At 70.9% G+C, this 57,194-nt stretch carries 52 protein-coding genes and 1 pseudogene (1 of these 53 running past the window's edge); 31 read left to right on the top strand and 22 right to left on the bottom strand.

Features of this window, described 5'->3' with window-relative positions:
* Positions 1–919, top strand: a 919-nt coding sequence (locus TR50_RS23665; RefSeq protein WP_042425368.1) for a LuxR C-terminal-related transcriptional regulator, incomplete at its 5' end; no start/stop codon positions are given.
* 248 nt (positions 920–1,167) lie between these two features.
* On the opposite strand, the gene TR50_RS23670 is transcribed toward TR50_RS23665, so the two are convergent.
* Positions 1,168–1,524 (bottom strand): RICIN domain-containing protein, encoded by a 357-nt coding sequence (locus TR50_RS23670; RefSeq protein ID WP_042425370.1) that lies wholly within the window; start codon positions 1,522–1,524, stop codon positions 1,168–1,170.
* 51 nt (positions 1,525–1,575) lie between these two features.
* Here TR50_RS23670 and istA point away from each other — a divergent pair, with 51 nt between their 5' ends.
* Together istA and istB are read left to right on the top strand one after the other, a co-directional pair.
* On the top strand, positions 1,576–2,835 hold the full coding sequence (gene istA / locus TR50_RS23675) for an IS21 family transposase (protein WP_042425507.1): 1,260 nt from the start codon (positions 1,576–1,578) through the stop codon (positions 2,833–2,835).
* Positions 2,832–3,635: an IS21-like element helper ATPase IstB gene (gene istB, locus TR50_RS23680; protein ID WP_042425373.1), complete on the top strand. Its 804-nt coding sequence runs from the start codon at positions 2,832–2,834 to the stop codon at positions 3,633–3,635. Before istA ends, istB begins: the two co-directional genes overlap by 4 nt.
* On the opposite strand, the gene TR50_RS23685 is transcribed toward istB, so the two are convergent.
* Entirely contained in the window at positions 3,578–4,333 is a 756-nt protein-coding gene (locus TR50_RS23685; RefSeq protein ID WP_152648584.1) for an RICIN domain-containing protein, read from the bottom strand. The two genes, istB and TR50_RS23685, sit on opposite strands and share 58 nt — an antisense overlap.
* A gap of 696 nt (positions 4,334–5,029) precedes the next feature.
* On the opposite strand from TR50_RS23685, the gene TR50_RS47815 reads away from it, so the two are divergent.
* The 4 genes from TR50_RS47815 (at position 5,030) to TR50_RS23705 (ending at position 10,572) form a co-directional block, all read left to right on the top strand.
* Positions 5,030–5,431 (top strand): peptidoglycan-binding domain-containing protein, encoded by a 402-nt coding sequence (locus TR50_RS47815; protein ID WP_084700855.1) that lies wholly within the window; start codon positions 5,030–5,032, stop codon positions 5,429–5,431.
* Positions 5,432–5,819: 388 nt separating this feature from the next.
* Positions 5,820–7,616, top strand: coding sequence for an alkaline phosphatase family protein (locus tag TR50_RS23695; RefSeq protein WP_052441267.1), 1,797 nt, complete (start codon positions 5,820–5,822; stop codon positions 7,614–7,616).
* A gap of 725 nt (positions 7,617–8,341) precedes the next feature.
* Positions 8,342–9,151 carry an alpha/beta fold hydrolase gene (locus TR50_RS42885; RefSeq protein WP_084700857.1) on the top strand — a complete coding sequence of 270 codons (810 nt, stop codon included), beginning with the start codon at positions 8,342–8,344 and terminating at the stop codon, positions 9,149–9,151.
* Positions 9,148–10,572, top strand: coding sequence for an MFS transporter (locus TR50_RS23705; RefSeq protein ID WP_052441269.1), 1,425 nt, complete (start codon positions 9,148–9,150; stop codon positions 10,570–10,572). The genes TR50_RS42885 and TR50_RS23705 overlap by 4 nt, the downstream gene beginning before the upstream one ends.
* A 141-nt stretch (positions 10,573–10,713) precedes the next feature.
* Here TR50_RS23705 and TR50_RS23710 read toward each other — a convergent pair whose 3' ends face one another.
* Positions 10,714–11,982: an ATP-grasp domain-containing protein gene (locus TR50_RS23710; RefSeq protein ID WP_084700859.1), complete on the bottom strand. Its 1,269-nt coding sequence runs from the start codon at positions 11,980–11,982 to the stop codon at positions 10,714–10,716.
* A gap of 181 nt (positions 11,983–12,163) precedes the next feature.
* Between TR50_RS23710 and TR50_RS23720 the strand changes: the two genes are divergently transcribed.
* On the top strand, positions 12,164–13,333 hold the full coding sequence (locus TR50_RS23720) for an AMP-binding protein (protein ID WP_052441270.1): 1,170 nt from the start codon (positions 12,164–12,166) through the stop codon (positions 13,331–13,333).
* A 64-nt stretch (positions 13,334–13,397) separates the two neighbouring features.
* Here the strand turns inward: TR50_RS23720 and leuD are convergent, their stop codons facing one another.
* From leuD to TR50_RS23740, 4 genes are read right to left on the bottom strand one after another with little or no spacing between them, the layout of a single operon-like run.
* Positions 13,398–13,994, bottom strand: a complete 597-nt coding sequence (gene leuD / locus TR50_RS23725; RefSeq protein ID WP_042425392.1) for a 3-isopropylmalate dehydratase small subunit — start codon at positions 13,992–13,994, stop codon at positions 13,398–13,400.
* A 12-nt stretch (positions 13,995–14,006) separates the two neighbouring features.
* On the bottom strand, positions 14,007–15,398 hold the full coding sequence (gene leuC, locus TR50_RS23730) for a 3-isopropylmalate dehydratase large subunit (protein ID WP_042425520.1): 1,392 nt from the start codon (positions 15,396–15,398) through the stop codon (positions 14,007–14,009).
* Between the two features lie 38 nt (positions 15,399–15,436).
* Complete coding sequence (locus TR50_RS49080) at positions 15,437–16,921, bottom strand: class I adenylate-forming enzyme family protein (protein WP_042425395.1); 1,485 nt, start codon at positions 16,919–16,921, stop codon at positions 15,437–15,439.
* The gene (locus tag TR50_RS23740) at positions 16,918–17,607 is read right to left on the bottom strand and encodes a class I SAM-dependent methyltransferase (protein WP_042425398.1); all 690 of its coding nucleotides are present in this window, start codon (positions 17,605–17,607) and stop codon (positions 16,918–16,920) included. The genes TR50_RS49080 and TR50_RS23740 overlap by 4 nt, the downstream gene beginning before the upstream one ends.
* Before the next feature lie 196 nt (positions 17,608–17,803).
* Here TR50_RS23740 and TR50_RS23745 point away from each other — a divergent pair, with 196 nt between their 5' ends.
* The 6 genes from TR50_RS23745 (at position 17,804) to TR50_RS23770 (ending at position 25,029) form a co-directional block, all read left to right on the top strand.
* The gene (locus TR50_RS23745) at positions 17,804–19,504 is read left to right on the top strand and encodes a 2-isopropylmalate synthase (RefSeq protein WP_052441271.1); all 1,701 of its coding nucleotides are present in this window, start codon (positions 17,804–17,806) and stop codon (positions 19,502–19,504) included.
* Between the two features lie 110 nt (positions 19,505–19,614).
* A complete protein-coding gene (locus TR50_RS23750) occupies positions 19,615–20,667 on the top strand; it encodes an iron-containing redox enzyme family protein (protein ID WP_052441272.1) in 1,053 nt (350 codons plus the stop codon).
* Positions 20,668–20,700: 33 nt separating this feature from the next.
* Entirely contained in the window at positions 20,701–21,390 is a 690-nt protein-coding gene (locus TR50_RS23755; protein ID WP_042425400.1) for a 2OG-Fe dioxygenase family protein, read from the top strand.
* Positions 21,387–22,265, top strand: a complete 879-nt coding sequence (dapF, locus tag TR50_RS23760) for a diaminopimelate epimerase (protein WP_042425403.1) — start codon at positions 21,387–21,389, stop codon at positions 22,263–22,265. Before TR50_RS23755 ends, dapF begins: the two co-directional genes overlap by 4 nt.
* Positions 22,262–24,325, top strand: coding sequence for a molybdopterin-containing oxidoreductase family protein (locus TR50_RS23765; protein ID WP_201776863.1), 2,064 nt, complete (start codon positions 22,262–22,264; stop codon positions 24,323–24,325). Before dapF ends, TR50_RS23765 begins: the two co-directional genes overlap by 4 nt.
* A gap of 11 nt (positions 24,326–24,336) precedes the next feature.
* Entirely contained in the window at positions 24,337–25,029 is a 693-nt protein-coding gene (locus TR50_RS23770) for a M24 family metallopeptidase (protein ID WP_042425405.1), read from the top strand.
* Between the two features lie 56 nt (positions 25,030–25,085).
* Here TR50_RS23770 and TR50_RS23775 read toward each other — a convergent pair whose 3' ends face one another.
* The 5 genes from TR50_RS23775 to TR50_RS23795 all read right to left on the bottom strand — a co-directional run bounded on the left by TR50_RS23775 (position 25,086) and on the right by TR50_RS23795 (position 29,321).
* Entirely contained in the window at positions 25,086–26,006 is a 921-nt protein-coding gene (locus TR50_RS23775; protein WP_042425408.1) for a LysR family transcriptional regulator, read from the bottom strand.
* 56 nt (positions 26,007–26,062) lie between these two features.
* Positions 26,063–26,344 carry a helix-turn-helix domain-containing protein gene (locus TR50_RS49085; RefSeq protein ID WP_052441274.1) on the bottom strand — a complete coding sequence of 94 codons (282 nt, stop codon included), beginning with the start codon at positions 26,342–26,344 and terminating at the stop codon, positions 26,063–26,065.
* A gap of 133 nt (positions 26,345–26,477) precedes the next feature.
* Positions 26,478–27,386 carry a helix-turn-helix transcriptional regulator gene (locus TR50_RS23785; protein ID WP_052441275.1) on the bottom strand — a complete coding sequence of 303 codons (909 nt, stop codon included), beginning with the start codon at positions 27,384–27,386 and terminating at the stop codon, positions 26,478–26,480.
* 433 nt (positions 27,387–27,819) lie between these two features.
* Positions 27,820–28,326, bottom strand: coding sequence for a trypco2 family protein (locus TR50_RS23790; RefSeq protein WP_042425411.1), 507 nt, complete (start codon positions 28,324–28,326; stop codon positions 27,820–27,822).
* 419 nt (positions 28,327–28,745) lie between these two features.
* Positions 28,746–29,321: a TetR/AcrR family transcriptional regulator gene (locus TR50_RS23795; protein ID WP_042425416.1), complete on the bottom strand. Its 576-nt coding sequence runs from the start codon at positions 29,319–29,321 to the stop codon at positions 28,746–28,748.
* An 84-nt stretch (positions 29,322–29,405) separates the two neighbouring features.
* On the opposite strand from TR50_RS23795, the gene TR50_RS23800 reads away from it, so the two are divergent.
* Entirely contained in the window at positions 29,406–30,275 is an 870-nt protein-coding gene (locus TR50_RS23800; RefSeq protein WP_042425418.1) for an NAD-dependent epimerase/dehydratase family protein, read from the top strand.
* 177 nt (positions 30,276–30,452) lie between these two features.
* Here TR50_RS23800 and TR50_RS23805 read toward each other — a convergent pair whose 3' ends face one another.
* From TR50_RS23805 to TR50_RS23815, 3 genes are read right to left on the bottom strand one after another with little or no spacing between them, the layout of a single operon-like run.
* A complete protein-coding gene (locus TR50_RS23805) occupies positions 30,453–31,472 on the bottom strand; it encodes a GNAT family N-acetyltransferase (protein WP_042425421.1) in 1,020 nt (339 codons plus the stop codon).
* Positions 31,473–31,477: 5 nt separating this feature from the next.
* Positions 31,478–32,443 carry a sporulation-delaying protein SdpB family protein gene (locus TR50_RS23810; RefSeq protein WP_052441276.1) on the bottom strand — a complete coding sequence of 322 codons (966 nt, stop codon included), beginning with the start codon at positions 32,441–32,443 and terminating at the stop codon, positions 31,478–31,480.
* Positions 32,431–33,012, bottom strand: a complete 582-nt coding sequence (locus tag TR50_RS23815) for an SdpA family antimicrobial peptide system protein (protein WP_042425427.1) — start codon at positions 33,010–33,012, stop codon at positions 32,431–32,433. Before TR50_RS23815 ends, TR50_RS23810 begins: the two co-directional genes overlap by 13 nt.
* Before the next feature lie 318 nt (positions 33,013–33,330).
* On the opposite strand from TR50_RS23815, the gene TR50_RS42890 reads away from it, so the two are divergent.
* Complete coding sequence (locus TR50_RS42890) at positions 33,331–36,435, top strand: AfsR/SARP family transcriptional regulator (RefSeq protein ID WP_052441277.1); 3,105 nt, start codon at positions 33,331–33,333, stop codon at positions 36,433–36,435.
* On the opposite strand, the gene TR50_RS23825 is transcribed toward TR50_RS42890, so the two are convergent.
* Positions 36,432–36,767 carry a hypothetical protein gene (locus tag TR50_RS23825; protein WP_042425429.1) on the bottom strand — a complete coding sequence of 112 codons (336 nt, stop codon included), beginning with the start codon at positions 36,765–36,767 and terminating at the stop codon, positions 36,432–36,434. The two genes, TR50_RS42890 and TR50_RS23825, sit on opposite strands and share 4 nt — an antisense overlap.
* Before the next feature lie 1,020 nt (positions 36,768–37,787).
* On the opposite strand from TR50_RS23825, the gene TR50_RS23830 reads away from it, so the two are divergent.
* From TR50_RS23830 to TR50_RS50410, 10 genes and pseudogenes are all read left to right on the top strand, one after another.
* Positions 37,788–39,023, top strand: coding sequence for an ATP-grasp domain-containing protein (locus TR50_RS23830; protein ID WP_152648585.1), 1,236 nt, complete (start codon positions 37,788–37,790; stop codon positions 39,021–39,023).
* Positions 39,020–40,147 carry a peptidogalycan biosysnthesis protein gene (locus TR50_RS23835; RefSeq protein WP_052441278.1) on the top strand — a complete coding sequence of 376 codons (1,128 nt, stop codon included), beginning with the start codon at positions 39,020–39,022 and terminating at the stop codon, positions 40,145–40,147. Before TR50_RS23830 ends, TR50_RS23835 begins: the two co-directional genes overlap by 4 nt.
* A 21-nt stretch (positions 40,148–40,168) precedes the next feature.
* Entirely contained in the window at positions 40,169–40,834 is a 666-nt protein-coding gene (gene ribA, locus TR50_RS23840; RefSeq protein WP_042425434.1) for a GTP cyclohydrolase II, read from the top strand.
* Positions 40,835–40,870: 36 nt separating this feature from the next.
* Positions 40,871–41,416, top strand: coding sequence for an NADPH-dependent FMN reductase (locus TR50_RS23845; protein ID WP_052441279.1), 546 nt, complete (start codon positions 40,871–40,873; stop codon positions 41,414–41,416).
* A 38-nt stretch (positions 41,417–41,454) separates the two neighbouring features.
* Positions 41,455–42,528, top strand: coding sequence for a bifunctional diaminohydroxyphosphoribosylaminopyrimidine deaminase/5-amino-6-(5-phosphoribosylamino)uracil reductase RibD (ribD, locus tag TR50_RS23850; protein ID WP_042425551.1), 1,074 nt, complete (start codon positions 41,455–41,457; stop codon positions 42,526–42,528).
* Complete coding sequence (locus tag TR50_RS23855) at positions 42,519–43,394, top strand: LLM class flavin-dependent oxidoreductase (RefSeq protein ID WP_042425436.1); 876 nt, start codon at positions 42,519–42,521, stop codon at positions 43,392–43,394. Before ribD ends, TR50_RS23855 begins: the two co-directional genes overlap by 10 nt.
* A gap of 60 nt (positions 43,395–43,454) precedes the next feature.
* Entirely contained in the window at positions 43,455–44,765 is a 1,311-nt protein-coding gene (locus TR50_RS42895; RefSeq protein WP_052441280.1) for an ATP-grasp domain-containing protein, read from the top strand.
* Positions 44,762–45,466, top strand: coding sequence for a histidine phosphatase family protein (locus tag TR50_RS46935; protein ID WP_052441281.1), 705 nt, complete (start codon positions 44,762–44,764; stop codon positions 45,464–45,466). The genes TR50_RS42895 and TR50_RS46935 overlap by 4 nt, the downstream gene beginning before the upstream one ends.
* Before the next feature lie 15 nt (positions 45,467–45,481).
* Positions 45,482–46,756, top strand: a complete 1,275-nt coding sequence (locus TR50_RS23870; RefSeq protein ID WP_042425439.1) for an MFS transporter — start codon at positions 45,482–45,484, stop codon at positions 46,754–46,756.
* A 33-nt stretch (positions 46,757–46,789) separates the two neighbouring features.
* A pseudogene (locus TR50_RS50410) lies at positions 46,790–46,915 on the top strand (IS256 family transposase); the annotation flags it as partial.
* Positions 46,916–47,078: 163 nt separating this feature from the next.
* Here TR50_RS50410 and TR50_RS23875 read toward each other — a convergent pair.
* Positions 47,079–48,266, bottom strand: a complete 1,188-nt coding sequence (locus tag TR50_RS23875) for a hypothetical protein (protein ID WP_042425445.1) — start codon at positions 48,264–48,266, stop codon at positions 47,079–47,081.
* A 323-nt stretch (positions 48,267–48,589) separates the two neighbouring features.
* On the opposite strand from TR50_RS23875, the gene TR50_RS49090 reads away from it, so the two are divergent.
* Positions 48,590–48,742 carry an integrase core domain-containing protein gene (locus TR50_RS49090; protein ID WP_236654567.1) on the top strand — a complete coding sequence of 51 codons (153 nt, stop codon included), beginning with the start codon at positions 48,590–48,592 and terminating at the stop codon, positions 48,740–48,742.
* Between the two features lie 508 nt (positions 48,743–49,250).
* Here TR50_RS49090 and TR50_RS50155 read toward each other — a convergent pair.
* A complete protein-coding gene (locus TR50_RS50155; RefSeq protein WP_369405771.1) occupies positions 49,251–49,442 on the bottom strand; it encodes an alkyl sulfatase dimerization domain-containing protein in 192 nt (63 codons plus the stop codon).
* Between the two features lie 179 nt (positions 49,443–49,621).
* Between TR50_RS50155 and TR50_RS23885 the strand changes: the two genes are divergently transcribed.
* Positions 49,622–50,395 (top strand): ABC transporter ATP-binding protein, encoded by a 774-nt coding sequence (locus TR50_RS23885; protein WP_042425447.1) that lies wholly within the window; start codon positions 49,622–49,624, stop codon positions 50,393–50,395.
* Positions 50,392–53,028 carry an FtsX-like permease family protein gene (locus TR50_RS23890; protein WP_084700869.1) on the top strand — a complete coding sequence of 879 codons (2,637 nt, stop codon included), beginning with the start codon at positions 50,392–50,394 and terminating at the stop codon, positions 53,026–53,028. The genes TR50_RS23885 and TR50_RS23890 overlap by 4 nt, the downstream gene beginning before the upstream one ends.
* A 74-nt stretch (positions 53,029–53,102) precedes the next feature.
* Here TR50_RS23890 and TR50_RS23895 read toward each other — a convergent pair whose 3' ends face one another.
* Positions 53,103–53,744 carry a response regulator gene (locus tag TR50_RS23895; RefSeq protein WP_042425449.1) on the bottom strand — a complete coding sequence of 214 codons (642 nt, stop codon included), beginning with the start codon at positions 53,742–53,744 and terminating at the stop codon, positions 53,103–53,105.
* Positions 53,745–53,786: 42 nt separating this feature from the next.
* Positions 53,787–54,944 (bottom strand): sensor histidine kinase, encoded by a 1,158-nt coding sequence (locus TR50_RS23900; protein ID WP_042425452.1) that lies wholly within the window; start codon positions 54,942–54,944, stop codon positions 53,787–53,789.
* Between the two features lie 189 nt (positions 54,945–55,133).
* On the opposite strand from TR50_RS23900, the gene TR50_RS46940 reads away from it, so the two are divergent.
* On the top strand, positions 55,134–55,310 hold the full coding sequence (locus tag TR50_RS46940) for a hypothetical protein (RefSeq protein WP_160311169.1): 177 nt from the start codon (positions 55,134–55,136) through the stop codon (positions 55,308–55,310).
* Positions 55,311–55,467: 157 nt separating this feature from the next.
* Here the strand turns inward: TR50_RS46940 and TR50_RS23905 are convergent, their stop codons facing one another.
* A complete protein-coding gene (locus TR50_RS23905; protein WP_152648587.1) occupies positions 55,468–55,893 on the bottom strand; it encodes a hypothetical protein in 426 nt (141 codons plus the stop codon).
* Between the two features lie 732 nt (positions 55,894–56,625).
* Positions 56,626–57,084 carry a MarR family winged helix-turn-helix transcriptional regulator gene (locus tag TR50_RS49800; protein ID WP_042425457.1) on the bottom strand — a complete coding sequence of 153 codons (459 nt, stop codon included), beginning with the start codon at positions 57,082–57,084 and terminating at the stop codon, positions 56,626–56,628.
* Between the two features lie 100 nt (positions 57,085–57,184).
* On the opposite strand from TR50_RS49800, the gene TR50_RS23915 reads away from it, so the two are divergent.
* Positions 57,185–57,194, top strand: the beginning of a protein-coding gene (locus TR50_RS23915; RefSeq protein ID WP_042425459.1) for an alpha/beta hydrolase. It continues 1,274 nt past the right edge of the window; 10 of the gene's 1,284 nt are visible here — the first part of the coding sequence; the start codon lies at positions 57,185–57,187; the stop codon falls past the right edge of the window.

Genomic DNA, 57,194 nt, shown 5'->3' on the forward strand with positions numbered 1-57,194 from the left:
ACTCACGCCGGACTTCGGGCACCCGGGGACGGCCGACCAGGACCTGGAGCTGCGGGTCCGGACGGCGATGACGACCCAGGTGGGCGAGTCGATGGTCGAGCGCGGCGACCTGGCCGCAGCGGCGCGGGCGCTGGCCCCGGACGCCGGCCACGACCGGGTCGGCTGGGCGTGGCAGGGCCCGATGCTCCTGGTCCGCAGCCGCTTGCACGCCGAGCGCGGCCGTCCGGCCGCCGCGCTCGCGGTCCTGCTGGAGTACGGCGCGCAGGAGCGGTGGGCCGGGGTCACCAATCTCGCCCTGGCACCGTGGCGCTCGCACGCGGCCCTCGCGCACCATGCGCTGGGTCAGCGCAAGGACGCCCTGCGACTGGCCGCTGAGGAGTTGGAGCTGGCGCACCGCTGGGGCACCGCGCGGTCGATCGGGGTGGCGTCGCGCTGCCTGGGCGTCGTGACCGGCGGGGCCGAAGGAACCGCCCTCCTGCGCGAAGCCGTCACCGCGCTGAAGCACTCCCCGGCCCGACTCGAACTGGCCCGCGCCCGGTACGAACTGGGGATCGCCCTGGCACGCACCGGCGAGGCCGATCCCGCCCGGCACAGCCTCGCCCGGGCACTGGACCTCGCCCACGCGTGCAACAGCGCCCTGCTGGCCGGCCGGGCGCGCCGCGCGTTGACCGAACTGGGCGTACACCCCCGCCCGGCACCACCGCCCACCCCCGCCCTGTCGATGACCGAGCACCGCATGCTGGACCTGATCGCTGCGGGCCACAACGACCGGCAGATCGCCCAGGCCCTGCTGCTCACCCCGCAGGACGTGACCGTACTGACCGGCCGGATGGCCCGCACCCTGGGCGCAACCGACCGAGCCGACCTGGCCGACCTGGCCGACCGCGCCCAAGGCATCACACCTGGGAGCCAGCCGTGACCGCGGGACGACGGCCACGGCGCACCGGCACGCCCACGCTCCTGGCCCACCCGCACCAGGCGCGCACACACCAGGCGCACACGCACGCCTGCCGCTCGGCAGGCCCGAGGACGCCGCCCTCACCGGCGAGTGACGCCTGCGCGACGGCCGCCCGTGGCAGGCCGGGGAGGCAGTCCGAGCGCCGAATCGGCCGGGCGGTGCCCGCCTCGAGAGCTCGAGCCGGGCACCGTGGACGGCGTCGGTCAGGTCTACCCCTCGACCGTCCAGTGCTGCAGCTCCGAGTTGATGTTCGGCTGCTGCGTGAGCGGAGAGAGGTTGTTCTTCGAAGCGGTGGTGAGCAGCAGCCCGCTGCGCACGTTGGTGATGACGGAGCCGCCGCTGGGCAACGGCGTGATGTTCCACTGCTCATTGGTGCTGTTGTCGACGCACGTCCACTGGTCCACCACGGCGCCCGCGGCGTAGGAGCCGCCGTTGTCCTCGGCGCACAGGTTCGACGAGCTGTTGACGAGGAAGTACGAGCCGTTGCCGTTCGGCACGGGCGAGAGCGTCCAGCTCTGGTTGCTGCCGCCGTTGGGTTCGTAGGTGATGTGTCGTTGCTTCGGCAAAACTAACCCCCAGGTGATCCCGCAGAATTGACCCCCCTGATCATCTGGAGGGTGCTGAAAGTGGAGGACTGGGCCGAGATACGCCGCCTGCACCGTGCGGAGGGCGTGCCCATCAAGGAGATCGCGCGGCGGCTGGGGGTGGCCCGGAACACGGTGCGGGCCGCGTTGAACTCGGACCGGCCGCCGGTGTTCCAGCGGGCCCCGCGGGGCCAGGTCGCGGATGCCTTCGAGCCGCAGATGCGGGCCCTGCTCCAGGAATGGCCGACGATGCCGGCCCCAGTGGTCGCGGAACGGATCGGCTGGCCGTACTCGTCGGCGCCGCTGCGCAAGCGGCTGGCGCTGATCCGGCCGGAGTACGTCGGGATCGACCCGGTCGACCGGGTGACCTACGAACCCGGGCAGGTCGCGCAGTGCGACTTGTGGTTCCCGGAGACGAAGGTGCAGGTCGGCGGCGGTCAGGAGCGGGTGCTTCCGGTGCTGGTGATGACGCTCGGGTTCTCGCGGTTCATGGCCGCGGTGATGATCCCGTCCCGGCAGGCCGGCGACATCCTGTCGGGCATGTGGCAGCTGATCGAGGGCATCGGCCGGGTCCCGAAGACGCTGGTCTGGGACCGGGAGGCGGCGATCGGCGGCAGCGGGAGGCTCACCGCTCCGGCGGCGGCGTTCGCCGGCACGCTGGCCACCAGGATCCAGCTCGCGCCGCCCCGCGACCCCGAGTTCAAGGGCATGGTCGAGCGGAGCAACGGCTACCTGGAGACCTCGTTCCTGCCCGGCCGCCTATTCGCCTCCCCGCAGGACTTCAACCAGCAGCTGCACCAGTGGCTGGTCAGGGCCAACTCCCGCACGGTCCGCTCGATCCAGGGCCGCCCGGTCGACCTGCTGGAGGCCGACTACCAGGCGATGGTCCCGCTGCCGCCGGTCGAACCGCCGATCGGGCTGAGTCAGCGGGTGAGGCTCGGTCGGGATTACTACGTCCGCGTCGACACCGTCGACTACTCGGTCGACCCGCAGGTCATCGGCCGGTTCGTCGACGTCACCGCCTCCCTGGGCACGGTGACGGTGTTCTGCGAGGGCCAGGTGGTCGCCCAGCACGAGCGGTCCTGGGCCAAGCAGCAGGTGGTCACCGACTCGGCCCACGCGGCCACCGCGCAGCGGATGCGCCAGGCCCTGGCGGATGACCGCGAGCGGCGCCAGGCGGCCAGCCGGCACCACAGCGACGGGCATGCCGTCGCACTACGGGCCCTGCCCGACTACGACGCGCTGTTCGGCGTCGACTTCGACCCCGCAAGCACGAAAGCGAGCAACGAATGACCACCGCCACTGCGGCGACCACGGCGCCGAAGGACGGCTTGCCGTCCATGCTGGCCTACCTGACCAGGGTCCTGAAGACCCCGACGATCGGCGCGTTCTGGGAGGAGCTGGCCGCCCAAGCCCGCGACGAGAACTGGTCCCACGAGGAGTACTTGGCCGCGCTGTTGCAGCGTCAGGTCGCGGACCGGGAGTCCAAGGGCACCATGATGCGGATCCGCACCGCCCACTTCCCGCAGGTCAAGACGCTGGAGGACTTCAACCTCGACCACCTGCCCTCGCTGCGGCGCGACATCCTGGCGCACCTGGCCACGGGCACCTTCGTCGCGAAGGCGGAGAACGTGATCCTGCTCGGCCCGCCCGGGATCGGGAAGACGCACCTGGCCATCGGGCTCGGCGTCAAGGCTGCCCACGCCGGCTACTCGGTCCTGTTCGACACCGCCAGCAACTGGATCACCCGCCTCGCCGAGGCTCACCAGGCCGGCCGCCTGGAAGCCGAGCTGAAGAAGATCCGCCGCTACAAGTTGATCATTATCGACGAGGTGGGCTACATCCCGTTCGACCAGGATGCCGCCAACCTGTTCTTCCAGCTCATCGCGTCGCGCTACGAGCAGGGCTCCGTGATGGTGACCTCGAACCTGCCCTTCGGGCGCTGGGGAGAGACCTTCTCCGACGACGTGGTCGCCGCCGCGATGATCGACCGCCTGGTCCACCACGCCGAGGTCCTCACCCTCACCGGCGACTCCTACCGCACCCGCCAGCGACGCGAACTCCTCGCCAAGGACCGCGGCCACCGCGACTGAACCACCAGGGGGTCAAATCTGCGGGAGCACTGCGTGTTCAATTCTGCGGAAGCATTGACAGTGATGAGCTGAACGCCCGTGCCGGTGCTGGCGTCGGGGTCGTCGAGAGCCATGCCCGCGGTGGTCAGCACGTGGTTGCCACTGTAGGCGGGCCCCACCCCGCTGACCGTCCACTCCTGCAGAGAGGAGCCTGTGTACTGCTGCTGCGTGGTCGCGCTGAGGCTGTCGCTCGAGGACGCGGTGAGCGCCAGCCAGCTGGAGACCGGGGAGATGGTGAACGAACCGTCCACCTGCTGAACGACGTTCCATTCCTCGTTCGTACTGCCGGGGACGCACGTCCACTGGTCCACCACGGCCCCGGCGGCGAGGCTGCCGGCGCGGATCTCGGCACACAGGTGCGACGTGGCGTTCTGCAGGTTGTAGTAGCCGTTGGCCAGCGGCACGAACTCCCAGCTCTGCGCGCTGCCGTTGTCGACGGGCTCGATGTCGAGCGGGGCGGCGTCGCCGTTCTTGCCGCCGTTGGACAGGGCCATACCGTCGATGCTCACGGTGTGGTAGCCGGTCAGGTTGAGGGCGGCCGTGGCGTGCGTCACGTGCGCACCGTGGGTGGTGGCCGACGCGGCGGGCATCGCGCCGAGGGCCGCCGCGGCGACGCCCACCCCCACGACGACGTGCCACTGAGACCAAGATCGCTTCACTTCAAGACGCTCCCTTGTCTGACGCGGGGCGAAAACCAGGACCCTGTAGTGCCGGCGAACCGGACCCCCCAGCCCTGCCCGCCCCGCTTGCTGGCTTGCTGCGTTCTCGACGATAGAAGCCACGTACGGCCGTGCCCGTGTTGCCCGACAGCCCAGGTCAGGCCCGCCGGCCGGCAGAAAGCGGCAGGAACCGGCGGCTCGCTGACCACCACACAGCGCTGCCTGCACCCGAAGCTGCACCCGAACCTGCGCTCGTCGGGACCCCGCCCGCGGCAACGACACAGGCCCGCCGACCTCCGTCAGTTGGAGTGCGAAGGCCGGTCGCCGTGGCACGAGCCCCCTGGGCCTGGGTATCCCGTGTCCATCTGCCGGCTCGGCGGTTCGGTTGACGGTCCGTCCGGCCGGCACCCTCCCCCTCGTCCCAGACCGGTCGAAGCTGCCCAGCCTGCGGTCCTCCGTCCCGCTGTTCTTTCAGGTCGCGTGGGAAACCAGCAGGTCAAGGCATATGTCGTCCCGAGATTCCCTAGCTTGCCCGGCACTCCTGGCAGCTTCGCTGCGACCTGCCGCAAGATCTTCCTCGGAGGTGCGGACAGCCCTGCGGCCCGCTGGCAGGCCCTCTCCCAGGACCTTGGATCGGCCTGTTCAACAACCTCCGAACGTGTTGCCTGTTGTCCAGCCCCAGGAGGGGGAATTCTCTTGAAGAACACGATGCGTCGGCTTCGGGCCAGTGCCGGAGTACTGGTCGCGACGGCGGCCCTGGTGGCCGCCGGGGCTCCCATGGCCCAGGCGTCTGGAAACGAGAGCCCGGGATACTGGAACCCGATCTGCCTGGCTCACGGCAGCCACGACTGGACCGTGAACGGTATGACCATTCCGGTGCCGACTGAGCAGTTGCAGGAGGGCAACCCCTACGGGACCGCCGACTGCGTCGAGTTCCTCCAGGCGTTGCTGGGCATCCCGGAGGACGGCAGCTTCGGCCCGCAGACCAACGCGGCGGTCCGCAACTTCCAGCAGGCCAACCTGGTCCGGGGCTACTGCGGCCCGGTGGACGGCGTCGTGGGCCCTCGCACCTGGTATTGCCTGATGGCCCAGAACTGACCGACCTCCCCGTGAGTGGCCCCTGCGCCCCGGTTGTCTCGGTCGGCCACACGCTGTGGCCGCGCAGGAATGCCGGATGGGTGCTATTCAGCCTGTGACGGACCAGGGTCAGTGACAGACGGGCCCCGAGGTCACGACCTGACCTCGGGGCCCGCGTTCGCAGACACCGCCGACCGATGCCCGCGGAAGCCTCCGCACTGGCGTGGGACGCCGGGCAAGGTGTGTCTGCGGGTCCCGGCGAAGGCTCGTGCGGTCCCGCAGTATCCGGACGTGGCCTGACGGTTGCTTGATGGACACTCAGTCTTTCTCGTGTGCCCGTCTGGGCGGTGAAGCATACGCGCGCACAGCAATGTGCGACTTCATTGGCTCGACTTGTAGGGAGAGCATGATGCCCAGGTACACCCGTCCGGCCTTGGTCGGACTGGCCACGGCGACCGCAGCCGCGCTGTGCGGGCTTCCGGTCGTGAACGCCAGCGCCGAGGGAGACGCGTCCACCAGCAAGCACGTCCTGCTCATCTCGGTCGACGGCATGCACCAGAGTGATCTCGACTGGTACATCGCCAACCACCCGGGCTCAACGCTCGCCAGACTGACGCACACCGGCAGCGAGTACACCAATGCGGAGACGTCCAACCCGTCGGACTCCGACCCGGGCGGCACCGCGCTGATGACCGGCGGTAACCCCAGGTCCACCGGCGTCTACTACGATGTCGAGTACAGCCACAAGACGGACGAGCCCGGGGCCACCTGCACGCCTGGCCGGCCGGCTACCGGTGGTGACGTCATCTACGACTCGCCGGACGACGCACTGGCGAACGTCAAGGACTTCATCAACCCCGCGAACGGCACCTTCCCGTCGTTCGACGAGAACGGCTCGGTCTACCCCCAGGGCGTCGACACCAACCCTGCCGCGATCATGAACCTGAAGTTCGACCCGAAGACGTCGCTCAACCCGAAGACGTTCCCGGTCGACCCCAAGACCTGCAAGCCGATCACCCCGTGGGACTACCTCGGCGACAACACGATCTTCCAGGTCATCCACAACGCCGGCCTGCGCACCGCGTGGTCCGACAAGCACGAGGTCTACGCGTCCTTCAACGGTCCCGGCTCCAACGGTCAGAGCATCGACGACCTCTTCTCGCCGGAGATCGACTCACAGGCTGTCATGCCGAACGGCGTCCCGTACCCGCAGGACGACGACTGGGCGCACATCGACGCCGCCACCAAGCAGTACGACGGTTACAAGGTCCAGGCCGTCCTCAACGAGATCGGCGGCCGCGACCACTCGGGCAAGACCAAGGTCGGCACCCCGGCGATCTTCGGCATGAACTTCCAGACCGTCTCGGTCGCGCAGAAGATCCGCTCGACCCCGACGACGCTCATCGGACCGGACGCCCACGGCAACTACACCACCAGCGCTCCGGAAGCGGGCGGCTACCAGTGGGTGCACGGCAAGCTGGTCCCCGGGCCGGTGCTGTCCAGCGCGCTGGACTATGTCAACGCCCAGCTCGGCCGCATGGTCCGCGCCATCCACAAGGACGGCCTCGCGGGCTCGACGACGATCATCGTGACGGCCAAGCACGGTCAGTCCCCGCAGGACCCCAACAAGCTCGTCACCGTCCAGGACGGTCCGATCATCAGCGCGATCAACGCCGCCTGGGCGAAGACGCATCCGGGCAACCAGAGCCTCATCGTGGCCGGAACCGACGACGACCTGTGGCAGTCCTACCTGTCGGACAACTCGCAGGCCGCCTGCGACTTCGTCAAGCGCTACCTGTGGGACCACACCGCGCAGGGCTATGACGTCAACAAGAAGCCGGTCACCGTCGCGCACTCGGGCCTGGCGCAGATCTGGGCCGGCGCAGCCGCCGCGCACTTCTTCGGCGTCCCGGTGAACAACGGCCACTACCCGGACGTCTTCGGCGAGGTCCAGCAGGGCATCGTCTACTCGAAGCCGACCAAGCTGGCCGAGCACGGTGGCATGAACACCGGCGACCGGCACGTCCTGATGCTTGTCGACGGCCCGGGCATCCCGGCTCAGGTCGAGTCCGCCTCGGTCGAGACCACCCAGGTCGCCCCCACGATCCTGTCCGTTCTGGGGCTCAACCCGCGCGAGCTGACAGCCGTCAAGGTCGAGCACACGAAGGTCCTTCCCGGCCTCGCCGCACGCCGCTGGGACCAGTGACCCGCTGCCTCTCCTCGCCAGCTGATTGACCGGCAGCACCCAAGCGGGAGGCCGGGGCCCATTCGCCCCGGCCTCCTCGCGTCCGTCCCAGGCGGCTGATCGGAGCGAAGGCGCAGGTCACTGCGTGGCCGGAGGGACGTCCGGGACCGCCGAGTCGTCGAGGGCCCCAGGCATCCGCCTGCCCGGATTCAAGGGGGAGCCCCTCGACAACGGGAAGCGCACCAGGTCGAGCGCCTGGACATACGCCGGCACGACCGACTCGGCGGAGTCCTTCCTGAGTGCCGGCAATGCCCAACCCCGAGGCTGGGACGGGGGTCTCAGAACGCGCAGGAGTGCCGCATCGCCTCCCGGCGCCAGGACCGCTGGGACCGAATCGCGTTCATAGAATTCGCTGATCGGCACGCTCCAACACGCGCGATCAGCAAGACGTCTCCTACGTGCAGTCCTCTCACGGTCCGGCGGCCGTCTCCGCCGTGTTCGACGAGCAGAGCCTGTTCGCGGATGCCGGGCTCGTCCCGCTGGTCCGCCTGGCCGAGCGTTGCGGCCTGCCAGGTCCGGTCGCGCGAAATGAACACTCGGGAATCGCGCCGGTGGATTCGAGTCGGCGACGGCCGCGCATAGCGACGGCCGCGCATAAAGAGGTTTGATCACGTCCCGGGGCGTGATTTCGCAGGGCGGCCGTATATTTTGGTCATTGCACCCGGGGACCGAATGGAGCTCTCACCATGCTCGAAATGATTCATCATGACCGGCGCCCCGGTGCCGGGCCCACCGTCCTGTTCGTTCCGGGCCTGGGAATGACCGCGCGGTGTTTCGCGCCGGTGGTGGCCGCGCTCGGGACGGAGTACGACGTCGTCACCGTGGACCTGCGTGGGCACGGGGCGAGCCCGGAGCCCCCGCTCGGGTGGACGATCGAGGACGCCGCCGACGATCTGGCGCAGCTCGTGGAGCGGCTCGACCTGCGCGACGTCACGTTGGTCGGGTGGTCGCTCGGCGCGACGGTCACCTACAACTACCTCGAACGGCATGGGACGGAGCGGGTCTCCCGGCTGGTCTCGGTGGAGATGTCGCCGTCCCTGCTGCGCGAGGAGGGTTGGGAGCACGCCGCGTTCGGCGGTCTGGACGCGGTCGGCGCCCTGCAGGCGACCCGGCAGCAGTGGACCGACCCGGACGCCTACCTGACGGCCTTGATGGAGAACTGCTTCGCGTCCGGCAGCGAGCCCGATCCCGCCGTGCTGCAGCCGCTGTTGGCCGAGTCGCTGCGGACGTCGCGGCTGGCGCTGCTGGCCCTGTGGAGCGGAGTGCTCGGCCAGGACTGGCGCGAGCGGATCGGAGGGCTGGCGCTGCCGACCCTGCTGGTGCACGGCGCGAAGAGCCGGATATTTCCCACGGAGGTGGGCAAGTGGCTGCTGACCGCCCTGCCTGACGCCCGGTTGGAGATGTTCCCGCACAGCGGCCACGCGCCCTTCCTCGAGGAGCCGGACCGGTTCGTCCAGACACTGCGCGACTTCGTCGACCGGACGGCGGGCGCGTGAGCCGGCTGCGCGGCAACCCCTGGGCGACGCTGGTCGTGCTGTCCCTGGGCTACTTCATGACCTTGCTGGACTCGACGATGGTCACCATCGCGATCCCCGGCATGATGGGCTCCCTGCACGCCGCGCTGCCCCAGGTGCTGTGGGCGCTGAACGGCTACATCATCACCGTCACCGTCCTGTTGATCACTGCGGGGCGCTTGGGCGACCGGTACGGCCCGCGGCGGATGTTCGTCGTGGGCGTCCTGCTCTTCACCGTCGCGAGCCTGTTGTGCGGGCTCGCGACGGTCACCGGCGTCCTCGTCGGCGCCCGCGTGCTGCAGGGCGTCGGCGCGGCGCTGCTCATGCCGCAGAGCCTGACCTTGATCGTGGCCTCGTTCCCGCGCGAGCGGCGCGGCACGGCGCTCGGAGTGTGGGGCGCGATCGGCGGAGTGGCCTCGGTGCTCGGCCCGTCACTCGGCGGTCTGCTGATCGACGCGGCCGGCTGGCGCTGGATCTTCCTGATCAACCTGCCGATCGGCGTGCTGGTCGTGGTGGCGGGCCTGACGATCATTCCGGACCTGCGGACGGGTCGGCAGCACTCCTTGGATCTGATCGGCGTCGGGCTCGCCTCGGTGGCCCTCGCCTGCTTCGCCTACACCGTGACCAACGGCGCCGATCAGCACTGGGGCCCCGTCGTCTGGGCCCTGCTGCTGGCGGCCGCGCTCCTCGGCGTGGGATTCGCCGCGCGCCAGCGACGGCGTCAGGACCGCGACCCCCTGGTGCCCTTCGCCCTCCTGCGGATCCGCAGCTACACCGTGATGCTCGGGATCGCTGCGGCGATCACCGGCGCGACCTTCGCCATCACGGTGGTGGCCGTGCTGTACTCCCAGTCGGTCCTCGGCCTGAGCCCCTTCCGGGCGGGGGTGATCCTGGCGCCGGCGTCGGCGACGTCCATGCTGGTGGCCTTCTACGCGGGGCGGCTGGCGGACCGGATCGAGGGCCGGCACATCCTGCTGACCGGTATGGTCGTCCAGGCCGCCGGCATCGTGTGGACCGCGCTGCTGATGACGGGCTCGGTCCACTGGACGGCCTTCCTGGCCCCGATGGCGGTCATCGGCATCGGCAACGGCTGCTCGATCGCGCCGAGGACGACGGTCGCCATGAGCGAGGTGCCGGCCGAGCTGACGGGTGCGGCTTCCGGGATCCTGGAGACCGTGCGGCAGGCGGGGGCGATGGTCTTCACCGCGGGCGTCGTGGCGCTGACTCAGGGTCTGCACTCGGTGGTCGGCGGCACCGGTCCGGCCCTGCGCGCGGCCGCGGTCCTGCCGGTGGCGGCGCTGGCGGTCGGCGCCGCCGCCTGCCTCGCGCTGTCACCAGGACCGGGCGAGGCGGCGCAGGAGACCGAGTCGGCCGCGCAGTCGCAGCCGGTACCGTCGGACTGACGGGGACCGGCCGGGTGAGTGCGACCGGAGGGGTTCGGCCGGAGGAGTGCGGCTTCCCGGTTCGGCGGACAGGACCGCTCGGCAGGTCCTCCCGTCCCCGGTCGGGGCGGCACTCCTCCGGTAGTCCGGTCCTCGGCCGTGCTACTCGCCGCCGGAACCGCTCTGTCCGGGAGTGTGGTGCTGGAGGAAGCTGATGTTCTCGTGGACGGTGGCGTGGTCCTCGGCCGCGAACAGGGCGTGGCCCGCGAACCACCAGCGGATCCGCAGGCCCTCGTACTCGAAGACCTTCGGGGCCCGGCGGCGGTCGAGGTCGATCGAGACGACGGCCCCGGGGTGCGGGAAGTCGTAGGACGGCCATGCGAGCGGAGCGTCGGTCCGGCCGGTGAAGAAGCCGACGCCGTAGTGCTGCCCGGTCGGCCGGGGACGGCTCGGGGTACGGCCGCTCAGCATCGCGTCGAAGTAGGCCTCGTAGGGACGCAGCTCGTAGGCCGATTCGAGCAGCTCGATCATCCGGCCGCCGGCGTAGCGGGTGTGGATCTCGACGAGCTCGACCCGGTCGTCGAGCAGTTTGATCTCGGCGTGCATCGGCGAGGTGACGAACCCCAGCGCCGACACGACGGCCTGGAGGTACTCCTCGACCTGTGCCCACCGCTCCTGGGTGTGCATGCTGGGCACCATCTGGCCGACCTCTTCGAAGTGCGGCGTGCCGGTGTTGAACTTGTCGGTCAGGGTGAACAGCGTGAGCCGCCCGTCGACGACCAGCCCCTCGGCGCTGATCTCGGTGCCCGGCACGTACTCCTCGACGATGACCTCGTGCGTACGGCGGTCCCCGCTCAGGTGGGCCACCCGACCGTCACGCTCGTCGCGATCGGTCTCGGCCAGGTTGTACGGCTCGAAGACGCGTGCCAGCTCGGAACGGTCGGCGACGAACTGCACCCCGTGGCTGCCGCTGAACGCGCGCGGCTTGACCACCACCGGCGGCTCGAGGCCGCCGAGCAGGTCCTCCTCGGGGGAGAGGAGCGAAGTCCGGTGAAAGCCGACCTTGGTGAGCCCGTGGTCGCGCAGCACTTCGCGGGTCTCCGACTTGTCCAGGACGCGGGCCTCGACGACGGACGGCGTGCCGGGAATGCCGAGCTGCTCGCGCACGGCCGCGGCCAGCTCCATGGAGAACTCGGTGATGGCGAGCACGGTCGCCGGCTCGATGTCGCGCACCGAGTCGGCGATGAGCTTCGGGTCGAGCGCCTCGACCGCACGGGTCTGCACGGCGGTGAGGCCGCCGATCTGCGCGAGCGACTCGGGCGTGTCGACGACCAGGAGCGAGACGCCGAGCGCGGCTGCGTCACGGATCGCGTTGTTCAGCTCGTGGACGCTCCACGGGACTCCGACGAGCACGACGGTCTTAGTATTCATTCCGCCATTTTCTTCGGACGCCCGCCGTGCAGACAATGCCGGGCCCTCTCAGGAATTGTTATCGGCCGATCAAAGATCATTATTGGACCACTCCACGGCGGGCTGCATAGGATTTTTTCGGCCGCGTGCCATGCGGCGCCCGAACTATTCGAATTGAATTCATCGATCTGCCAGGAGCATCATGATCGGAACCATCGACCGGGAGATCCTGCTCGCCCACGCACGGACGATCGCCTCGTCCGGGGGGAAGGCGGTCCCCGACGGGGCGAAGGAGCTCGCCGACCTGGAGGTCTCCGGTCCCGCCGAGATCACGGCCATGACCAGGGCGGCGGCCGAACGCGACGGGAGCGTGCTCGTCTCCAGCGGCGGCACCACGGGCACCCCGAAGCTGACCTACCTGCCCCACCACATGGCCTTCGACCGGCTCCTGCCGGTCTGGCGACCGCTGGGCGTCGGTGACGTCGTGCTCAACCTCTACGACGCGGGCCGTATGTGGGGCACCCACTACTTCGTCCAGAAGCTCGCCGAGCGCACCGAGTCCACGGTCATCCCCTCGGGGCCCATGACGGCCGAGGAGCTCGAACTGCGGCTTCCGATGCTCCGTGACGTCGGCGTCAGCGTGCTGGCCAGCGTTCCGTCCGGTCTCGCCGACTTCGCCGAGATCGTGCTGAAGACCGGAGTGAAGCCGCCGATCAAGAAGATCATCTGGATGGGCGAGGCATGGACCGAGTCCAAGCGCGAGCTCGTCCGGCAGGCATTTCCCGACGTGCGGCTGTGGGGCATCTACGGCTCGGTCGAGACCTGGGCGATGGGGTCCAACCGGCCGGAGTGCGACGAGACGACACTCCATCTGCTCGCCGACGAGATCTTCGAGTTGGAGGACGCCGGCACCCTGCTGACCCGGGTCGGCGAGGGGTGGACCGTGCCCGTCGTCCGCTACCGCCTCGGCGACCGCGTCGAGGCGGCCGAGTGCCGCTGCGGACGCGGCGACGCGTTCAGGGTCCTGGGGCGCGCCGACGACGGGTTCAGCCTCCTCGGCAACTACGTCAACACCGCGGACATCGTCGACCGCGCCCGGCAGTGCCCGGAGGTGGTGGACGCCCAGCTCGTGCTCGTCCGCGACCCCGACACGGCCGACGCGGCGCGTTCGATGACCGTCGAGTACACCGGGGCGGCCACCCCGGAGGCCGTCCGGACCTGGCTGACGGGGGGCCATGTGCGGCTCGGCACCACCGGCAGCCAGCACCCCGAGGCGATCTCCGCCCGCCGGGTCGACCGTCTGCGCCGCATCGCCAGGACCAACAAGACGCCGGGCGCGGTGTGGCAGGACGCGACGGGAAGCGAATCCTGACTCCCGGAGAACCAGTGGACCCAGCAGGTCGCATGACCTGCTGGGTCCACTGGTTCTCAATGCCTCACGCGGTGACGTCCAGCCAGGGGGCGCGGACCGCCTCGTACGCCGCGATCCGGTCCGCGGAGCGCAACGTCATCTCCAGCTGGGTCAGCCCGGAGACGAGCCTGTCACGGGCCTCGTCGTCGAGTCGGAACGGCGCCGCCCGCACCCCCGCGGCCTCGCAGGTGACCGTCAGCCCGGCCACGTCGATCCTGATCTCGGCGGCGGCGTCGGCCGTGACGGCGGCCATCACGGCGGCGACCACCGCCGGCTCGCACAGGACGGGGACCAGCCCGGCGTTCGGCATGTTGTTGCGGAAGATGTCCGCGAACCCCGGCGCGATCACCGCCCGGAAGCCCCACTCGTGCAGCGCCCACGGCGCGTGTTCGCGCGACGAACCGCAGCCGAAGTTCGGGCCGCTGACCAGAACCGTCGCCCCGGCGCGTTCCGGCCGGTTGAGGACGAAGTCCGGGTCCTGGCGCCACTGCTCGAAGAGGCCGTCGGCGTAACCGGTGCGGGTGGTCTTCTTCAGCCACGCGGCGGGGATGATCTGGTCGGTGTCGACGTTGGGCCGGTCCAGGGGCACCCCACGGCCGGTGACGTGGACGAGCGGTTCCATACGGCTTGCTCCCTACAGGTCGGCCGGCGTGACGAAACGCCCGGCGACGGCGGTGGCGGCGGCCGTGGCGGGAGACACCAGGTGCGTCCTCGCCCCTGGGCCCTGCCGGCCTTCGAAGTTGCGGTTGGAGGTCGAAGCACAACGCTGCCCCGGCCCGACCGTGTCACCGTTGATGCCGACGCACATCGAGCAGCCCGGCATGCGCCACTCGAAACCGGCCGCGGTGAAGACCCGGTCCAGGCCCTCCTGTTCGGCCAACTGGCGCACGAGCATCGAGCCGGGGACGACCAGGCCGCGCACGCCGTCGGCCACGCGGCGCCCGCGCAGCACCTCGGCCGCGGCGCGCAGATCCTCGATCCGGCTGTTGGTGCAGGACCCGATGAAGACCACGTCGACGCCGATGTCGCGCATGGCGGTGCCGGGTCGCAGGTCCATGTAGGCAAGGGCGCGCTCAGCGGCGGCCCGCTCGCCGGGATGCGCGATGCCGGCCGGGTCGGGGACCACGCCGTCGACCGGCACGCTCTGCCCGGGGTTGGTGCCCCAGGTCACCCGCTGCACGACGGCACCCGCGTCGACGACCAGTTCGCGGTCGAAGACCGCGTCCGCGTCACTGCGCAGGGTCCGCCACGCGGCGACGGCCTCGTCCCACAGATCGCCGCGCGGGGCGCGGGGGCGGCCCTCCAGGTAGGCGAACGTGGTCTCGTCGGGGGCGACCAGACCACTGCGCGCCCCCATCTCGACGGCCATGTTGCAGAGCGTCATCCGCCCTTCCATGGACAGCGCGCGGACGGCCGGGCCGCGGAACTCGATGACCGTCCCCGTGCCCGCGTCGGTGCCTCCGGCGGCGAGGATGCCGAGCGCGAGGTCCTTGGCCGTGACGCCCGGCCCGAGCTCGCCGGTGACCGTGACGGCCATGGACAGCGGACGGCGGGCCCGCAGGGTCTGCGTCGCGAGAACATGTTCGATCTCGCTGGTGCCGATGCCGAACGCGATGGCGCCGAACGCGCCGTGGGTGGCGGTGTGACTGTCTCCGCACACGATGGTCGTACCGGGCCGGGTGAGTCCCATCTGCGGGCCGATCACGTGCACGATGCCCTGCCCCGGGCTTCCCACCTGGTGCAGCTCGATGTCGTTGTCACGGCAGTTGTCGGCGAGCACCCGCAACTGCTGTGCGGCGCTCGCGTCCGCCGGCAGCTCCCGCCCGTCGGTCGGGACGTCGTGGTCGGTCGTGGCGACCGAGTGGGAGGGACGCCGTACCGTGCGGCCGGCCTCGCGCAGCCCGGCGAACGCCTGGGGCGAACTGACCTCGTGCAGCAGGTGCAGGTCGATGTAGAGGAGGTCGGACGCTCCGGGTTCCACGACGTGCAGGTCCCAGATCTTGTCTACCAGGGTCTTGGGGGTCAAGACTCGCCCTTTCGGAGCATGTCGCCGACGCCGGGGCGTCAGGAGGAAGTCGTGGCCGGGAGGTAGCGGCGCCGGATCAGCGCGCGGTCGGCCTTGCCGACGACGGTGCGCGGGATCCGGTCGAACGCCAGGACCGCGCTGGTCAGCCCTCGGGCGGTGAGGAGCTCGTCGACGGCTGCGACGGCGTCGTCCGCGGCGGTTCCCTCCGCCGGGCGCAGCACCACGAGCACGCGGTTGCTCAGAGTCTCCGGGTCGACGGCGAGGCTGACGGACTCGGCGACCGGGCATCGCTCCGCGATGAGGTCGTCGAGCTGGGGAACGGCCAGCGGACCGTCGGTGGCCAGCACGAGGTCGGTGACCCGTCCCAGCAGGCGGAGACTGCCGTCGTCCAGGCGCTGGGCGACGTCTCCGGTCCAGAAGTCGGCACCGCGGAACGTGTGCGCGTTGGCCTCGTCGTCGTCCAGGTAGCCGTTGCTGGTGCAGTCGGACGTGAGCACCAGATGGCCGAGGTCGTCCCGGTCGTACCCGGCGAGCGCCTCCAGCCGGGAGCGGACGCCCGCGACCTCGCGCATTCCGCCGCCGGTCTGCACCTCGTCCGCCATGTTCCCCAGGGCCAGGCCGAACTCGGTCGAGCCGTAGACGTGGCGGATGCGGATGCCGAGCACGTCGGCGGCGGTGGCGACGAGGGCCGGACTCGCGTAGGCGCCACCGCACATCGGGCGGCGCAGGCGGGAGAGATCGGCGCCGGGCGCCCGTCGGGCGGCGGCGACCAGGTCCACGTAGTGGTTGGGCAGCATGCTGGTGAACGTGGCGCCGGTCGCGGCCAGTTGCGACAGCAGCGTCGCCGGCTCCGCGCGCGGGTCGGCGAGGACCAGGCGGGCGCCGGCGAGCAGCGCCGCGAACGCGTGCAGGTCGGTCGCGTGCGCCACGTCGAGGGTGTGCCGGCAGAAGAACGCGTCCCGCTCGGTCGCCTCGATGTGGGCGATCCAGCGTCGGCGCTCGCGGACGAACGGTTCCTGACGCCAGGTCACGAGCTTGGGCGCCTTCGTCGAGCCGGAGGTCCACAGCATCCGGAAGGTCCCCGGTGCGGTCGCCCGTCCCTTCGGCGCCGTGCCGCGGGCGACGGTCGCGTCGGCGGGGGTCTGCAGTTCGGCGAGCTCCACGCGAGGCAGACTGACGCCGGGGCGGTGGTGGTTGTCCGGCCCGACCCAGAGCGCCGGCTCCGTCATCCGCAGGGCACGGGCCACGGCGTCGGCGTCGAAGTCGTCGAGCAACGGGACGTATGCGGCGCCGACCGCGCAGATGCCGAGCAGGAACGCCACGTAGGACGCGTCGTTGGCCAGGCCCGAGCAGACGACCACACGGCCCTCGGTGACGCCCCGGGCCCGCAGGCCGACCGCGATCCGGTCGGCCTGCGCGAGCAGTTCGGCGTACGTGGTGAGCCGGCCGGCCGTGGTCTCGACCGCGATCGCGTCCGGCCGGCGCCGCGCGATCGCCGCGACCGCGTCGTAGAGCGCTGTCACGCGGAGACCCAGCCGGCGTAGGTGGCGAAGCGGAAGTCCTTGGCGAGGCAGTCGACGCTGCGGAACCCGACGTCACGCAGCCACTGCAACTGGGTCTCCAGGTCGATGCAGTTGTCGAACTTCATCCGCTCGCGTCCGGCCGCCCACTCGTGGGCCGGCGCCTGCTCACGGGCCACGTGCAGTTCGTGCTGGCTGTCGTAGAGGGACTCCAGGTGCGGCAGCGGGCCCTGCACCTGCTCGACGTTGACGAAGACGCCGCCGGGGCGCAGCGCCTCGCGGATGCGCCGGAACAGGTGGCGCTTGTCCGCGTGGCTCAGGTGGTGGATCGCGAGGCCGGAGACGACCGCGTCGAACTGCCCTTCCGGCAGCGGGTCGGTGAGGTCTCCGGTCTGCACCGTGACCCCGTCCTGGCTGGCGAAGCGGCTGCGGGCCTGGGCGAGCATCAGTTCCGAGCGGTCGACGAGCGTCACGGTCGCCTCGGGGAGTTCACGCAGGATCGCCGCGCTCAGCAGACCGGTGCCGGCGCCCAGGTCGAGCACCGTGGGATTGGCCGGCGCCGTCGCCGCGACGGCCCGCACCGCGGCCTCGTAAATCAGGTCGAACGACGGAATCAGCTGGCGGCGCAGCGCGTCGAACGTCGTCGGGTCCCAGAGGTCGTTCCCCTTGATCTCAAATGCCTGCACCACGTCTTCTCTCCGTTCGTCCTCGGTCCGCCGATGCGGAACCGGAGCGAGTCTTCCGGCGTGCAAGAACTGGTGTCAACGCCCGTTGCCCTATTGCGCAAGAGTAATTCCTTTTATCAGCTTCGCTTCTGCGCAGTTTCCTGGTCGGCCGCTGCCTCGCTGGTTAGCGTGGTTCGCAATTTATGCGCGAGGAGTCCCCATGACGAACGAATTCGCGGCCCGCCCGGTCTGGAATGAGCAGCGCCGGAGCCCCATGCCGGCGCATCGCTACCGCTCGTACGCCGAGGAGGTCGAACCGGTTCTGCTGCCGGACCGGACCTGGCCCGACCGGACGATCACCCGCGCCCCGCTGTGGTGCTCGGTCGATCTGCGGGACGGCAACCAGGCCCTCGCCGTGCCGATGGACCCGGAGCGAAAGCACCGCTTCTTCCAACTGCTGGTGCGGATGGGCTACAAGGAGATCGAGGTCGGCTTCCCTGCGGCCAGCGCGGCGGACCTCACGTTCGTTCGGGAGATCATCGAGCGCGACGCCGTCCCGCACGACGTCCGCATCCAGGTGCTCTCGCCGTGCCGCCCGGAGCTCATCGACCGCACGGTCGAGGCCGTCGCCGGGGCGCGCAAGGTGACCCTGCACATCTACAACCCGACCTCCGAGCTGCAGCGCCGGGTGGTCTTCCGTCAGGAACAGGCACAGATACGCGAGCTCGCCGTCGCGTCGGCCCGCCGTCTCGCCGCGGCGGCCGAGTCGCTGACCGGGGCCGACGTGCGCTTCCAGTACTCGCCCGAGTCGTTCACCGGCACCGAACCGGGCTTCGCGGCCGAGGTCTGCAACGCCGTGCTCGACGTCTGGCAGCCCACCCCGGAGCGTCCGGCCACGATCTGCCTGCCGGCCACGGTGGAGATGGCCACGCCGAACATCTACGCCGACTCGATCGAGTGGATGAGCCGCAACCTGGAGCGGCGCGACTCGGTCATCCTCTCGCTGCACCCGCACAACGACCGCGGCACCGCCGTCGCCGCCGCCGAACTGGGCCTGGCCGCAGGCGCCGACCGCATCGAGGGCTGCCTGTTCGGCAACGGCGAGCGCACCGGCAACGTCTGCCTGGTCACGCTGGGGATGAACCTCTTCAGCCGCGGCGTCGACCCCGAGATCGACTTCTCCGACCTGGGTGAGGTCCGCCGGGTCGTGGAGGAGTGCACGGCCCTGCCGGTGCACGAACGCCACCCCTGGGGCGGTGAACTGGTCTTCACCGCCTTCTCCGGCGGCCACCAGGACGCCATCAGCAAGGGGATCTCGGCGCTCGCCGACGAGGCCCACAGCGTCGGCCACGACCTGCGCGAGGAACACTGGCAGGTCCCCTACCTGCCGATCGACCCCGGCGACGTCGGCCGGGCGTACGAACCGGTCGTCCGGGTCAACTCGCAGTCCGGAAAGGGCGGGGTGGCGTTCGTGCTCAACGACTCCTACGGCCTGTGCCTGCCTCTGCAGCTCCGCGCGGACTTCGCCGTCCTGGTCCAGCAGGTCACGGACCGCGAGGGCGGCGAGCTGAGCCCGCGGCAACTGCGCGAGCTGTTCGACGCCGCGTACACGCCCGCCCCCGGCCGGCTGCGGCTGCTCGACCGCACGCCGTCCTCGGTGACGGTCAGCCTCGACGGCATCGACAAGGACCTACCCATGACCGGGGGAGCGCCGCTGCCCGCATTCGCCGACGCAGTCGGCCAGGTCGGCCTGGAACTCACCGTCACCTCGGCCACGGCACACGAACTGCCCGACGGCCGGGTGATCGCCTACCTGCACGGCGGCGGCATCTGGGCCGTCGGCACCGGCGAGGACACGACCGCGGCGGAACTCGCGGCCGCGGTCGGCATCATCAATTCTCTTTATGGCCACGATAAGTAACCGGACTTGGACCCCGTGCGCCGTCCCTGGATACGCTGACACCAATCGCAGCCGAAGGGTTATTCGGCGTTTCGGCGGGCCGGAAAACAGCCACCGATAGGAATCCCGACATGCCTGATCCGCATCAGAACGACTTTCCGCTCCTGGCCGGCTTCACGGCGGCGCTCACCTCGGTGACCTTCGAGAAATGGCAGGAGCTCGTCGACGACTACACCTACCGCGCCGAACTGGCCCGGGAGTGTCGGCGGCTTGCGGACCTGGCCTTCCACGGCCGCGACGCCGCGGCGCGCGCACACCTGCACGAGGTTCTCGTGGTCGTCTACGCCCACGAGTTCAGCCAGTCCGCGGCGCGCAGGCCCGACCAGGACCTCCAGCCGGTCCTGCGGGACGTCACCAGCATCCTCGAGAACGCCATGCTGGACCACGAGTTCCGCCAGGTGCCGGAGGAGTCGCTGAGCGGCTACCCCACCGGCGAGAAGGAGTACGTGCGCTGGCTGAAGGCGGTGATCCAGGACCACCCGGCGAGCGCCCACCCGCTGTACTGCGAGCACCTGGCCAACTCGGCGACCGTGGAGGACATACGCCTCCTGCTCGCCCAGGAGACCTCCCTGGACCCGCGGTTCGACGACATCCTCGCCGTCATGCAGCTCGGCGCCACCGGTGCCGAGAAGATGGAGATCGCGTCCAACTACTGGGACGAGATGGGCAACGGCGAGTTCGCGGACGTCCACACGACGCTCTTCTCCCAGTGCCTCGCCTCGGTCGGCGTCGACCAGGACTACGTCGAGACGAATCTGCTGCCCCACTCCAAGGAGTGCGGCAACATCTCCGCCGGCCTCGCACTCAGCCGCAGGCACTACCTGCGCGCGATCGGCTACTACGGCGTCACCGAGTTCCTGGCCCCGCGGCGTTTCCGGCAGTTGGTCACCGCGTGGGACCGCCTCAGGCTGCCGCCGGAGGGCAAGATCTACCACGACATCCACATCGGCGTCGACGCCCAGCATGCGGCCGGCTGGTACAAGAACGTCATCGGACCGGTCGTCGAGCGCGATCCGGCCGCCGGACGCGAGGTGGCGCTCGGCACCCTCGTGCGGCTCAACACCTCGGCGCGCTACCTCGACCAGGTTCTCGAGGCATGCCTCAAGCAGCCCGTGCCCGCCTGACCCCTCACCCCGCCTCCCCGAAAGGCATCGACCGTGACGCTCAACGCGCAGGGCTTCCAGATCTTCGACCTCCCCGAGACCGGTGAGGACGTGCTGAAGAGCTTCGACGACCTCGCCTTCGACGAGTACATCGGCAACGGCAACCGCTGGCGCCGCTTCTCCCAGTACCGTCTCGAACACCGCGACGGGGATTGGGAGTTCGAGCGGCTTCCGCACCGCCCGTACGTCACCTACTCCAAGTTCAACCCCATCGCGGGCGGCATCCGGCGGCACTACCAGCCGATCGAGGTGGACCTGGTCGAGCACATCCGCGAGGCGTGCGCCCAGATCCCGCTGCCCGAGGACGACGTCTGGCAGATCAACGTCCACCAGTACCGGGTCATCGCCAACAAGGAGCTGCAGGGCGTCGTCGTCCCGGAAGGCGTGCACCAGGACGGCCACGAGTTCGTGGTGATCTCCGTCTACAACCGCGCCGGTATCACCGGCGCCGAGCTGACGCTGCGCGCGGCGGACGACAAGGAGACGCCGATCTTCACCGCGACCCTGCCGGCCGGGCAGGCCATCGCGTTCGACGACCGTGCCCTGTGGCACTACGTGACCGACATCGTCCCGGTCGAGGAGGAGGGCCACCGCGACATCACGGTGGTGTCCTTCTCGCGCTGGAACGAGCGCTGGTACGGCGACGCCTTCGAGGAGGACGCCATCGGTGAGGGCCGCGGATGACCACGCTCCTGAAGTACCACATCCTCGGCAACGACTACCTCGTCGCCGACCCGGCGCTCGGCGCGCTCGCGCCTGACGCCGGGGCCACCCGGGCGCTGTGCGACCGGCGCACCGGCGTCGGGGCGGACGGAGTGCTCTACGGTCCCCTCCCGGCCGCGAATCCGGCGGCGGACGCGCAGGACGCCTTCGAGGTACGGGTTTTCAACGCCGACGGCTCCGAGTGCGTCCGCAGCGCGAACGGCTTGCGGATCTTCGCCCGCTACCTTCGCGAGCACGGCCGCACGGACCGCGACGAGATCACGCTGCGCACCCCCGGCGGGGACGTCAGGGTGCTGCTCGGCACTCCGGTCACCGCGGCCAGCACCATCGACCTGGGCCCGTGGACCCATCACAGTCCCGCTCTGTCCGACGGGCCGGAGCTGATCGGCGCGCCGCTCGAGATCGAGCCGGGCACCACGGTGAGGGCGACGGCGGTCCACAACGGCGTGCCGCACCTCGTCGCCCTGGTCGACGACGCGACGCCCGAGCTCGCCGCCCGGCTCGGCCCGGGGATCGTCGGTTTCGCCGGCTTCGCGGAGCGGCCCAACGCCGAGCTGCTGACCGTCGAGGACCGGCGAACCCTGCGGATCCAGATCTGGGAGCGGGGCGTCGGATACGCCCCCGCCTCCGGCAGCGGCGCCTGCGCCGCCGCGTGCGCCGCCTACCGGCTGGGCCTCACCGAGCCCACGGTGACCGTGGTCATGCCCGGCGGCACCGTGGCCGTGGAGATCACGCAGGACGAGCGGGTGCTGCTCTCCGGAGCCAGTTCCCGCGTCGGCCGGGTGACCCTGGCGGACGAGTTCCTGACGCGCCTGGTCCCGGGGCGGCCCCGGTGAACCGTGCTCTGACGATCCTGCCCGGAGGCTGCCCGCTGGACTGCCCGGACGGGTGTTCCTGGCAGGTCGAGGTCGAGGACGGCGTCGCGGTACGGCTGCGCGGAACTCCGGACCACCCGTACACGCGCGGGACCCTGTGCGTGAAGGTGAACCAGTACCTGGAGCACACGCGGGCGCCCGACCGTCTGACGCACCCCCTGCGCAGGACCGGGCGCAAGGGCGAGGGCCGGTTCGAACGCGTCAGCTGGGACGAGGCGCTCGACGAGATCGCCGACCGCCTCACCGACGTGATCGACCGGTACGGCGGGCAGGCGGTCTGGCCGTACCAGGGAACCGGGAACCTGGGCTACCTGCAGGGCCTGCAGGGGCGCGCCGGCAGCCGGCTGTGGAACAGCCTGGGCGCGTCCCGCCACGACATGACGATCTGCTCGGTCGCGGGCCTGGTGGGCACCGGCTACACGCTCGGCACCAGCCGCGGCATCGACCCGGAGGACCTGCGCCACTCCCGGTTGATCCTGCTGTGGGGCTGCAACACGCTCACCACGAGCCACCACCTGTGGAAGGTGCTGGCGGAGGCGCAGCGCTCCGGGGCCCACGTCGTGGCCATCGACCCGGTCCTGACCAAGACGGCCCGGCTGGCGGACGAGCACGTGCCGCTCAACCCGGGCACGGACGCGGCGCTCGCTCTCGGGCTGCTCAACGTCGTGCTCTCGCTCGGCGCGGAGGACCGCGCGTATCTGGCCGAGCGGACGGTGGGGTGGCCCGAGTTCCGGGCACGCATCGAGCAGTTCACGCCGGAGCGCACCGCGGAGATCTGCGGGCTGCCGGTGGAGACGGTCGAGCGGCTCGGGCGGCGTCTGGCCGTCACCCGGCCCACCGGGATGAAGGCGGCGCAGGGAATCCAGCGGCACGCCGGGGGCGGCATGGCGCTGCGTACGCTGGCGGCGCTGCCGGGAGTGACCGGTGACTGGAAGCTCCCGGGCGGCGGTCTGGCCTACTCGACGGACGGCTACTTCGGCGGCGACCGCGAGGCCCTCTTCCGTGACGACATGCTCTCCGGGCCGGTGCGAAGCCTCTCGATGACCCGCCTCGGCGAGGCGCTCACCACGGTCGACGACCCACCGGTCAAGGCGCTGTTCGTCTACGGGGCCAATCCGGCCACGGCGGTGGGCGGCCAGAGCCAGGTGCGGGCCGGGCTGCTGCGCGAGGACCTCTTCACCGTGGTCCTGGAGCACTTCCGCACCGACACGGTGGACTACGCGGACATCGTGCTGCCCGCCACGATGCAGACCGAGCACGCGGACCTGCTCGACGGGTACGGGCACATGTACATCACCTGGAACGAGCCCGCGACCGCCCCTCCCGGCGAGTGCCTGTCGACCACCGAGACGTTCCGTCGGCTCGCGGACCGGCTCGGCCTCACGGATCCGAGCCTGTTCGACTCCGACGAGGACCTCGCCCGGCAACTGCTGTCCAGCGGCCACCCGTCGCTGGAGGGAGTCGACCTGGACCGGCTGCGCCGGGAGGGCTACGTCCGGCTCAACTACCCGAGCCCCTTCGTGCCGTTCGCGGACGGCTTTCCCACGCCGTCGGGAAAGCTCGAGTTCGTGTCCGAGACGGCGGCCGCGGACGGGTACGACCCGCTCACCGGATACACGCCGCCCAAGGAGGCCGCCGATCCGGAGCTGGCCCGTCGGCTGCCGCTGGTGCTGATCTCGTCGGCCTCGCACTTCTTCCTCAACACCACGTTCGCGAACAAGGAGTCGCTGGTACGGCGGGCCGGCGCGCCCTTCGTGGAGTTGCATCCCGCCGACGCCGCCTCCCGGGGACTGGTCGAGGGACAGCAGGTGCGGATCTTCAACGACCGGGGCGCCTTCACCGCGCAGCTGAAGGTGAGCGACGCGGTGCGGCCCGGGGTGGCCCGCACCGCCAAGGGCTGGTGGTCGAAGCTCACCGGAAACCAGGCGGGCGTCAACGCCACCGTGGCCGAGCGGGACTCCGACATGGGCGGTGGCGCCGTCTACCACGACAACCGCGTCGAGGTGTCGGCGGCCGAGTAGCGAGGGCGAGGATGGACGACAACGAGGCAAGGCGCGCGGCGCTGCTCCTTGAGGCGCAGGGCAGGGCGGAGGAACTGTTCGAGGAGATCGGGCGCCGAGAGCTGGTCGCCGCCGGGAAGGGTGAGCGGGAGCTGAGCGATGAGATCCGGGACCTGGCGCGCGAGATGTTCGGCATCGAGAGCTACTGGCACAAGCGCATCGTGCGCGCGGGCCCGAACACCCTGCACCCCTACCGGGTGAACCCCCCGGACCGGCTGATCGCCGAGGACGACATCGTCTTCTGCGACTTCGGTCCGCTCCTGGAGCAGTGGGAGGCCGACTTCGGCCGCACCTACGTGCTCGGAACCGACCCGGCGAAGCATCGCCTCCGCGACGATCTGGCCGTCGTCTTCGAGGCGGGCCGCCGCTACTTCCGCGCCCACCCGGACATCACCGGTGCGCAGTTGTTCGCCGAGATCCGGCGGCTGGCGCAGGAGGCGGGCTGGGAGGTCGGCGCCACCCACGCCGGACACCTGGTCGGGGAGTTCCCGCACGAGCGGATCAACGGCGACGACGTCGAGTGCTACATCACCGCCGGCAGCGACGAGCCGATGCGCCGTCCCGACCGGACCGGGCGGCTGTGCCACTGGATTCTGGAGATCCACCTCGTCGACCGCTCCAGGGGATTCGGCGGCTTCCACGAGCAGTTGCTGGACCTCGGCTGAGGTACGGCCGCCGCGGTTTCGCGGCGGCCGTGCGAACCGGTGTCACGCTCGCTCGGTCAGGCCGCCTCTGAGGGGGCCTGACCGGGCTCATCGACCAACGGGAACTGACGGAGGGCTGCTTGGGCGACGGAGAAGGCCGTCTCCACCACGTGAGCCGGGGTGCCCGGCGCGTGGACGAAGGACACCGGCACCCGCCCGGGACGGAACGGCAGCATTCCTCCGGGGACCGGAGTCAGGTTCCACTTCTCGCCGCTGTTGGCGAGCAGACCGATGACGCCGAGTCCCGCCCGGGTGGCCGCCCGCAGCCCAGCGAGGTCGGGGCCCTCGTACGCGACGTGCCACGGAACCCCCTGACGGTCGAGGGTGCTGACGATGTGCGCGCGCGTGTTGCACGGCCCGGCGGCCAGCACCATCGGAATGGAACGGCCGGCGGCCAGACGAGCGGTCTCGTGCGCGTACCAGGCCAGCCGGAGCGATCCGAGCGGCCGGCTGCGTTCGGCGCGGGGGCGGCCGATGATGACGGCGATGTCGGTCTCCTGCTCGGCCGTCCGTGCGGCGATCTGCTCACTGGCCCCGATCCGCGCGGTCAGCGTGACCCGGGGAAGAGCGCGGGTGAGGCCGACGAGCAGGTCCTGGAGGACGTCCTCCAACTGCTCGGAGACGCCGATGGTGAGTCGCGCGCCTTCCCTCGGGGCCGTCAGCCGGGCCATCGCCTCGTCGTTGACGGTGAGCATCTTCCGGGCGTAGAAGAGCAGTTCCTCTCCGGCGTCGCTGAGTTCGAGTCGGCCCCGGGTCCTGACGAAGACCGGGCCGCGCAGGACCGCCTCGAGCCGGCGGATGTGGTAGCTCACGGCGGGCTGGGTCAGCGCCAGCACGTCCGCGGCCCGTCGAAAACTCCCCGTCTCCACGATCGTGGTCAGCGTTCGCAGCTGGTTCACGTCGAGGTTGCGGGAGATGATTGTTCGTTCTGTACTCATACGGTTTCACTTTCGCGTTCGGCAGGCAGCCTGGAACATCCCCCGAAACCCCAGAACTAGCTTTCATGAAGGGCGGGTTCGCGCACGTCCACGGGCCGGACAGGGTGTCGCGGCGCCGGGCACCTGGCGCAGGAACGGCTGCGGGCACCGACGGCGATGCCGAGCTGGAAGCGGTTGTTGATGCCTAACCCGTCCATCATGGAGCGGATCATGTTGGTCACGGTGCGGCGGCTGACGCCCAGGCGCCGGGCGGCGCTGGCATCGGTGTGGCCTGCGGCCAGCAGGGCGATCAGTGTGTCGTCGCGGTTCTGGTGCGCTTGCTCGAAATCGTGGTGCACTACTCGAACCAATCTGAGATTGTCATCCTGGTCGAATGCGGAGATGGCTTCGCCATGACAAACAAGGGAACGGAGTGTCTGCGGTCGGCGAAATCTGAACCGGGTCGGATTGGTCCTGGTTCCAGGCAAAACGCTACGGTCGATCGCCGGACTCAGCCACGCACGATCGATACGTGGATACGGGATCGCCCGGCACGTTTGAGAGCCTGGTGAGCCGCTGCTGCGTGGGCGTGCCGGGGAGCGCCTGCAGCAGGAACAGCCGCTGCCGCGACCGTGAACTCATCATCATCGGGGCGTAGTCGAAGTCCAGGCGGCCCACCCGTTCGTCCAGCACGCTCACGATCGGAGAAGGCTCCCGGGAGATCTGGTGGTTGTCCCACATCCGCGAGAACTCGGCGCTCGCCGTGCGCAGATCGGCCACCAGCGCCGCCGCGGCCGCGTCGTAGCCGCGCTCGGCCACGATGACGCGCAGGTAGGCGACGTAGTTGCGGCTGATGGCCTCCTGCTGCTCCGCCGAGTTGAGCACCGTCCGCCGCCAGCGGCCCGAACAGAACCAGCACCACAGCATGTTGCCCTCCCAGCCGGGCAGACCGGCGACCCGGCCGAACAGCGTGGTGTGCAACGCGTTCTGCGCCACGACCGTGGCGAGGTCGTCCACGACGAAGGCCGGGGACGTCGCGGTCACGGCGTGCATGACCGACAGCAGCTCCGGATCGACGGCGTCGTCGGGCTGCGCCACCGCGCGCTCCGCACGCCCGGCCAGCAGGAAGAGGTAGGCGCGCTCGTCCGCGTCCAGCCGCAACGCCCGGGCCAGCCCGGCCAGTATGGCCGTCGAGGGTTGCGGCCCGCGGCCCTGCTCCAGGCGTTCGTAGTAGGTCGTGGAGATGTTCGCCAGGCGCGCCACCTCGTCCCGGCGCAGGCCCGGCGTCCGGCGCCGCTGCCCGGCCTCCAGCCCCACCGCTGTCGGTGACAGGGCGTCACGTCGACGCCGCAGGAAGTCGGCCAGCGCCTCGCGCGTGGTCGACTCGCTGTTCTCCCGCATCGACTATCCCCTCCCACCCGGACCGCACGACGCCCGAACCGGCGATCCGTCGGTGAGCGCCACGCCGGAGACGAGCCGTGAGCCCCGGGAGGCTCTGTTGCCAAGGGCTTGGCGGTTGGGCGTGACGGCCACATTCACTCCTTGCAGTCGGGGGGATCGAGCGTAGTCGGACTCTGTTGGCTTTGTTAACTTCCCTTGCGGGGGCTGCCACCAGGCAAGGTGTCAGTACAAGGTCACAGACAGAGACAGGAGCTGAACTGCCCTGGTTCCCCTGAAGTTCCCAGCTCATGACGGGGCGTGAGGAAGGGCGTCCGCGTTGCCCGCGAGGGCCGTCGGGCGGTCTCCTCCCGGGAGTGCCCTCGTGAGTGCGTGCACGGTGCGTCGTTTTCGGCCGTTCGGGCGAGGAATCCCGGCCGGAATTCGTCGGGGAGGGTCACGAGGCAGGCCGCAGTTCGAGCCGGAGGCTGTGGACGTGTTCGTCGCTGCGGTCGCTGTCGAGTCCGACCGAGATCGACCCCTGCTCGGTGACCGCGAACGACACCTGCACCGTTCCGTCCGACACCGACCACGCGTGTGCGGCCTGGGGGTTCGGGTCCATCAGATCCCTGACCGCGCGCAGCGCCAGGACCAACTCCTCGTCGCCGGCGCCGTGAGCGAGGCCGCCACTCGCGCCGCTCCCGGGCAGGAGCGCAACGCGCACGGTGTGCATCCGGTGCCGGACCCGTCGCCCACCGATCCGCAGGTGCGCCCCGATCACCGGCACCCGCACGTCGAGCCCGCCGCCGAGGGCGGCGTCCATCACGACATGCAGTTCCACCTCGGCCGACGTCACCACCAACGCGCCGGGCCGCGGCTTCTCAGCGCCCTGGACCTGGCAGATCGAGGCTTGGACCGTATCGACGAGGCTGCGGACGGTGACGCTCTCGCTGCTGACTTCCATCGTGGCTCCTCGATCGGTGCGCAGGGGTGCGGTCACGGACATGACGAACCGGCGCGGTGCCTTGGGGGTGGGCCGACCGCGCCGGTTCGTGTGGGCTCAGCGTCCGGTGAAGGGCTGCGCGTTACAGGGCGTCGGCACACGGCGAGGCCATACGCCTGCCGGCGATGAGCGACCGCGAGAAGGATCTCGAGATTCGGCCCCTGCGCCACCAGTTGACGGTCTTGCAGCGGAGCCTGGTGGTGAGCGTCCGGGATTCCGCCCGGAGGATCGGGCGTTCTTGGCAGCGTTGCTGTCGGGGCTGCCGCGGAAGGCGCCGAGTCGGGTTCGGTTGTTGGTGGGTGCGGATACAGTTCTGCGCCGGCAGCGTGACCTGATCAGGCGTCGGCACGCTCGCGAGAGCGCCACGTCCCGGCGGGGGCCTATTGGAGCACGGACGCAGCCGTCTTCAACTCGCCGAACATCTCCCGCACGTAATCGACAAGAGTCCGCGAATCCGCCGTGGACGTCCACCGGTCGAACGCGCCGTAGAACGCACGTGCGCCCAGTTCGGCCGCCAGATCGGCGACGAGTTCCGAGATGCCGCGCGTGCGAAGCGCCTGCGCGATCGCCCCGGAGAGCGCCGCCCGCTTGGAAGCGGACCGCTCCTGCAGCTCCGCGCTGTTCGCGATCACTGCCCGAAGCCGCCGCCCGATGTCCCGCCGCTCCTCCGTGAACGAGCTTGCGAGTCCGTCCAACGCCAGACCGACCGTCTCCAGGGGCGTGGCCGATTCAGGCGCCTCGGCGATCACCTCGGCCATGATCCGGCCGTGGATCTCCTGCCCGGCGAACAGCACCTCGCGCTTGTCAGAGAAGTGCCGGAAGAACGTGGTCTTGGTCAGCCCCCCGGCCCGCTCGGCGATCTCGTTGACCGTCGTCGCCTCGTATCCCTGCTCCGCGAACAGTTCGACCGCGGCGCGGACCAGTCGTTCCCGTGCGTTCGGTTCCCATCGAGCCATGGGGCCATCCTAAGTGATGTTACTCGGTAACCTCACCGTGCTAGCGTGATGTTACCGAGTAACATCACTTCTGGGGAGATCCTCATGCGTGTCTTCGTCACCGGCGCCAGCGGCCACATCGGCTCCGCCGTTGTTCCTGAGCTCATCCACGCAGGTCACGACGTCGTCGGCCTCGCCCGTTCCGACGAGGCGGCCGCGACCGTCAGGGCCATGGGTGCCGAGGCCCACCGGGGGAACCTGACCGACCTCGACGGCCTGTGCGAGGCCGCCCGCAACGCCGACGCGGTCGTCCACCTCGGCTTCCAGCACGAGGGCATCGCGTCCGGCCGCTTTGCCGAGGTCGCCGCGCAGGACGAGGAGGTCGTCCACGCGATCTGCGGCGAACTCGTCGGCACCGGCAAAGCCTTCCTCGGCATCGGCATGGGCCGCGTCGAGGACCTCGTGAACCACCGGAACCCCCGCGCCAGGGTCGCGCTCGCCATCCACGGGTACGCCGAGCGCGGCGTGCGCACGGTCCTGGTCGCGGTCCCGAACGTGACGCACAGCGAGCGCGACCGGAACGGCTTCATCCCGCAGTACCTCCGGATCGCCCGCCAGACAGGCGTCGCCGGCTACATCGGCGACGGCGCCAACACCTGGGCCGCGGGTCACACCCTCGACGTCGCCCGCGTCTGGGCACTCGCAGTGGAGAAGGCCCCGGCCGGCTCGCAGGTCACCGGCGCCACCGAGGCCGGCGTCCCGGTCCGCACCATCGCCGAGTCCGTCGCCCGCCACCTGGGCGTCCAGGCGGTCAGCATGTCGCCGGAGCAGGCAGCCGAGCACTTCAAGGCCTTCCCCTTCATCGGCATCGACGTCAAGATGCCGAACGAAGCGACCCGCGAACTGCTCGGCTGGGAACCGACCCACCCCACCCTGCACACCGACCTCGACGCGGGCTTCTACTTCGATCGCTGAAAGAACGTCAGGCGGGTCTTGGCGGTGAACCGGCCGCAGCCTTCTGGGATCCAGCTGACGGGAGACTTGGCGCGACCGCGCCGACCCGAGGACCGGACACGCCCGGAACGCGCCAGCTGTTCAAGGAGATCCGGGCCCGCGGCTGCCAGGGCGCCTACTCCGCGCACGGGGCGGCCCCTAAAGGAGGGCGGTCAGGTTCGCGGCGAGGCGCTCGGTCGGGGTCTCGACCCAGTTCAGGGTGCGGGCCGTCTGGTAGCCGAGGGCGTGGTTGATGGCGATCATGTGGCTGTTGGTCGTGGCCGTGGTGGTGCAGATCCGTTCGAGGTCCGGGCGCTCCTCGGCGAGTCGGCGCATCATGGAGGCCTTGACGGCCAGGCCGAGCCCGTGGCCGCGGTGGGCGGCGAGCACCGAGGTGTCGTGGACGTAGCCGACCTCGGGGCGGTGCGGGAAGTTGTGGATGACGTGGGTGCCGACGACTTCGTCCGTCGCCTCATGGACGGCGGCGACGACGCGTTGTTCCGTGCCGGCGTCCACCAGTTCGCGGTCGGTCTCCCGGACCCGCTCGGGGGTCCACACGGTCTCGCGGTAGCTCAGTCGCCCCATCGGGGCGTCCTGGATGGCCTGTCGGGCCAGGGCGTAGGAGTCGACGAGGTGGTCGGGGGTGGCGCCGGTCCAGTGGACCAGGCGGTAGCCCTCGGCGGCCGGAGCCTCCCAGAGGCCGGCGGGAGTCGTGGCGGTGAGCAGAACCTGCAGCACCATGCTGTGGGTCACCTCGAAGCCGAGGTTCGTCGCCCACCGCAGGCCGGCCGAGCCGGGCTTCATCGGGAAGCCGAGGACGGTGCCGCGCCCGGTCTCCCGCACCTCGCGCATCGCGAAGCGGAGCAGCTCGGTCCCGGTGCCGCGGCAGCGCAGTTCGGGATGCACGTTGATCTCGATGCTCGCGATGCCCGTGTTCTCGCCCTCGGGGAGCGCGAGTTTGAGGGAACCGGCCAGACGGCCGTCCACGTGGCCGACCCAGAAGCGGCACAGCCCGTCCTCCAGCGGCGGCGTGCGAAGCCGGCCGATCGAGGTCTCGTAGGTCAGCGGTGGGTCCTCGGGCGTGTCCGCCGCCACGCAGGCGGCCCGCATCGTGAAGTAGTCGGAGAGGACGCGCTCGGAGGCACTGGCCGGGTCGAGTGGCTGAACGTCGACGGTCACCGGGGTCAACGGATCTCCAGGATCTCGGTAGGGGCGTCCCGCGCCGGCGGCTCGAACTCGAGGGACGCGGGCGCGAGCTTGTCGGAGGTGCTCACCGGAGCAGGCCCGCCGGGCTCGCCGACGAGCAGCAGGAGCACCAGCGCGATCATGACGAGCCCGAAGCTGACCAGCCCCATCGCGACCATGATCCCGCCGTGCAGCAGGACCGTCAGGCAGAACGCGGTACGGCGGACCCGACGCGGCAGCAGAGCGCCCACGGCGATCAACAGCTCCACGACGAGTACGCCCCAGGTGAGCAGTCTGACGGCGGGGTCGGAGGTCAGCAGCGGTTCGAGCGGCTGCCGCAGGCCGGACGGGAGCCCGTAGAACGGGTCCACCAGGACGGTGAACATGGCCTGGCCGCTGCGCCACCCCGCCGTGGTCAGCTTCGAGATGCTCGCAGTGAAGTAGATGACGGCGATCTGGCAGCGGATCGCCCACCAGGCGGCGTACGAACTGCCCGCCCACACCGGGGCCAGCGGCTCGCCCGGCCGGGTCCAGTGCCAGGTCCGCCCGTCGCCCAGCAGGAACGGGATGATCAGCATGGTCGCGGCGAGCGCGGCCTCCTCGGCGCCGCTGGCCATCGTCATGCTCTGGCCCAGGCTCCAGGCGACGAACCAGTGCGGCACGCACGTCCACTTCGGGCGGTACCCGATCGCCACGAGGACGAGGACGGCCGTCGCGAGGAGCCGGCTGACGAGCAGTCCGCCCGAGCCCGGGCCGGCGACGCACCACAACGACAGCTCGCGGGCGCCGTAGCAGCGCATGCCCTCGGGCAGGCCGGGTTGGTAGGTGAACAGGTCGTGGTCGGGCGTGAACCCGATGCTGATCAGTTCGGAGACAGCCAGGATCGACCGGGTGAGCGCCAGCGGCATGGTCCGCGGATCGAAGTCCGCGGCCGACGTGAGGACACGGTCCTTCAGCCGTTGCATGCGATCTCACCGTCCACAATCCGCAGGATCTTCCAATCGGCTTGCCAAAGACGGGTGTTCGCCGTCCAGCGGACCGGGGTCTGCACCGAGAGCAGGACGTGGCCGCAGATGGACGGACGGGCGGTGTGGTTGACGGTGCGAACCACGGGAGCGCGCAGCGCCGCGGCCCGGCAGTCGGCCGGGGTGAGCGCCGAGCAGTCCAGCCAGTCGCCGACGGCGATCTGGCCGGTGAGGTTGGCCAGTTCGACGTACCGGGCGTACGCCGAGCGACTCAGCCCCCAGTCCGTGGACGGCGCCATCTGCAGCTGAGGAGCGGCGGTCAGCCGACCGTCGTCCCCCACGAACAGCGCCACGCTGGTCTGCGTCGTCGGCTGCTCGGCGAAGAAGCTCCAACCCTGGGGCCACACCACCCTCGTCGATTCCCGCTCGGCCTGAAGCCAGCCCGGCAGTAGCCGGGCCGGGACCAGCTGGGTGGACGAGGCCAGCAGCATCACCAGGAGCAGGGCGGCCGTGAAAAAGAACCCCTGGGCGCTCCGCGACGCGGTGGCCGTGCCCCGTTGCGCCGTCACTAGCAGGAGGTGCAGCTCAGGTTGTTCGGCCTGGGCACGCGGGCATCCGCCTGGGTCGCGACCAAGCCCACCAGCAGTAGGGCGACCAGTGCCCCTATGAATGCGAATCGCATCTTTTCCCCCGACTTGAGTCGTTATTCGTTTCTTTGTCAGCCTTGGTGGCCAACGGATCCGAACCTACCGGACGCCGCTACCGATCACCTACCGGTGAGCTAACCTTGCGCTGGTCAGCGCACTCCTGGTCCCGCAGCCAGGAGCGACAGCGCCAGGCGGTAACGGCGTCCTCAGGACGTACCGAGCACAACATGGGGGTGCGGGATGGATCTCGACGTTCGGCTGCTGGGGCCGCTGGAGGTCGAGGTGGCCGGAGACCTGCTGCCTCTCGGGGGGCTGCGTTCGCACCGACTGCTCGCCGTGATGCTGCTGAACGCCAACAGCGTCGTCCGGATGGACCGGCTGGTCGACGTGATGTGGGAGTCGGCACCGCAGTCGGCGCGCCAGCAGATCCACAACACGGTGGCGACGCTGCGCCGCGCCATGGCGCCGGCGGAGGGGATCGACCTGGTCACCAGCCAGCTCGGCTACCGGATCGTCGTCGACAGCGACCGGCTGGACCTCACCCGCTACCGCGCCGCCGTACGGGAGGCCGACCAGGCGGTGGCCGAGGGCGAGCCGGGGACGGCGGTCTCGCTGCTCACCGGGGCGCAGGCGCTGTGGCGGGGGTCGGCACTGACCGGGCTCGGCGGCGAGTACTTCGAGAACGTCGCCACCCGGCTCTCGGAGGAATACCTCGCCACGACCGAGTCGCTGATGGATCTGCGCGTCCAGCTGGGCGAGAGCGCACGGGTCGTGGGCGAACTCACCGAGCTCGTCGCCTCGCACCCCTCGCGGCAGTCGCTGCGCGCGACGCTGATGGCCGCGCTGCACTCCACCGGCCGCCAGGCCGACGCCCTGGAGGTGTACGAGGAGGGCAGGCGGGTCCTCGTCGAGGAGTTCGGGCTGGACCCGAGCGACGAGCTCAAGGCCTTGCACGAGCGCATCCTGCGCGGGCTGCCGGTGGTCGAGTCCGCCGCGGTGGAACGGCCCTCGGCCCCGCCGCCCCAGGCCGCCCCGGCAAGCGCGGAGCCCGCTGGTCCGGCCGTGCCGACCACGCGACGGTTCCTCCCGCACGACTCCCGCGAGTTCTCCGGGCGTCAGGACGAGATCCTCCAGCTCATGGAGGACAGCCGGCAGACGGAATCGGTGTCCCTCGTCATCTCGGCGATCAACGGGATGGGCGGCATCGGCAAGACCGCTCTCGCCGTGCACTTCGCCCACACCGTCTCGGCCGACTACCCCGACGGGCAGTACTTCGTCGACCTGCGGGGGTTCACCGCCGGGGTCGAGCCCCTCAGCCCGGAGGAGGCCCTCGGCCACCTGCTGCGCCAGTGCGGACTGCCGGACGAGCTGATCCCGCCCAGCCTGGAGGACCGCACCGCCACCTGGCGCAGCGCCATGGCCGACAGACGAGCGCTGGTTCTGCTCGACAACGCGCTCGGCGTGGAGCAGGTCCGGCCGCTGCTGCCCGGGACGCACGGCCCGCTCGTCCTGATCACCAGCCGCCGCCGGATGCCCGCCCTGGAGGGCGTCGTACCGCTGTCGCTCGACCTGATGCCGCAGGCCGACGCGGTCGCGCTCTTCCTGCACATCGTCGGGCCGCAGCGGCTGGCCGCGGAGGAGGACGCCGAGGCCCGGGTCGCCGAACTCGTCGAGCTCTGCGGGCGGTTGCCGCTGGCCGTACGGATCGCCGCCGGCCGCTTCCGCGAGCGGACGAGCTGGACCATGCCCTACCTGATCCAGCAGCTCAGCGACCAGAAGAAGCGAGCGAGGTTCCTCGACTTCGGCGACCGGAGCGTGTCGGCCGTCATCTCCATGTCGTACCGGTCCCTCTCGGAGGAGCACCGCCGGCTCTTCCGGCTCCTGAGTCTCCAGCCGGGCCCCAACTTCACCCCGCCCGTCGCCGCGGCCCTCGCGGATATGCCGATCGACCGGGCCGAGGAGATCCTCGAGTCGCTCTTCGACGACAACCTCGTCCTCCAGGAGCAGCCGGACCGCTACCACTTCCACGACCTGGTCCGTGACTACGCCTCGCAGATGTGCGCGCAACACGACGGCGAGGAGGACAGGAAGGAGGCGCTCGCCCGCCTCTTCGACCACTACCTGCGGACCGCCGCGACCTGGTGCGCCCCGCTGGCGACGGGCCCGTTCCGTAGGGAACCGACCGACGCCCGCCCCGGGCCGGGCATCCCCGTGCCCTCCTCGGCCGCCGAGGCCGTCGAACTGCTCGCGGGGGAGTCCGTCAACCTCGTCGAGGCCGCCCGGACGGCGCTCAGCGAAGGCCCGCCCGACACGGCGTGGCAACTGGTCTGCACCGTCCAGCCGTTCCTGCGGCGGACCAACTACGCGGGTGCCGCGCTCAAGCTCTTCGAAGACGCCGTCGTCGCCGCCCGATCGGCCGGGGACGAGCGCGGCGAGGCGCTGATCCTGATAGGTCTCGCCGGAGCCCTGCGGCAGCGGGGCCGCAGCACGGAGGCCCGAGCGGCGCTGGAGGCCGGCATCGCGATCAGCAGGCGCAGGAACGACCGCAACACCGAGATGTACCAGCTCACCGAGCTGGGCGTCATCGAGATCAACGACGAGCACTTCGGCGAGGCGTACGAGTCCTTCCGCTCGGCCCTGGCCATCGCCGAGGCCCGCTCCGACCAGCAGTTGAGCGCGATCCTGCGGAACAACCTCGGGGTGGCCTGCCGGGAGCTGGGCCGCGGCCAGGAGAGCTTCGCGTACTTCTCCCAGGTGCTGGACGACCACGGGGTCGCCGGCGGCAGCACGGCGGAGGCGTCCACCCTGGTGAACATCGGGGTCCTGCTCGTTCGGGAGCGGCGCTCCAGCGAGGCGATCGACTACCTGGACCGGGCGCTGGTGACGGCGGACGGCGAGAACCAGGTGCACCTGGCCGCCGAGGCACAGGCCATCCTCTGCGAGGCGTACCGCGCGCTCGGTGATGTCCCGCGCTCCTTCGAGACCGGTCGCACCGCCCTGCGCATCGCCCGCGAGCACAAGCTGCTGGAGGCCGAGTGCTATGCGCTGAACGGGCTCGGTGAGGCGTACCTCGCCGTGGGGGACCTGGACAGCGCCGAGGCGACCTTCCGCCATGCCGTCACTCTCTCCCGGGAGAGCGGGTTGCGGTCCTGCGAGGCGAGGGCGCTGGAGGGCTCCGCGCACATCGCGCTGTACCGCGAGGACCTGCCGGAGGCGGCCCGCCGGTTCGAGGTCGCGGCCTCGACCTACCCCGCCGAGGCCGCGGAGGCCGAGAACCCCCGGGTCCACCTGGTCGACCTCTCCTCCCCGGGCGTCCGGTGCAACCGCTGTCTGGGGTCGGCCTAGAGGCGGGTCAGCCGCAGGATGCTTCCGCACCAGTCGGCGACCTCCCGGCCCAGACACGGGCGTTGAAGGGGGAGAGCGAGGAAGGTCGAGCGGTCCTGGGCGTCCATCGCCTCCTCCCGTACGGGGAGGGGGCCGTCGGGCGCGAGCACAGCGTCCAGTGAGGTGCCGAGGGCGCGCGCCGGCGGCGGCAGGGCGATGATCGACTCGCTCACCTGAGGCAGGTGGACGGGCGGGGCCGTCCGCTCGGAGTGGTGGTCGCGCATCATTCCGACGTCGCGGTGGGCGCCCTCCGAGGTCGCGTAGTCGAGGCGTTCTTTGGCGTCCGAGAGCACCTGGAAGCCGAAGGCGTCCCGCCAGCCGTACTTCTCCCACCGGGAGCCGCCGAGACAGTGTCGAGCTGTTCCGGGGTGGCCTCGTCGGCCAGCAGCCCGCGCGCGACCTGGCACAGGACCTCGCGCCGGGCGGCCTGCGGCGTGATGTCGGCGGCCCCGGCCGGCAGCGCGGCTGCCGCGTCGACGGCGGCCCGTTCGCCAGGCCCGTCAGGAACCGGACGAGCCTGGCGTCCGCCAGCCCGTTCCCCCGGTGGACGCGGCTCTCGCGCAGGCCGCGGATCCGTGTCCGCGTCCTGACCGCCTGGAACCGGAGGTCGCTGGAGCGCCGCACTCTCATAATCAATTCCCCTTCGTGGGAAGGCAGGCCGATTCGGTGTGCACGAATCGACGGCAGGGCACGCCGGTCGGCGCGGAGTTGCCGGCGACGTTAGGCGTGGCGCCTCCCGCGGCCCTACTCCCGCGCTACCGGCGGCGGGTTGCGGCAGAGTACCCGGCCGATGAGGCCCGTACGGATACTCGAATACCGGCGGGGTGACCGGGGATTTCGCACTGGCGACCGGCTCCGGAACCGCCGCCGACAGCGATCTCTTCGGGGCCCGACGGGGGTGACTTGGATGTTCAGGGGCGATGGTCCTGTACCGACGGTGCGAAGGGTTGACCGCCGGGAAGCGCATCCGGTCTCGTACCCGCAGCAGCAGCGGTTCCTCGACGAACCACGCGGTGCGGCAGCGCGAACTGCTGTCGAGGGAAAAGCTGGTGGAGGCGCGTCGACTTCTGGCGGGACCGGCTCGACGGGGCGCCCTAGCAGCTCGACCTGCCCTTCGACCGGCCCCGGCCGGCCGTCCAGTCCTTCCGCGGCCGGGCTCACGGATCGGTCGGCTGTCCTGTGAATTCCCGCCCGGACGGGCTGCCATTCGACTCCCGGGGCTCCGGCGCGCCCCGCAATCGCGTTGTTCCGACCCGGAACAGCAACCTCACTGCGCCGGCTGGAACGAAAAGCGGAGATCAGGTCGATGAACGATGAGTAATACCTTGATCAGGTTCGGGAACCCCCGAAGGCTTGGCGGCCCGCTGTGGCGTTCGGCGGTTCTGACGGCCAAGGCGGCCGGTGCGAACGTCCTCGTGGTCGCCCCCGAGGATCGGGATCTGGAAAAGGAATGGGAGGACATCGGCGTCACCGGCCACTGGCTGACGCCGCAGGAAGCCGAGGCCGTCGGCGCCGCACTGCTGAGCGTGTCGGACACGGGCGAAGGCGGTGTGGTCATCACCTCCGATCCCGACTCGGCGACCCTGCGGGCCGCGCTGCTGGCCGAGGCGGCACAGCGCTACGACGCGTCGGCCGTGCGGCTGCTGTTGGACAAGGCAGCCACCCGTGAGCTGGCCGCCCGGGCCGGTGTGTCGACCGCGCCCGGTCTGGTGTGGCGTCCGACGGCGCCGGCACCGACGGCGGCGATCCGGCGGCTGGCCGACGACTCGCCACGCGGAGTTGTCCTCAAGGGAGCCCTGGCCTGGGCCGGCCACGAGCAGGCGCGGGCAGGCAGCGGCAGTGAGGCCGTCGCCGCCGCCGCGGCGCTCGCCGCGAAGTGCGGCACCCACCTGGTGATCGAGGCGTTCGTTCCCGGCATCGAGTGCTCGCTGGAACTGGTGCGCTTCGCGGACGGCAGTTGCCGTGCGACCGGCTGGAGCGTCAAGGGACGCACGGACGACGAACGCCATCCGCTCTACCGGCCCAGGATCGCGCCGGCCGGAGCACCGCCGGCCGCGCTCGTGCACGCCGCGCAGGCCGTGCTCCGCGAGGCGGACTATCAGGGGATCGCCGACTTCGACCTGATCTGCACGGACGACGGTGACATCGTCGTCCTGGAGTGCAACCCGCGTACGTCCTGGGCGACGCTGCTGCACTGGACGAGCCGGGGCTACTCCTCCGTCGAGTGCGCCCTGGCCGAGCGGGACCTGTCGGGGGACCGCGAGCCGCTGCTGGCTGCCGAGTTCCTGCTCCCCGACGACGAACGCGCCTCCCGCGCGTTGGCGTCCGTCGCAGAGGCCGACGGCTGGGTGCACCCGGCCGTCGAAGGGCTGCGCTCGCGCGGCTTCGTGCGGGCGCGCGACATCGACGGCCTCGCCGCGGTGGCGGGCTTCCTGGAGCGCACCTGCGGCATCCCGCTCACCTCCCACCTCGACCTCGCCGAGACGGCGCTGGGGCTCCAGAGCGAATTCGGGGACGCACCGGCCCGGCGACGGGCGGGCGCCGCGTGAAGGTCTCCCTGGCCTCCAGCCTGGATGACGTCCCCGCCGCCGCGTGGGACCGGCTGGCCGCCGTCGCGGAGGCCGGCTTCTACCTCAGCCACCGATGGCTGAGGCACGAGGAGGACAGCGTCACCGCGACCGCCGGATACGTGCTGGTCACCGACGAGGCCTCCCGGCTGGTCGGCGCCGCACCGGTGTACCTGGTCCACCAGGAGCCGAACGCCGGCTACCGCCCCGACCAGGTCCTGACCGGCGTCCGCCCGGCGGACCGGCTGCTGATCGCCGGAGCCCGGCGCGGCTACCGCAACGCACCGCTGCTCCACCCCGACCTCGACACGGCCGCCCGGGAGGACTGCCTGCGGCTGCTGGTGGACGCGGTGGCCCAGGTCGCCCGGGAATGGGAAGCGGACCAGGCGTGGTGGCTGTACGTGCACGACGACGTCGCCGCCGCCCTCGCCACCGCGACCGGTGCCCGCGTCCCGCAGCTCCAAGGGACGGACGCGGCCGTCAGCCTGCCGGGCAACGGCTTCGACGACTACCTCGGCGCCTTCCCGGCCCGCCGCCAGTACGCCATCCGCAAGGAGCTCAGCAGCTTCGGGGCGGCCGCGTACGACCTGCGCCGGCTGAAGCTGTCGCAGTGCTGGTCGCAAGCCGGTGACCTGCTGGCTCAGTTGCAGGGCAAGTACGGCCACCCGGCCGAACCCGAACCACTGCGACAACTGCTGCGCCGCCAGGCCGACGGGCTGGCGGACAGCGGCACCGTCCTGGGCTGCTTCCGGGACGACCGGATGGTGGGCTTCGCCCTCACCTACGACTTCGCAGGAACCGTCTGGCTGCGCGCCACGGGCTTCGACTACGACCGGCTCGCCGGCGCAGCCGAGTACTTCGCGCTCAGCTGCTACCAGCCGATCGAGCACGCCTACCGATCGAGCAACCTGCGGCGCATGCACCTGGGCAAGGGGACCGCCCAGGCCAAGTCCAGGCGCGGCGCACGGCTCAGCCCCCTGTGGGCGGTGCCGAACGACCCCTCCCACGCCGCCGACGACGACGTGGTCGTCGCAGCGAACCACCGGCTCGCCGAAACCTGGCGGGCCGAACTGGGCGACCACGCCCCTTCACTCCCTTTCAACTGACGATTCTCAGGAGATCACCCCATGACTGTTGTCGACAACGCACGCCCCGTCCAGGCCGACGAGATCCAGGCCGGTCCGGAAGTCCGGGCGCGGGTGCACGTTCCGCTCAAGACGCCGCTCGGACAGTGGCTGAAGGCCGACGTCTTCAGCTTCCGCGGTCTGGCCGACCACGGCGAGCACCTGGCCATCGGCCTCGGTGACTACGCCGGCAGCACCGAGCCCCTCGTCCGGGTCCACTCGGAATGCCTGACGGGCGACGTCCTCGGCTCCGCGCGCTGCGACTGCGGCCCCCAGCTGCAGGAGGCTCTCACCGAGATCGAGTCGGCCGGCGGAGTGCTGCTCTACCTGCGCCAGGAAGGGCGCGGCATCGGGCTCTACAACAAGATCGACACCTATGTCCTGCAGGACCAGGGCATGGACACCTACGAGGCCAACGAACACCTCGACCTGAACGCGGACTCCCGCGACTACCAGGTCGCGGCCGACATGCTCAGCGCCCTCGGCGTCACCCGGATCCGCCTGCTGACCAACAACCCGGAGAAGGTCAGGCAGCTCCAGCAGTGCGGCGTCCAGGTCGTCGAGCGGGTGTCCACCGGCGTGTTCGTCACCCCGTACAACCGCCACTACCTGCAGACCAAGGCGCGCAAGACCCACCACGCCATCGAGGTGCCGCAGCACACCGGCTGACCGACCGTCCACGTCGCGAGAAAGTCCGAACCGTACATGCGAGCTCTGCTCATCACCGGAAGCCCCAACGCCCGCTCGTCCACCACCGCCCTCGCCTCGGTCGCCGCGGACGCCCTGCGCGCGGCAGGCGTCGAGATCGAGATCCTCGACCTCGCGGGCTACGGCCTCAGTCCCGTCCCCGGCCCGGAAACGGCCGCCAAGGCGGCGGGCCTGCGCGAAGGCGTCGCCTCCGCCGACGCCGTCGTCCTCGCGTCGCCCGTCTACCACGCGGGGTACTCGGCCGTCCTCAAGACCGCCCTGGACCACCTCCCCGACGGATCCTTCGACGACAAGGCGGTCGCCGTCCTCGCCCACGGGAGCGGCCCACGCAGCGGCAACGTCGTCTGCGAGCAACTGCGCACCGTGGCCAAGGCCCTGGGCGGGTGGCTGATACCGACCCAGGTAGCCAGCTGCCCCGACGATTTCGTCACCACCGCGACCGGCGGGATCGCACCGGCGGACGACATCGCCCGGCGGTGCGAACAGGTCGCGGCCGAACTGATCCGGTGCGCCCACATGCTGCGCGGGACGGTGACCCTGTGACCGGCGCGCCGAAGGCGTCCGCCGCGGAGCTGGAGGCCATGGGCCGGGCCGTCCAGCTGGCCGCCGAGCGGCTGGGCCGCACCACCCCCAACCCCTCGGTGGGCTGCGTGATCCTCGACCGCCAGGGGAACCCGGTGGCCGAGGGCGCGCACGAGGCAGCGGGCGGACCCCACGCCGAAGTGGTCGCGCTGCGCCGGGCGGGCGCCGCCGCCGCCGCAGGAACGGCCGTCGTCACGCTGGAGCCCTGCGCCCACACCGGCCGCACCGGCCCCTGCGCCACGGCGTTGATGGAAGCCGGCATCGCACGCGTCGTCTACGCCGTGGCGGACCCCAACCCGGTCGCGGCCGGCGGCCACGAGCAGCTGAGCGCCGCGGGTGTCGAGGTGATCGGCGGCGTGCACGAGCCGGAGGCGCGGCGCGCCAACCGGTTCTGGCTGCACGCCACCACCCACCACCGTCCCTATGTCACCTTGAAGTTCGGCGCCACACTGGACGGCCGCGCAGCCGCCGCCGACGGCACCTCGCGTTGGATCACCGGGCCGAGGTCCCGCCGGGACGCGCACGAACTGCGGGCCCGGCACGACGCGGTACTGGTGGGACCCGGCACGGTGCGCACCGACGATCCCCACCTGGGCCTGCGCCACGGTGTCGCGGGCCGGGCACCGGCCCGGGTGGTGCCGACGCGCTCGGCGAAGGACCTGCCCGCCCTCGCCCGCATCTGGGACCGGACCGCGCCGACCCTGCTCGCCCTGGCCGACCCCGCCTCGGCGGCGCACCTCCCGGACCACGTTGAGCGCTTCACCGTGCCGCCCGGCGCCGGGGCCGGGGTCGACCTGGCGGCCGTTCTGAGGGAACTCCACGACCGGGACATCCACTCCGTGCTCGTGGAAGGCGGCCCTCGGATCGCCGGGGCCCTGCTCGCGGCAGGGCTGGTGGACGAGGTGGTCGGCTACCTCGCCCCCGTGCTGCTGGGAGGCGGCCCGTCGGCCGTCGCAGACGCCGGCATCACGACTCTCGCGGACCGGATCCGGCTCGACGTGCTCGACGTACGGGTGCTCGGCCAGGACGTCCGCATCACCGCAACACCCGAGAGGACAACCACATGCGGATGAGAGCCGGGCTCGTCCTGCCCCTGTACGACGACCCCTGGACGGACCCCGTCGGCCGGATCCTCCACCTCGCGGACCTCGGCATCCCGGGCATCTGGGTCCGGGACATCCCCCTGCTGCAGAACGACGGCGTCGACCGCGGAGCCGGGTTCGATCCGGTCGCGCTGCTCAGCAACGCCCTCGGCCGGGGCGTGCCGTTCGACGAGGTCGGCACCGCGGTGCTGTGCCTGAGCTACCGGCAGCCCCTCACCCTGGCACAGGCGGTGGCCACCCTGCAGACGCTCTCGGGCAACCGGCTCGTCGTGGGCGTCGGCGCCGGCGTCCGGACCTCGGTCAACGAGGTCTACGGCCTGGACCCGGACCTGCGCCGCCGGCATTTCATCCACGCCGTGAGGGTGCTGGACGACCTGCTGCGCCGCGGCGCGGCGAGCCTGCCCGAGACGGTGCGGTTCGAGTGCGCGCCGGACGCGAGCCCACCCCCGCTGCTGCTCGCCTCCAACGACCCGGTGGCACTGCGCGAACTGACGGGGCTGGCCGACGGCTGGATGACCAACTACGTCACGCCACAGCGGGTCCCGACCGAGCTGCACGCGATCTGCCCCCAGGCAGTCCCCCTGCCCAGCACCATGCAACTCACCTTGGCGGTGAGCACTGCCGACCAGGACTTGCCGCCCACCCCCGAGCCGTACGGCCGGCTGACCCTGGTGCGGGTCGGCGCCCGGCAGCTGCCCGGGCTCCTGGAGCGGTACGACGAAGCGGGACTGGCCCGCGTCCTGGTCCACCTGCCGCTCGACAACGCCGACGGCAGCCAGCTCGCCGCCCTGGCCTCGGCACTGCGGGTCACCGACCTCGCCACCACCGGCGTGTAGCCGCCCCGGGGCGCACGCACATCGACCCGCTCGACCGTTCCCTGCTTGGAGGCAGTACCCATGGCATCCACCCGACTCCTCGTGCTCGGCGCCGGAGAGGGCCACCAGACGGCGTTCGCGAGCTGGATCCGCGCGGGCCTGCGGATCACGCTGGTCGACGGCTTCTCCAAACCCCGCTACGAGTTCCTCTGCGACGAGTTCCACCCGCTCGACGTCCGCCGGGCCGACCCCCACCACCCCCGCCACGACCCCGGACTGACCGACCACCTGGTGCGCCTGGCCGAGGAACACGACGGGGTGGTCACCCTCACCGAGGAGTGCGCGGGGGTGACCCCGCTGATCGCCGAACGGGCAGGACTACCGGGCGCCGGCCCCGACGCCGCCCGCATCGCCCGGGACAAGCACCTGCAGCGGGCCTCGCTGGAGCGAGCCGGTCTGCGGGTGCCGCGCTACGCCGAACTGCGCTCGCCGGAAGCCTTCCTGAGGTTCCTGGCGGCCGCCGAGGGGCCGGTCGTGATCAAGCCGGTCGACAGCGGCGGCAGCGCCTCGGTACGGCTGATCCGGCGGGCCGAGGAGGCGACGGCCGCCTTTGAGCGTGCGATCGCCTACAGCGGCTCGGGCCGCTGCATCGCCGAGGAGTACATCGAGGGCCCCGAGATCAGCGTGGAGGCCGCAGTCCAGGGCGGCCGGGTCAAGCGGGTCGCTGTGACCCGCAAGGAGCTGGCCGGCCCGGAGTTCTTCCTGGAGCGGGGCCACCTGGTGTCGCCGACCGACGAACTCGACGGCCGCAGCACGCGCGCCGTGCAGCGGCTGGTGGACGCACACGGAATCCAAGACGCCTTCCTGCACGCCGAATACCGCATCAGCGGGGGCGAGCTGGTCAACATCGAGTTCGCGGCGAGGCCCGGTGGCGGACACATCATGGACCTGGTGCTCAGGTCGCGCGGCTGGAACCCCTACGCGGCGCAGGCACGGCTCGCCCTCGGCCTGCCGGTCGACGACGGCGAGGACGCCGCAGTCCCGCTTCAGGAGCGCCACGCCGCCGTCCACTTCCTGATCGCGAGCGGCTTCGTGCACGGCTACGCCGAGCAGGCACCGCTGCTCGCCGGTCTGCCGCGGGTGGAGACCGTCTCTCAGAGCGTGCGGGAAGGACGTACCCTGCCGTTCCCGGAGGCCGGGTGGCACCGGGCCGGCATGGCGTTGGGCACCGGCCCGGAGCCGGGCGAGCTGCGCGACCAGCTGCGAACGGCCGTGCAACGGCTCGCGCGAGCCATGGGGGTCACCGAGATCGGCGACCGGCGCGTCTCGGAGTTCCCCACGGGCACGGCGCATGCCGTGGGGCTCCCTGCCGGGAAGGGGGCCTCGCGGTGAGGGAAGACACGACGGGCCGTTCGACGGGGCGTCACTCCGGCTGGTCCGAGAACGACGGACCCTACACGACCGTGCTGCTGCTCCGGCACGGCCAGACCTCCCTCACCCCGCAGAAGCGGTTCTCCGGCTCGGGAGCGGACCCCGGCCTCAGCGAGCGCGGCTGGCGGGAGGCCGAAGCAGCCGCCCGCCATCTGATGGCGCCGCCTGGCGCGGCGGGGCCGGTGCGAGCGGTGGTCTGCTCCCCGCTCCGGCGGGCCCGGGCCACCGCCGAGGCCTTCGCGTCAACGGCCGGCTTGCCCGTCCACAGCGACGCCCGACTGGGCGAAGCGGACTTCGGCGTGTGGGAGGGGCGCACATTCGCCGAGGTGAAACGCAGCTGGCCGGCTGAACTCGAGGCCTGGCAGAACAACGAGCGGCAGCCCCCGCCCTCGGGCGAGAGCTTCGCCGCCATGGCCGCCCGCGTGCTCGCGGCGCGCGACGCGATCCTCGACCGGCACCGCGGAAGCACGGTCCTCGTGGTCAGCCATGTCGGACCGATCAAGACACTGGTCCGTTCGGCTCTCGGCGCCCCCGCCGACGCGATGTTCCGCATGGAACTCGGCCCCGCATCCCTCTCCGTGATCCGCTACGGCGCAGGGGGCGCCGCTTCCCTCCGGGTCTTCAACGACTCCTGCCACTTGTCCGACCTCCACCACAGCTGAACCGGAAAGCGAGCCATGGCGACGTCCACCAGCCCGAAACACGTCTGCTCACCGCGGCCCGGCCTGGGGGACCGCCTGGGCCTGCCGGACCTCCGCGGCAGCGGGCGGTTCGTCGCCGCCAACCTGATCGACAGTCTCGGCAACGGCATGATGATGTCGTTCGTGGTGGTGTACTTCGCCCGTACCACCAGGCTGTCGCTTCTCGAGGTCGGTGCGGCGTTGAGCCTCGGCCAACTGCTCGCGATGGCAGCCCCGGCACTGATCGGCCCGCTCGTCGACCGGTACGGTGCACGCCGGGTCGTCGTGGCCGGGAACCTCGTCTCCGCCGCGGGCTTCGGAAGCTATCTGGTGGCGCGGGCCCCCTGGCAGATCGTGCTCGCCACGCTGGTGGTCCAGGCGGGCGCGAACGCCTACTGGACCTCCAGCAGCGCCCTGGTCGTGCTGGCCGCGAAGGACGGCGAACGGCCCCGGTGGTTCGCGTTCCTTCGAGCCCTGCGCAACATCGGCGCCGGGACCGGGGGCGTCGGCGCCGCACTGGCCGTCAGCATCGCCAGCTCCGCCGGCCTCAGGGCGGTCGTGGCCGGCAACGCAGTCACCTTCCTCCTCGCGGCCTTTCTGATCGGCACCTGGCGCCCCCGACGCAAGCCCACCGAGGGCTCGGCGGCCTCCCGCGCGGACGCGCCAAAGACAGACCTCGGCTACCTCACGGTGCTGCGCGACCGCTCCTACCTTCGGCTGGTCCTGGTGAACCTGGTGTTCGTCCTCACCGCGATGATGCCCACCGTCCTCCTCGCGGTCTACGTCACCGGATACCTCCGGAGTGCCGCTTGGCTCGTCGGCGTCCTGGTAGTGATCAACAGCGCACTGGTCGCAGCCCTGCAGACCGTGTCGACCCGGTGGACGGCTCGCTGCCGGCCCAGCACCCTGCTCGTCCTCGGCACCCTGCTCAACGCCGTTGCCTTCGTCGCCTTCGCGCTGCTCGTCGGCCTGCCCGGTTGGGCGGTCGTGGCCGGCGCAGTCCTGGCCATGATCGTCTTCACCGCCGCCGAGATCCTTCGGACCTCGCCCATCGGCGAACTCAGCGTTGCCATGGCGTCGGAGCAGGCGCTGGGGCGATATCTGGCGGTGTTTCAGTTCTCCTGGACGATCGGCGGTGCGGCGGCGCCGCTGCTCTTCACCTCCCTCCTGTCGTACGGGCCTTGCTGGCCGTGGATCTTCCTCGCCCTGATCTCGGTCCTCGTGGTGCCGATGGCGTCCGGACTGGACCGCAACCCACAGGGGAGAGCCTGAACGGGAGAGGCCCAGTCCGACCGACTCCGCCTCATGGAGTCACTGCGCTCGGCCGACGGAGTCGAGCTGATCCGGGCCCTGGCCCAGCGGATCCTGCAGGAGCTGATCGAGGCGGAAGCGACCACCAGGATCGGTTCCGAGCGGGGTAGGCACACTGAGGCCCACCTCATGACCGACCGGCTGACGGCCGCACTGCCGGACCTTCCCCGCGCGGGGACTGGTCCGGCAGTGACTGAAGGCCGCCAGCCGTGCCGCCAGCCGTGGACAACGGTCGGTTCGGCCCGGCGACGGCGGGAACGCCGCAGGGCGGTGTGTCGACTGGCTAGGCGGCGATCCGGCCGTGCACCACCGTCGGCAGGTAGCCGGCCAGGCGCGCGACCGGGATCTTCACCTCGAAGGACGCCTGCCAGGACCAGACCGGTACGACGTAGGAGCCACCCTCCCGCCGGATCACGCCGTTGACGGCGAGGATGTGCTCGCCCTCCGGCGACGGGCGGCCCCAGATCGGGGCCGGCGCGGTCGGCGGGTTGGTGAAGACGGGCGAGGCCTGCTTGGACGCCCGGTGCCAGTCGCCGAAGCTGCGGATGAGCCCGTAGGCGTACGGCTTCTCGCCCGTCAGTTGGGCGTTGATCGCGTCGACGGCCGACCGCGGGTTGTCGGCGGGGAGCTTCGTGATGGTGGCGGTGGGTGCGCCGGCCACCTGGAGCATGAGTGTCCTGAGCCCGTCGGAGTCGAGCCCGAGGTCGCCCTCGTCGCGGAAGGCCGATTCGCTCATGCGGACGTCCAAGACCACCAGGAGCTCCCCGGTGGGCTGGAGCCGTACGCGCAGGACCCGCCTGCGTTCGGCGTAGTCGAAGCCCAGCACCCACTCGGACCCGGGCGTGACGACCGTGACGGTGGCGTGGTCGAGGTCGATGCCGAAGCCCGCGACGTTCTTCAACATCCAGTCCTTGATGCTGAGTTCAAACCTGAGGTCGGTGTCGATCCGCCCTGCTTGGAGGGTGGTGACGTGCTTGGGGTCGATGGTGAAGAGGTCCAGGTACGGTTCCTTCACGTTGAAGAGCTTGGCGATCTCCTCGGAGAACAGCCTCTGCGCCTGATACATGTGCGGCGAGCGGATCTTCAGCAGCTTGCCCAGGCTGCGGGCGAGCAGGAAGTCCAAGTCGTACACGGGGTCGAACACCTCCGAGGGAGCGTCAAGCTTCACTTGTTCGAGCTTCGCGTTGCGCTTGTTCAGCAACTTGTCCAGCAGCACCCCCGGGCCGCCGGTCTTGATGCCGTTGAAGTCGGCGTCGGCGAAGACGGCCTGCATCAGCTGCACGAACCGGTCGAGGTCGTACTGCAGGTAGCTGCGGAGCACCGCGGCCATGCCGCAGGTGCCGAAGTAGTACTGGTTGACGGCATCCGGGGTGTCGATGAGCGTGTTCGCCCGGGACACGTCGGACGGCAGGAGCGACGGCTGGACCGCCGCCAGAGCGGCGACGGCCGCCTTGGCCTGCGCTTTGTTCATGGTGGTTCCCCCCACTCTCGGCGTCCGCCGACGGCGGACCGCAGGCCGCGAGTCTGACGAATCGCAGGCGCTGCCGGTAGACCGATTAAGGCCATCATCAACCGTTCACCGTAAGGGAGTTGACGACCATATGGGCGCTGTCTGCTGCTCGGCGAGGAGCACGTCGATCTCGGCGAGCTCCCCCGGGGTCGGTCCCCGCAGCCTGAGGCCTTCCCACAGGCAGCGCCCTATTGACGCTGATAGCGAATCCGACACGTTGCTGGCTGACGCCGGGGCTGCAAGTCGTCACCACGGGCATCCGGGTGCCCCGGATGAACTCGCTCATGGAGCGCTGGAACCAGACCTGTCGACGGGAACTCCTGGATCCCGCCTTGATCTGGGATCAACGCCACCTACTGCACGTGCTACTACGGGAGTTCGAGACGTTCTACAACCAGCACCGGCCGCACGGGAGCCTGGACCAAGCCCTTCGCTGAGACCACTGCCCGAGCTGGTCAGCGTGTCGGCCCAGGTCCGACGCTCGCAGGTCCGTCGGCGAGACCGACCCGGCGGGACGCTGCGCGAGTACCGCCACGCCAACTGAGCAGGGCGGATGATTAATCGGCACCCGCAGAAACCTTGCGTGCACATCTTGCCACAGGTCCGCAGAGCGCTCCTGGTTTGGTTCCCAGGTGGTCCCCAAGGACGATTCGAAGCGGAACTTGCGCCTCCTGAAGTGAGCCCCGCCCGGCAACGACAAAGGCCCGCCGACCTGGAAGTCTCCCTCCAGACCGACGGGTCTTCAAGCCTGTCGGGACGACAGGATCGAACCTGCGACCCCTTGGCCCCCAGAAAAGCCGTCATGCCATTCTGGTTCGCGGAAAGTTCACTGCCTCCGGCTGGCGCTCCCAACGCCCTGCAGCAGTTCGCGTCAGCTCGGTCAAGCTTGGAGTAGTCGATCGCGTCCTCGAGCTCCTTGGCGCCTCCGATGGCCATGGCCCGCCATTACATGTTCTTCTTCTTCCGGAAGCCCCACGCCCGCATCGCCTCGGCCTCGAGGTGGCGTGCCTCCTTGTCCGAGGTGTCGATCCGGACCCGGTGGGTGAGCAGTTCCATGGCCCAGCCGTCGTCCTCCGCCGCCCGCGCGTCGGCGCCGCCGAGGGTGTCGACGTACCGGCGGGCGCGGTCGGTGTGCAGGGTGCGGCAGGTGGTCGACCGGCGGCCGGACCAGCAGGTGGAGCTGGCTCCACCTGTTCCTACGTGCCTGTGCTGTCTCGACGGGGGGTGCTGGCAGGCTCCTCGCTCGTGCCCGCGATCCCTAGCGTCATAAGTGGTGGCTTTGGCCGCCTGACGTGGGACGGAGCGAGCGAGGAGCTATGGGGCAGATCAAGTGGCGGAGCGACGGTCCCGCACCGGTGGTCACGAGCGGGCAGGGGGATGTGTTGACTCTCGACAAGGTCAGCCGGAGGTACGGGAAGGCCGCCCTCGCGCTGGACGAGGTGAGCCTGAATGTGCCGCGTGGCGGCTTTCTCGCCGTGATGGGTCGGTCGGGTTCGGGTAAGTCCACGTTGCTGCAGTGCGCGGCTGGTCTCGAGCGGCCCAGCAGCGGGACGGTGCGGCTCGGGGGGACGGACCTCGCGGGGCTCAAGGAGCCCGCGCTGAGTCGGCTGCGGCGGGACCGGGTCGGCTTCGTCTTCCAATCCCTGAACCTGGTGCCGTCGTTGACGGTACTGGAGAACATCTTGCTGCCGCTGATGCTGGCGGGATCGGCGCGGCTGGAGCGGGGGCTGGCCGCGCTGGCGTCGGTCGGGTTGGCGGACCGGGCGCAGGACATCCCGGCCAGGCTGTCCGGTGGGCAGCAGCAGCGGGTGGCGATCGCGCGGGCTCTGGTCACCGAACCGGAGGTGATCTTCGCTGACGAGCCGACGGCCGCGCTCGACCCGGTGACCGCCGATGAGGTCCTGGCGCTGCTGCGTTCGGCGGTGGATCAGCGAGGCCGGACGGTCGTCCTGGTCACCCACGACCCCATGGCCGCGCAGTGGGCCGATGAGGCGATCTTCCTCGACTCGGGCAGGATCACGGGCCGCCTGGCACATCCGGAGGCCGGCGACGTCCGCCAGGCGCTTCGCGGGCTGGGAAGGCAGCGATGAACACGGCAGCGACGCACACGTCGGGGAAGCGCGCTGCGGACAAGCGCGTCGACGGGCCGCGGGTGCGGTGGCGGGAGGGCTACGCGGCTACGCGCCTGCTCGCCTCGCGTGCGCTGAAGACCCACCGCCGGGCATGGGCGTCCCTGTTCGTGGCGCTTGCTATGGTCTCGACGCTGCTCGGCGGCGTGGTCCTGGCCATCGGCTCGGCCGCGCTCGGCCACGCCTCGGTGGACCGGTACGCCGCAGCGCCGGTGGTGGTGACCGGCAACCAGTCCACGCAGTACACGTCGAAGCCCTGGGGCGACCCGCCTGCGACGGCGACGGCAGCGCTCACCGAGAGGGTCGGTGTGCCGATCGGCACAGTCGCCCTGTTGCGCTCGCTGGCGGCGGCGGGGTCAGTGGTCGCGGACGATGTCTTCACCGTGCCCGGGGTGCGCGCGGACGGCCGGGCGGTGACCCCGGGAACAGCGGACCGCAACCAGGTCCAGGACCAGGCGGTGGTCGGACGGCCCTGGCCTGCCGCCGCGTTGGCTCCGTACGGCCTTCGTGACGGCCGGGCCCCGGAGCAGCCCGACCAGGTGGTCGCGGGTACCGGCCTCGGTCTTCGAACCGGGCAGGAGGTCACGACGGCGACCGAGGGCAGGTACCGGGTCGTCGGGGTCGCGGACGGTCCGCCGGCGCTCTACTTCACCCAGGGCCGGGCACAGGAGCTCGCCGGGCACCCGGCCTCCGTCGACGCCATCGGGGTGCTGCCCGCCTCCGGTGTCTCGGCTCAGCAGCTGTACACCGAGGTGCGGAACGCGCTGGACGCCGCCCGTATCCAGGACATGAGTGCGGGCCGGCGGGCTCCCGGGGATTCCTCGTCGCTGCGGGTGCTGACGGGTGACGGTCGGGGGAATGCCGAGTATCTGGCGACCGCGCCCGTCCAGGGCGAGCTGCTGGGGATGCTGGCCACGGTCTCCGGACTGGTTCTCGTGATCGCGCTGCTTGTTCTGTCCTCCCTGGTGGCCCAGGCACTCCAACAGCGCTCCGGTGAACTGGCCCTGCTGCGCGCGATCGGGATGACGCCACGCCAGCTGCGGTCCTCGGTCGGGAGGGAGGTCGCGCGGATCGCAGTGTGGGCCGCACTCGTCGGCGCGGTCGCCGCGGTGCCGGCCTTCCTGGGACTGTGGCACCTGCTACGGGGCCAGGGGGCGCTGCCGGACGGCCTCGAACTGCCCACCCCGCCGTGGCTGTTCACCGCGGTCCTGGTCACGGCAGGACTGACGGTCGGTGCCGCGCGCGCGGTCGTCCCGATCGCCTGCGGCCGACCGACCGGGCACCCCGCGGAACCGGGGACCGCTCGGCGGATCACCGGCCTGGTCCTGCTGTTCTGCGGAGTGAGCGCGGCGGGCGCCGCGACCCTGCAGAACAGTGACGCCGCCGCGGCAGCGGCAGGCACGGCGGCCGTGACCATGGTCGCCGCCTGCGCGCTGCTCGGCCCGTGGATCGCCCGCGGTGCGCTACTCGTCCTGGGTGGACCGATACGGCGTCTCGGGGGAGCGTCCGGCAGGCTGGCGGCCGCCGCCTGTGCGTCGGACACCCGCCGACTGGGCGCGGCGATCACTCCGATCGTGCTGGTGATCGCCTTCACCGCGGTCCAGTTCTCGGCGGGCTCCACCATGGTCCACGCGGGGGCCGCGCAGGCCGCTCGGGCGATGCGCGCCGAGCTCTCGGTGTCGGGCGCAGGCGTCACGGCCCAGCAGACCCTCAGAGTGCCAGGGGTCCTGACGGCCACGGACATCCTGCCGGGCACCGTGATCCTGCCGCACACCTCGGCGGGCAGCCCGCTGCTGGACCGGCTGCCCGTACTCGGGGTCACCCCGGAAGGGCTGGCCGGCACCCTGGACCCAGGGGTGACCGACGGCAGTCTCACCGATCTCGGACAGCCCGGCACGGTGGCGGTGGGCGCCGGGCGCGCCAAGTCCCTCGACATCGGGGTCGGTTCGACGGTGACACTGCGCTTCGACGACGGTCAGCAGCAGCGGCTGCGGGTGGTTGCGGTCTACGACCGGTCACTGGCCCTGGGCGACTTCATGCTGGCGCAGGACGAACTGGCTCGGCACATGTCCGCGCCGGCGACTCAGCAGGTCCTGCTGGCAACGGTCCCGGGCACGGACCCGGGCGGTGTCCGGCTCGCGCTCCAGCGTCTCGACCACGGCGCAGGGGCACAGGTCCAGTCACCCCCCGCGCCGATACGGCTCGCCGTCGAGGGGGCGCAGTTGAACAGCACCATGTCGGCGGTGCTGATGGCAGCGATCGCCGCCCTCACCGTCGTCGCGGTGTTCAGCACACTCGCACTGATCACGGTCGGCCGCTGTCCCGAACTGGCACTCCTGCGCCGCCTCGGCGCGAGCCGGGGACAACTGCGCCGGACGCTGCGGGTGGAGGCGGCAGCGGTGACCGCGACCGGCCTGGTGGTGGGCGCGGCCGTCGCCGCATTCCCCCTGCTGGCCTTCACCCTGACCATCGCCCACAGCCTGCCGTACCTGCCGCCGGCCGAGCTGGGTCTGATGGTGGCGGTCCCGGTGCTCACCGGCGTCGCGGGCGTACTCGCCCCGGCCCGCCGGGTGTTGCGCCGCCGCACCACCTGACCCGGAGGGCTCAGGAGCACAGGGGCCCAGGAACACAGGGGGTCAGGAACGCAGGTGCTCGGGATTGCCGGCGCTCAGGAGTTGAGGAAGGCGAGGACGGCCAGCACCCTGCGGTGCCCGGTGTCGCTCGGTGGCAGGCCCAGCTTCGCGAAGACGTTGCTGATGTGCTTGTGCACCGAGCGCTCCGTGATCACCAGTGCCTTCGCGATCGACGCGTTGTCCTGACCCTGAGCCATCAGGCCCAGGACCTCGCGCTCCCTGGGGGTGAGGCCGTCCAGCGGATGGTCGCGGCGGCGCTGCATCAGTTCAGTCACCACCTCCGGGTCCAGCGCGGTACCGCCCGCCGCCACCCGCTCCAATGCGTCGAGGAACTCGTCGACCCGGCCCACCCGGTCCTTCAGCAGATAGCCGACACCCCGGGCGCCGCCGCTGAGCAGATCGGCGGCGTAGGTCTCCTCGACGTACTGGGACAGGACCAGGACCGGCAGGTCCGGCAGCTGCTCGCGGGCGGCGAGGGCCGCCCGCAGCCCCTCGTCGCGGAAGGCGGGGGGCATCCGGACGTCCAGCACGGCGACGTCCGGACGGTGCTCCAGCAGCAGTGGCAGTACCTCCGGACCGGTGGAGGCCGTGCCCACCACCTCGTGCCCCGAGGACGAGAGGAGCAGTTGCAGCCCCTCCCGCAGCAGGACGTTGTCCTCGGCGATCACTACCCGCACGACGCTTCCCCTCGGAGACGGTCTATCTCTGAAACTGCGTGGTCACCACGCGCACGGCAGCTCCACAGCGATCACAGTAGGGCCTCCCGCCGGGCTGGTGATGCCCACGGTCCCGTCGAGCGCCGCCACCCGGCGACGCAATCCGAGCAGCCCCGAGCCGTCACCACTCGCCAGGGCCCCGCCGCGCCCCTCGTCCCGCACCGAGATGCGGAGCATCCCGGGCGACCGGCTCAGTTCCACCCGGGCCTGGTCGGAGCCGCTGTGCTTGGCGGCATTGGTCAGCGCCTCCGCCACCGCGAAGTACGCCGCCGCCTCGACCGCCGCGGGCGCGCGCGGCCCGTCCTCGACGCCGCCTGTCTCGACGTCGACGGCCAGCCCGCTGCCCGCCGCCAGCGCGCGGACGGCTCCCGCCAGTCCGCGGTCGGTCAGGATCGGCGGGTGAATGCCGCGCACGACGTGGCGCAGTTCGGTCAGGGCCGTCTCGGCCTGGTCCTGCGCCTCCTCCAGAAGCCGTCGCGCGGTCGCCGGGTCGGAGTCGTACGCCCGACGGGCCAGGCCCAGCCGCATGGAAAGCGCCACCAGGTGCGCCTGCGCCCCGTCGTGCAGGTCCCGCTCGATCCGGCGCAGTTCCGCGCCGTGGGCGGCCACCGCTCCCGCCCTGGTGACGGTCAGCTGCTCGATCCGCTCGGCCGTACCGGCGTCCGGGGAGGGCTGCAGCAGCAGATGCGACCAGGACGCCTCCAGGTCGGCGAGCCGGCCGATCACCGGCAGCAGTACCGCGTCGTTCTCGGCCGCGCCGCACCAGACGGCGTCGACCAGCAGCGCGGGCACCCACAGCACCAGCGCCGCACTCATCAGCGCCATGCCGTAGACGAGGTCAGCGGCCATCCACAACAGGTCGCGCCCCGTACCGGGATCACTGGCTGCCGTCCGCAACCGCGCTGTCACCGAGCCGGCCAGCGGCAGATATGCCTCCGGCAGCGGTTGCCCCGTCCACTTGGAGGTACGGCGGCGCTGGAAGCCGGCGACCCGGCGCAGCGTGAGTACGCCCTCGGGCAGCAGACCGGCGCCGATCACGGTCACCGACAGGACCGCGGTGACCATTAGCATGCCGAGCAGCAGATAGCAGGCCACGCTGACTCCCGCTCCGACCAGTAGCTGGACCGAAGCCCTTGCCGCTCTACGGACCGGTTCGCGCATAGGGATCAGGCTAAGCGACACTCGCGGGGGGCGGGGTCGAGGGGGGCAATGGTGTAGCGGGCTACACCATTGATCGGGGGGACTGCTCTGATGCGTGCGCCCAAGCGCACGGGCAGAGTGGATGACGTAAGGGAGGCAGCCCCCAGACGAATGCTGCCGATCACTTTTCAGCACAGGAGGCACCACCGTATGAAGGCCACGCTCTGGACTCTGCTCGTCATCGCTCTCGGCGCGGCCGTCTACTTCACGAACTTCTCCGACCTCAGCGGAGCCACCGCCATCATCAGCCGGGCGGCGTCGGGCGTGGTCGCCGTCGTCAGCGGAGTCGGCCTGTGGCTGACGCGCGGCGAGAAGGACGCCTCCTAGTGATCCGGTTCTGAGCCAGCTCAGCGCTCCGCGTGTCTGTGGATCCACTCGCTGTTCCCGAGCTACGGCAGCCTGACAAGTAGCTTTCCGTAACCACAAGAGGCCCCGAGAGCCCATAGGGCATCCCGGGGCCTCTATTCACGAGGTCACGATTGGATCATTCGCCATCGCCATCGCCATCGCCATCGCCTTCGCGCGGCGCGAGCCGCTTTCTCGCCATCCGGAAGATCGCTCTGACTACGGCGACTGTTCCGAACGCCATCGTGGCGAAGATCAAACCGTGTACCAGTCCCGAGGCACGGGTCAGTGACAGCACGATTTCGGCGGTGACAGTCCGACTCCCCAGGGGCGTCGACCGCCAGTCGCCGTCGTTGATGAAGTTGACGACGCCTCCTGCGAGGCCGTCGGCACCCTGGACCGGGCCGACCGAGCCGTCCTGCCGCCCGTCGTCGCGCTTCGGTCGATGCTGCGACCACCGGACGACCACACGGCCGGGTGCCGCAACCAACTGATCGAGCTCAAGCCGATTCCAGGCCAGGCGAATTGCCGCCGGCGGCCCACGCGGCCGCGGCGGCTGCGACACTGGGTCAAGGGGTCGCAGGTTCAAATCCTGTCGTGCCGACCTGCGTGTTCGCAGGTCGGAGGCCGTTTCCACCGAGAGGCCGTGTCTTCCCGCTCACTGCGGGACGCTCTGGCGTGGCACCGTAGGCTGATCGCGAAGCGGTGAGAATCCTCCGACCGACGTCGACGTACCGGTCGCTCACCGACGAAGGCGACGCTCAGCGGATCCACGGCAGGCGCGGCGGCCGGGGGTGTGAGGGCAGCGATCAGCAGTCCTCCGACGGCGGCAAGCGTCGTCCCCGCGAGTGTGGTCTTCAATGTGGCTCCCGATCTACGTCGTGGCATGACTCGGCCGAGTGCGGTCCGCGTCCGTTCTCATGCAACCGCCGTCACCGGCGCGGGTCGCGGGCCATTCAGCGGAAGGCGCGGCGCACACCAACTATCTGAGGATCCGCCAGGCCCACGGAAGACCGGCCGCAGACCGTCCGCGGGTGATCCCCCCTCACCACTGGCTCCGCGAAGACTCTGTGCGGGCCGCGGCTGCCCACACCTGGAACGACCGCCGTGCGGGCGGGCCTGTTCCTACCTGGCTGTGCTGTCTCGACGGCGGGCGCTGGCCGGCTCCTCGCTCCCGCCGTGATCCCCGGCGTCACAAGTGGTGGCTTTGGTCGCCTGACTGGGTCGGAGCAAGTGAGGAGCCATGGGACAGAGTCCTGAGATTTCCACAGGCAACGGTGAAATGGAGCGGCCCGTTTCAGAGTTGGTCGTAGATGGCGGCCAGGTGTCGCAGGACGTCGGTTGCGGTGGCGAGGGCGTCGTCGTCGTGGTGTGCGAGCGCGGTGTCGAGCGACTGGGTCAAGATGGCTTGCCGCTCCTGGTGGCGGCGCCGGCCGGCGTCGGTGAGGGTGACCAGGACTGATCTCTTGTCGTTCGCGGGGCGTTCGCGGGTCACGTAGCCGGCGGTGGCGAGGCCGTTGACCAGTTGGGTGGTGGCGGCGCCGGTGGTCTCGGTGGCGGCGGCGAGTTGGCCGACCGGCAGTGGGCCGGACTCGGCCAGGACGCGCAGGGCGCGGGCGTGGGTGAGGGAGAGCGCGCCGGGGGTGCGGGTGGCGCGTCCGCGCAGGCGGGCGTCGGCGGCGCTGAGGCTGTATGCGGCGCGGGCGAGTTGGTCCAGGGCCTGATCGTGGGTGGGGGTGCGCTGCGGTTCCGGCATGGGGCGTGCCTCCTGGGGGCGGTGGGCGAGTTGACAGGCAGCTTAGCCTAAGTACTTAATAGATAAGTACTTAGTTATTTCTTGAAGGAGGACGTCTGTCATGACCATCC

The sequence above is a fragment of the Streptacidiphilus anmyonensis genome, assembly GCF_000787855.1.
Taxonomy (GTDB): Bacteria; Actinomycetota; Actinomycetes; order Streptomycetales; family Streptomycetaceae; genus Streptacidiphilus; species Streptacidiphilus anmyonensis.

What these genes read in the sequence shown, in the direction of transcription:
- TR50_RS23885 (WP_042425447.1), top strand. Translation starts at nt 49,622, where the DNA reads ATGGGGCAGATCAAGTGGCGGAGCGACGGTCCCGCACCGGTGGTCACG.
- TR50_RS23875 (WP_042425445.1), bottom strand. Translation starts at nt 48,266, where the DNA reads ATGAACAAAGCGCAGGCCAAGGCGGCCGTCGCCGCTCTGGCGGCGGTC.
- TR50_RS23870 (WP_042425439.1), top strand. Translation starts at nt 45,482, where the DNA reads ATGGCGACGTCCACCAGCCCGAAACACGTCTGCTCACCGCGGCCCGGC.
- TR50_RS23800 (WP_042425418.1), top strand. Translation starts at nt 29,406, where the DNA reads ATGCGTGTCTTCGTCACCGGCGCCAGCGGCCACATCGGCTCCGCCGTT.
- leuD (WP_042425392.1), bottom strand. Translation starts at nt 13,994, where the DNA reads ATGGAACCGCTCGTCCACGTCACCGGCCGTGGGGTGCCCCTGGACCGG.
- TR50_RS23785 (WP_052441275.1), bottom strand. Translation starts at nt 27,386, where the DNA reads ATGCGGGAGAACAGCGAGTCGACCACGCGCGAGGCGCTGGCCGACTTC.
- TR50_RS42885 (WP_084700857.1), top strand. Translation starts at nt 8,342, where the DNA reads ATGCTCGAAATGATTCATCATGACCGGCGCCCCGGTGCCGGGCCCACC.
- TR50_RS46940 (WP_160311169.1), top strand. Translation starts at nt 55,134, where the DNA reads ATGAAGGCCACGCTCTGGACTCTGCTCGTCATCGCTCTCGGCGCGGCC.
- TR50_RS23745 (WP_052441271.1), top strand. Translation starts at nt 17,804, where the DNA reads ATGACGAACGAATTCGCGGCCCGCCCGGTCTGGAATGAGCAGCGCCGG.
- TR50_RS23810 (WP_052441276.1), bottom strand. Translation starts at nt 32,443, where the DNA reads ATGCAACGGCTGAAGGACCGTGTCCTCACGTCGGCCGCGGACTTCGAT.
- TR50_RS23855 (WP_042425436.1), top strand. Translation starts at nt 42,519, where the DNA reads ATGCGGATGAGAGCCGGGCTCGTCCTGCCCCTGTACGACGACCCCTGG.
- TR50_RS42895 (WP_052441280.1), top strand. Translation starts at nt 43,455, where the DNA reads ATGGCATCCACCCGACTCCTCGTGCTCGGCGCCGGAGAGGGCCACCAG.
- TR50_RS23890 (WP_084700869.1), top strand. Translation starts at nt 50,392, where the DNA reads ATGAACACGGCAGCGACGCACACGTCGGGGAAGCGCGCTGCGGACAAG.
- TR50_RS23775 (WP_042425408.1), bottom strand. Translation starts at nt 26,006, where the DNA reads ATGAGTACAGAACGAACAATCATCTCCCGCAACCTCGACGTGAACCAG.
- ribA (WP_042425434.1), top strand. Translation starts at nt 40,169, where the DNA reads ATGACTGTTGTCGACAACGCACGCCCCGTCCAGGCCGACGAGATCCAG.
- TR50_RS23710 (WP_084700859.1), bottom strand. Translation starts at nt 11,982, where the DNA reads ATGAATACTAAGACCGTCGTGCTCGTCGGAGTCCCGTGGAGCGTCCAC.
- TR50_RS23750 (WP_052441272.1), top strand. Translation starts at nt 19,615, where the DNA reads ATGCCTGATCCGCATCAGAACGACTTTCCGCTCCTGGCCGGCTTCACG.
- dapF (WP_042425403.1), top strand. Translation starts at nt 21,387, where the DNA reads ATGACCACGCTCCTGAAGTACCACATCCTCGGCAACGACTACCTCGTC.
- TR50_RS23830 (WP_152648585.1), top strand. Translation starts at nt 37,788, where the DNA reads ATGAGTAATACCTTGATCAGGTTCGGGAACCCCCGAAGGCTTGGCGGC.
- istB (WP_042425373.1), top strand. Translation starts at nt 2,832, where the DNA reads ATGACCACCGCCACTGCGGCGACCACGGCGCCGAAGGACGGCTTGCCG.
- TR50_RS23795 (WP_042425416.1), bottom strand. Translation starts at nt 29,321, where the DNA reads ATGGCTCGATGGGAACCGAACGCACGGGAACGACTGGTCCGCGCCGCG.
- TR50_RS23900 (WP_042425452.1), bottom strand. Translation starts at nt 54,944, where the DNA reads ATGCGCGAACCGGTCCGTAGAGCGGCAAGGGCTTCGGTCCAGCTACTG.
- TR50_RS23770 (WP_042425405.1), top strand. Translation starts at nt 24,337, where the DNA reads ATGGACGACAACGAGGCAAGGCGCGCGGCGCTGCTCCTTGAGGCGCAG.
- ribD (WP_042425551.1), top strand. Translation starts at nt 41,455, where the DNA reads ATGGGCCGGGCCGTCCAGCTGGCCGCCGAGCGGCTGGGCCGCACCACC.
- TR50_RS42890 (WP_052441277.1), top strand. Translation starts at nt 33,331, where the DNA reads ATGGATCTCGACGTTCGGCTGCTGGGGCCGCTGGAGGTCGAGGTGGCC.
- TR50_RS23695 (WP_052441267.1), top strand. Translation starts at nt 5,820, where the DNA reads ATGCCCAGGTACACCCGTCCGGCCTTGGTCGGACTGGCCACGGCGACC.
- TR50_RS49800 (WP_042425457.1), bottom strand. Translation starts at nt 57,084, where the DNA reads ATGCCGGAACCGCAGCGCACCCCCACCCACGATCAGGCCCTGGACCAA.
- TR50_RS23845 (WP_052441279.1), top strand. Translation starts at nt 40,871, where the DNA reads ATGCGAGCTCTGCTCATCACCGGAAGCCCCAACGCCCGCTCGTCCACC.
- TR50_RS23720 (WP_052441270.1), top strand. Translation starts at nt 12,164, where the DNA reads ATGATCGGAACCATCGACCGGGAGATCCTGCTCGCCCACGCACGGACG.
- TR50_RS49090 (WP_236654567.1), top strand. Translation starts at nt 48,590, where the DNA reads ATGGAGCGCTGGAACCAGACCTGTCGACGGGAACTCCTGGATCCCGCC.
- TR50_RS23790 (WP_042425411.1), bottom strand. Translation starts at nt 28,326, where the DNA reads ATGGAAGTCAGCAGCGAGAGCGTCACCGTCCGCAGCCTCGTCGATACG.